Below are 55,427 nucleotides of genomic sequence, written 5' to 3'. Positions count from 1 at the left end.
TTATTACATAACATGATTGATTATTATGACAAGGGCGTTGGGTGGTGAATGCACAGCCAGCCCCTGCCCCTCGCAACCGTGTGACAAGGGCAAGGTCGGGTGACAGGCGTTAGCCCTTCTGCTGTTGCGGCTGGATCAGCGGCACATGCGGTGCGGCCGTCAGTGGCAGGTGGCCGGTCAGGCGCGGATCGGCCTGCGTTTCCACCTGAAAAGCATAGGGCCGGAAACCGGAGCGCAGGTAAAAGCCGAGTGCCGAGGGATGGTCCAGCGTGCAGGTGTGCAAATGCAGGCGTTGGATATCCCTCTGCCAGGCACGTTTCAGCGTCGCATTCATCAGCGCGCGGCCAAGACCCTTGCCGGTTACTTCCTCGGTCAGGCCCAGAAACACCAGTTCACATTCATTCGGCTGACGAAAATCAAGTTCCATCAGGCCGATATCCTGCTGACCATCACGCAGCACATAGACCTCGACGTCCTCATGGCCGATGATCGAGGCCAGTTTTTCATCGCTGATGATGAGGCGCGAGAACCACAGCCATTCTGCACCAATCTTTCGATAGAGCGTGCGATACGCCTCCAGATTTGGCTTTTCCACACGGTCCAGGCGGATGTCACCAGCAAAGGACGGTTCCGCCGCATCAGGGTTTTCGGTCATTTCCAGACAGGTGACGACACTGGCAATATGTCCCGGCTGGACATGCGAATAGCCTGATGGCGTGAAGGTCTTTGTGGTGCTCATGATCATGCTCGATATATGCTGGAAGGCAGGAATTTGGGTGGGTCGGGCTTGCGTTTAGCAGACCACCACGCGGGTAAAATGCAGCACCTCATCCCCGATATTTTCATAGGAGTAAGGCTGAGCGCTGTCGAAAATGGTGAAGTCCCCGGCTTTGACCACCACCGAACCATCCTGTTTGTTGATGCGCAGGCGACCGGCCGACACTGATATCATTTCATACCAGCCGACGGGATCAGGCTCTGCCTGATAGGTATCACCAACATCGATCGACCAGGACCACAATTCGGCAAGGCTGCGGGCTGGCGCCGTGCCCAACAGCACGGCAAAACTTTTGCGCGTTGCGCCGCGCCAGGCAATTTCCTCAACCTTGGTGGTGCTGGCGGCCGGATTTGCCACCATGGCCGCAAAACCGACACCCAGCGCACGCGATAGCGAGGCCAGTTTGCTGAGGCTGATATTGGTATCGCCGCTTTCGAGATTGCTGATCATGCGGCGGCTGAGGCCGGAGGCCTGGGCCAGTGCTTCCTGGCTCATGCCCGCATCAGCACGGTAACGGCGGAGATTGGCGGCCACATGGGCGAGAACATCGGATGGGTCATCTTGACTGTGCATTATATTGCTCATATTGCGTATTATTATGCACACACTTTCGAAATACAAGCTGGTTTTTTCGCGCCAGGAGCTGGCGCTGATCGCCATTACCGTGATCTGGGGCGCGACATTCCTGATCATTCACACTGCCATGAGCCATACCGGGCCGCTGTTTTTTGTCGGCCTGCGGTTTCTGGGCGCTGCTGCCATTTGCCTGGTCATTTTCCGCAAGCGCATGCGGCACCTGACCCTGACTGAGCTGCGTGGCGGCGCGGTTATCGGCACGTCGATTTTCATCGTGTTTTCCCTGCAGACCTTTGGTTTGCAGACGGTCAACAGCAGCACATCGGCCTTTTTGACGGCGCTTTACGTGCCGCTGGTGCCGCTGCTGCAATGGCTGGTGTTGAAACGACCGCCGAAAACCACCACGCTTGTTGGCGTGGCGCTGGCCTTTGCCGGGCTTGTGATGATTGCCGGGCCGGATGCGCTGCATGTCGGGCTTGGGGCTGGCGAAATTGCCACCTTGCTGAGTGCCTTTGCCATTGCCGTTGAGATATTGCTGATGAGCCGGTTTGCGACGGTGGTGGATAGCGGCCGTATTTCCGTGGTGCAGTGTTTTGTGGCAAGCGCCCTTTCCTTCCTTGCCATGCCGCTGTTTGGCGAAGGAATTCCCGACTTTTCATGGGTATGGCTGACGGCGGCCCTCGGACTGGCGGTGGCCAGCGCGCTGATCCAGTTCACCATGAACTGGGCGCAGAAAACCGTGTCGGCCTCTCGCGCCGCCATCATCTATGCCGGGGAACCGGTGTGGGGCGGCATTATTGGCCGCATGGCTGGCGACCGGCTGCCGCCGCTGGCACTGCTGGGCGCATTGTTTATCGTCGCTGGTGTTATCGTCAGCGAATTGAAGGCCGCTGAAAAACAACAGGACGACACGCCGCTGCCTGACGATGATGGCGTCAGGCCGACGCCATAAGCCGTTTGCATGACATCTGGAGCGGGAAAAACCTCAGTTTTCCAGTGTATTGAGAAAGTCCAATAACAGGCCCGATACCTCTTCGGGCCTTTCCTGTTGCAGCCAGTGACCCGCACCACCAAGCACATGGCTGCCGCGCAGACCCGGCACCAGAGACGGCATGGCGGCGATGATCTGATCCATGCCGGGAATGCTGAGGCCGGTATCCCGTTCGCCGATCATAAACAGGGCCGGCATGCTGACCATCTGGCCGATGTTTGCCTGTTGCAGTTCCCAATTGCGGTCTAGATTGCGGTAATAATTGAGGCCACCGGTAAAGCCGCTTTTTTCAAAGGCGTGAACCAGCTGGTCGAACTCTTCCTGCGGCAGCCAGGACGGCAGAGTTTTCGGGTCTGGCAGGCCGGGCAGCAGCCCTGACTTGCGGTCCACCATACCGAATGGATTGGGTGTCGCATCCCCTGCCTTGCGCGGCCCCGCCTCACCGCTGGCGGCAAACAGAAGTTTGCGCAGTGTCAGCGCCACGTCACGGTTAAACTCGACCTCCGCGCCTTGCGGCTCCTGAAAATACAGGGTGTAAAACAGCGCCTGTTCATTTTGCGGAAAAATCTGCGATGGCGGCACGGGCGGCTGGCCCATGAGGGGAACGCTGAGTGCCGCCACGGCGCGAAAACGGTCCGGCCGCATCAGCACGGCCTGCCAGGCGATGGTTGCACCCCAATCATGGCCGACAAGGACAGCCTGCTGTTCTCCCAGCGCATCCAGCAGTGCCACCAGATCACCCACCGCATGCACCACGCTATATTGGTCGTCACGCGCTGGCGCATCGGTTTTGCCATAACCGCGCAGATCCGGTGCCACGACGCGGTAACCGGCCTTCGCCAGTGCCGTAACCTGATGCCGCCAGGCACGTTTTGTCTCGGGAAAACCATGGCACAAAATAACCAGCGGGCCTTCGCCGGCTTCAAGCACGCTGATGCTGATGGTGCGGGTATTTACGGTTTTTTCGATCATCGGCTGCTCCTTGGCGGCTGGCCGCAAAAGCGGCTGGGCATGGGGTGCGGAAACGGTGGTAAGCAGCGCCATCGCCTTCAGCAGAAAGTGGCGACGGTACATGCACATATCCTTTCATCGCGTAACAATAAATGTTACACGTTAGGTCGGATGTCAATATACCGTAACTTTTATTGTTTCAGAAAAGGCCATTCATGAGAACCGACGGTCGGCTTGCCAGAATGTTGCACGTGCTGGTTCACATGGGGTTGCTGGGTGGCCGGGAAACCTCCGAGCGGATTGGCCAGATGCTGAACACAAACCCGGTGGTGGTGCGCCGCACGCTGGGTGCGCTGCGCGAACATGGCATTGTGGAGTCTGAAGGTGGCCGTGGTGGCGGCTGGAAACTGACCCGACCGCTCGACGAGATTACCGTGCTGGACGTGCAACGTGCGCTGACCGCCGGCAATATTCTGACCGCACCAACCTCTGAAGACCACCCGTCCTGCCCGGTGGAACGCGCATCCAACAGGGTGATCGAGGCGGCGCATGCGGCAGCCGAGGCACGGCTGGTGGAGGCCTATGCCGCAACGACCCTTGCGCAGATTGGCAGCGCGGCGCTGGATGTGACGTGATGGGTGTGGATCAGAACGGGTTTATCCAGACGGTTGTCACACCACCCTTTCAGGAGGCATTTCGCCCGCTGCTCGACCATATTTGCCAGCAACTTTCGCCCACAAACCTTCCTTGCGTTCACAGCGTCTATGTCTATGGCAGTGTTGCCACGGGCCAAGCCGTTGCCGGGCGCTCTGATCTTGATCTCTCCATCATCCTGCACGCCGCACCCACCTCCGAGGAGGCGGCAGACCTTGAACAGATACGCCGTGAGGCAGAGACCGCCTATCCGGTGGCGAGCAAGATCGACTTCGACATCGGCCTGCTAAGTGAGGTTTTGCCGTCAGAGGCCGGCATAGCCTGGAAATATTGGCTGCGACACCACTGCCGCTGTCTCCTAGGGGAAGATCTGACGCTTGGTATCGGGTTGTTTCGCCCGTCGCGGCACTTGGCGCTGGCGGTGAATGGAGACTTCGAGAGAGTTCTCGGCCACTACCGTACATCACTGAGCGGAGACATTTCACACAGTACGGCTGCCCGACTGATGCGTGAGGCATCACGCAAACTGATCCGCTCCACCAATGTCTTGCGGCATCATGAGGATATCGACTGGCCGGATACGCTGGATGCCCATGCCAACCGCTTGCGCGACCGTTTTCCGTTCAGGCGTGACGATATCGATTATTTTCTGACGCAGGCTTTGACACCGCAGGATGAACCTGCAGCCTTTACCGTGCGGCTGCAGTCATTTGTCGACTGGATGGCCGCGCAGAACAGGAACTTGGGCTAAAACGCTGAAGCGATGTTTCACAGGTCGTTTCCGCCCTCACCCAGAACATCGTCATTTCGGGCTTGTCCCGAGAGTCTAAAAACGTTGCATATTTGGCACCGGCTTGGATCCTCGCCACAAAGGCGAGGATGACGTCGTGTGGGCGGATCGAGATGCGGCAGAACATGACCCCTCACCTGAAAAATCTGTCACGTAGCAAGCTAAGATGATGATTTTTCTTCCTCTCCCACAAGGGTAGAGGTAGGGCACGATCCCAACCCATGAACGCTATCCTATGTCGTTCAGTGCAACATACTCCCCCTCATCTCTGTGCTTGTCACAGAGATCCAGGCCAGCCCAAGTCTTTGGGATGAAAAGAAGCCTTTCGCCGCGCAGACGCGCGGCACTGGATGCCCACAGCAAGCACAAGGCATGAGGTGCCTACATAAACATACAAGCCTCACGCCAGTTCGCTGGCTGGGATGATATGCACGCCCGGTTTTTGAGAAATGGCGGCGGTCAGAAGTGCGCGGGCGATGTTATCGGCCGGGCTGACGCGCCACTGGCGCGGCAGAAGCGGGCCAATGAGCCGCATGGCATGCAGGAACACCCGTTCGCCAAGCCGAAATTCAGCGCGTTTACCGCCGATAATGCCGGGGCGCACGATGGTGAGCGATGTAAAGCGCTGCGCTTCCAGTTCCTTTTCCAGCTGACCCTTGACGCGGTTGTAAAAGAACCGCGATTTGGCATCCGCACCAATGGCCGAGGTCAGCACATAGGTGGAGGTGCCGTAAGCCTTGGCGAGACGCGCCACATCCAGCGGGTAATCATGATCCACCCTGCGGAAGGCCAGCTGCGAACCGGCCGCCTTGATGGTGGTGCCGAGCGTGCAAATAACCGCATCCGCCCGCCACCAGTCGGCCTCGGTTGGCAGCTGGTTGAAGTCGACCTGCGGTGACAGGAGTTTTTCATGTGGCGGCAGAGGACGGCGGGTCGGTGCAATGACCTTGGTCACGGCGGGGTCCTCCAGCGCCAGTTGCAGCACATGGCTGCCGACCAGCCCGGTGGCACCAACAATGAGCACCGTTAGGCCATCGCCTGATGTTTCTGCCATGCCGTTTTCTCCTCGCCAATCTTAGGCCCGTTTGTCTTGGGTCCGCTTGTTTTACAGGCAGACCACCAAACGCGTGGAGTGGAAGGTAGGTTGCAGCGCGCAATCCGGCAAGTGCGGGCAACCTGCCGTAAGCGGATGTTACCTTGCGGCATGCCCCTTAACGAGCGAGCAGATCCCGGATTGCCTGTTCGATGAAGGCGGTGTCGGCATCGTTTAAACCTTCGCCGGCCACATGGCCCCAAGCTGAATTGAGAATGCGCAGTTCGGCCCTGGCAATCCTATCCGCCTCATAAGCGGCATCATCCGGCGGGAAATAAAGGTCGCTGGAGCACGGCATGATGATGGTGTCTGCCGTGATCGCAGCCAGCGCCTTATCGAGATCGCCGCCATATCGGACATTGGCGCTGATATCGGCGTGCTGGCCAGTCCAGATATGGGCAAGCAGGTTGTTGGCATCCCGCTTCAGAAACCAGCCTTCCCAGAAATCGACCAGAAAGTCTTCCAGCGACGCGTAACCCAGCGCCGTCTCATCCAGCCTTTGCCGGAAAAAGCCTTGCGAAAAACCCCATGCCGCATAGATGCGGGCGGCAACCCGCAGGCCGCGATGCGGCGGATTGACATAAAAGCCACCATGAAAATCTGCATCCAGCTCGATGGCCGCACGCACACTGTCAAAAAACAGATGGAAGTGGCGCGAGGTGCGCGCTGCGCTCTGGAAGGTGAACAGCCGTTCGACCATACAAGGAAAGGCCGCCGCCCACTCAAAAGCCTGCGCACCACCCAGCGACCAGCCAATGGCCATGTGCAGTTTGGTGATGCCGAAATGTTCCGACACCAGCCGGTGCTGCTGCTGCACATTGTCATGGATGGTAACGTGAGGAAACCTGGCATCACCTGTTGGTGACGGTGTGTTGCTGGGCGAACTGGAAACGCCATTGCCGAACATGTCAGGCACGATGATGAAATATTTCGCAGGGTCCAGCGCCCTGCCCGGCCCAACCAGCCAGGCGGTGTCATCATGGCTTGCGGCAAAGGATGTGGGGTAGATGATGGCGTTGTCCTTGGCCGCATTCAACGTGCCGAAGGTTTTATAGGCCAGTTTTGCCTGCCGGATGGTGCGGCGCGACTGCAGGGTGATGTCACCCAGTTCAAAGATGTCATGGGACATGTCAGTGCTCACAGATGGGTTTTGCGTCGAGGAACGAGGGTGGAAAAACAAGGGTGGCCAGCAGCGCCAGCGCGGGCAAGATGGCTGCCAGCGCCATATTGGTAACAAGGTCGGCCCTATCAACCACCTGCCCGCCCATAAAGGCGCCGGTGGCAATGCCAATGTTGAACACCGAGACAAACAGCGCCGAGGCAATTTCAATGGCTGATGGTGCCGCCTTCATCATCCATGTTTGCAGGGTGACGGACACGCCGCCATAGGCCACGCCCCAGAGCAGCAGCAAGGTGGCGCCGCTGGCCGGCGTTGCGCCGAGCCAGACGAAACCTGACATGGCGACAATCAGTCCGGCCGAGATGGCCAGAAGCGTGAGCCTGATGTGGCTGATAGCGGCCATGCCGGCCAGAAAGTTTCCGGCAATGCCAGCGGCCCCATATAAAAACAGCAGCGCGCCGATCCATTCCAGCTTCACACCCGAGACGATCCGCAAGACGGGGCTGACAAAGGTGTAGGCCATGAAATGCCCTGTCACCAGAAGCAGCGTGATGGTGAGGCCAAACACCACAACCGGGCGCGACAGCTGGGTTTTGAACTGGCCAAGGCTGACGGACTGGCGAATGGGCAGTGCGGGCAAGGCCCAGAGGTTAAGCGCCAGCACAATGGCGCTGAACACGGCCATGGCGGCAAAGGCAGCGCGCCAGCCGGCGAAATCACCAATCACGGCGCCCATGGGCACGCCCAGCACCGAGGCAGCGGCCACCCCGCCAAAGATGATGGCGGTTGCAGTGCCAACCGCATGGCCTGCCACCAGCCGCAGTGCCAGACCACCTGATATGGCCCAGATGCCGCCCATGCAGAAACCGACAATGACCCGTGCCGCCAACAGCCAGCCCATGGAGGGCGCAAGGGCCGAGGCAACATTGGCGGCGACCAGCAGTGCCAGCAACCCGGCCAGAATATGTCGCCGGTCCACACTGCCAGCCACCAGCAGAACAAAGGGCGCAAACAGCGCCGCCAGCAGCGCGGGCAACGAAATCATCAGGCCGGCTGTACCGACAGAAGTTTCCAGCGCCGTTGATATCGAGGTCATTAGCCCCACGGGCAACATTTCCGTGGTGACGACGGAGAATGTGGCCAGCCCCACCGTTAACACGGCGGGCCAGCCGCCGCCTTTTGCCTGATCTGAAATATGCGGTTGCATGAGCCTGCCTGTCCTTTGCGCTTTACGCGGCGAAGATGCCGCGCCGTTGAAGACACGCTGTTTACTGGTTCCGAAAAACCGATAAAGTGGCCACACAGGGCAAGACATGGGACGAAACGGATACAATGCTTGATCATTTTGGCGATGTGCTGGCGTTTGTGCGGGTGGCCGACAGCGGCAGCTTTACCCGCGCGGCCGAACGGCTGGGCGTGACACGTTCTGCGGTTGGCAAAAGCATAACGCGGCTGGAGGAAAACCTTGCCACACGGCTGATACAGCGCACGACGCGCAGCGCCAGCCTGACCGATGAGGGCAAGCTGTTTTACGAGCATGCGCTGCGGATTTTATGCGAGGTGGACGATGCTGAGGCAACGCTGGCCGAGCGTAACCAGACCCCGAAGGGACGTTTGCGCATCGATCTGCCGACCGCCTTTGGCCGGCTGCACGTGCTGCCAGTACTGCAGCGTTTTTTGCAGGATTGGCCTGAGCTGGAGGCCGATGTCTCATTTTCCGATGATTATTGCGACCTTGTGTCAGACGGTATCGATGTGGCCATTCGCATTGGCGGACCAAGCGATAGCGGCCTGATCCGCAAGGTTTTGGCCCCTCACCGGCTGGTAACGTGTGCCACGCCGGAGTATCTGGAACGACGTGGTTTGCCGCGCACGCTGGATGACTTGGCCCAGCACGACAAGATCGTGTTCACCTATGCCAACGGGCTGGTGCCATGGCGCTACCAGATGGGTGGCGTGGCCCGCGATATCAGCGTTCAAGGCGCGCTGCGCCTGAGCAATACCGAAGCGATACGCGATGCTGTTCTGGCCGGGCTTGGCGTGGCGCAGCTGGGTGAATTTCTTGTCGGTGACGACATCAGGCAAGGTCGGCTGATAGCGCTGCTGCCGGATTATGTGCGCGAGGAAACGCCAATCTGCGCCGTGTACCCGACGCGGCGCCACGTATCGCCCAAGGTGCGGCGCTTTGTGGAGATGTTGCGCGCCGATTGGGCCAATGGCGCGCCTTGGATCTGAACCGTTCCGAAGTTACCAGCGGATTGGGGTTTCCAGCGTTTCCCAGAAAATCCAGCGGAACACTTCGCGGCGCGGATGGTACCCGCGTTCGCGGCCGGGCTGCGCCTCGGAAAACGGGTCCAGCACATGCAGCACACCGGATGCGCTGGCAACGGCGACACGACCGCTGACCGGATCGAAATCAAATCCGCGCAAGGCAGAGCCGAGGAACTGGGTGAACACCGGCTTGCCACCGCTAAGTGGTGCGGCATGCGACCAGCCTGCGCCGCCAATCCACGCCACCGGCTCACCCAGACCATAGACTTCGCCGGGCAGCTGCGTCATGCCATAGGCGCGCAGATAATCGTCCGTTGTCTGCGGTTCGTCCTCTTCCTCGTCATTGTCACCCTTCAGTGACGCCAGATCGCGGCAGACGGTAACGCCGCTGGAGCCGTATCGGGAGTTTGACAGCAGGCTTTTGGAGTCATCGGTGAAACGCAGATTATAGGGGTAATCGCTCTCAGCCTCGATGCGGCCATGCGGTTCAATGGTGGTCTCGGTGATGCGCTCGACATAATGACCGCCATAAGCATCCTGCCAGCCATAGGCAACGTAATGCCCATCTGGCGAGATTGCGACGTGGCTGACATCAATGCCCAGCGGGCCGCCGAACTTGGCCTTGATGTCCTTGTAGCTGCCTATGTAAACCGGGCAATCATCGGAGCCGACATTGCGCACGCCATCTTCGGCCTCATCCGCCGTAGCTTCAGCGTCGTCTGCGCCGGCATCATCATCTTCGTCTTCGTCGTCTTCGTCGACATGGCCGGGGCGTGGCGCCAGCAGTGTCCAGTCGCTGCCGCGCAACAGCCAGATGCCGAACTCATCACTGGCCAGAACAACGCTTTTGCCATCATCTGAAATTTCAAGGCAACGCACCGTTGTGGCATCGACCTCGATATCTTCAGGCCATGGGGTGATTTCTTGTGTGGCGGGGTCAAAGCCCTCGGAAATGGCAAGGCCCTGCCCGGTGGCCAGAACAATCCAGCGGCGGTTGCGCGAAATTGCCGCCATGGTGGCGCCATCCACTTCGGTGATCTCGCCGCCATCAATATGCAGCACCTGATCATCCAGACGCACCAGAAAGGCGTCCGGCCCCAGGATGACGACAGCATGCAGGCCAACATCGCCCATATGCGAGGTGAAAGGTGTGTGGGCAGGGTCAAAACGTTCCCGCGCCCGCTGCCAGTGGCCGGCAGCATTCAGCGCGACAACCTCATCCAGCACCGCATCGGCAAATTCTTCATCGCGCTCGTCTTCTACCAGATCTTCGTCGGGACTTTCATCGAGATCGATGATGGCCTCCAGCGCGGCGCAGACATTCAGCGCCTTGGCGCGGCCAATGCGGTTCCAGCTGTCAAAGTCATGGGCGGACGGGCCTTCCGATGCCTCTGGCTCGGTTTTATTGAGCAGTCGGGAAAAGATATTGCGTAACATCTGCGGGCATCACTCTCTGACAACAGTCGACAATCAAAGGCCGGTTCCCGGAAATTAATGATTTCCCAGCCAGCTGCGCTTTACCGAACTTCACATCAAGATGTGACGCACGGACAGGCACAACCATACATCGCAAAAATTCGTTCCAGTGGCGATCTTTATTTTTTGGCTAAAACTTGCTTACCGCGCCCTGATCAGGCTCAACAGATCACGCGCTGCAGGACTGGTCCTGGTGCGCGCCTTCAGGGGCAACAAATGTCTTGGCAATGTCAGCCAGAGTGACGCCGGCAAAACGGTCCATCAGGCGTTTTTCCGCATCGGAAAATACATCTTCCAGCGTGGCGTTGACGGCCTTTTCAATAGGGCAGCCGGGCATGTCATAGGCCGGGCCGACGGCAAAAATCGAGGGTTCGCCCACAGCGCGGTAAATATCCAGCAGCGTCAGTTCTTCCAGCGGCCGCGCCAATGTCCAGCCGCCGCCATGGCCACGCTCCGAGTGCACATACCCCTGCTCACGCAGGCCTGCCATGGTGCGGCGAATGACAACCGGATTGGCATCCAGCATGGTGGCAATCATGTCCGATGTCATGACGCCCTTGTGCCTGCCCATGTGGATCAACACATGCAACATGCGCGACAACCGGCTGTCCTGTCTCATCTGGCTTGCCTCATCTTCTGCCCTGTGAATCTTGCCATACCACAGGATGGACCGTTTCGTTACGGCAAATGTGTCGTGAGGGGCTGGAACTGACCACCCTTTTTGAGCGACAGGTTTCGAGACTGTCACTCGCAGGTGAAACAAAGCCGGCTGTCACCAATCGGTGATGCCGGATCAAGCTCTAACCTTGGTAGATGAACGTCGCTCTTAAAGCTGCAACTTCTGCCCAGCAACGGTGCCCAGAAATCCTCCGATGGCTGCCAGAATGGCGGCAACCAGAAACGTCGCGCCCATGTTTTGAGCGATCCAAACGATTGCGCCAGCGAACAAACCGCCAACCAGACCAGGTAAAAACTGTCTCATCGTCACCTCCAATTTGCACCATGCCAGGGTAGACAATTCTGCATTGAACGCAAATCACCCCTTGATCGCCTGGAGAAATGACCCGGCCCAAGGCAGGGTTTGGAGGCTTGACGAAATGCCAAGCGCAAGGGCAATGCCCGCCTTGCGGCTGACTGCCATCGACATGCCAATGACCGAGAGATTGTTAGGATCGGGGGCTGAACATGCCCAGCGCAAAGGCACCAAAAGCCAAACCTATTTCCGGCAAATGCTGCATCCGCCCCCCCTCCTCTTGTGAACTCGCATGGCGAGGACGTGCTGTAGCAACAGGATAAAGGCCTTTTCGTCAGTCGCAATGGGTCATGTAATGGACAGCGAGCGCGCCGCGAATACAATCAAACATCTGCGGTGCGTTGCTTGCACACAAAGGGGCATGGGATTTGGCTTGGTAACTATCTTGAGTTTCGAAATAGGTTATAATACCCCGTTTCTATCTGCATTTCCTAAACACGAACGATCGCTTGGCAAGGGCGATCAAGTACGTGGAACTAGCAGTATTTTATTACGGCTCATGTTCGTCGCTGCATCCGGAACGTCAATCGCTGGCGAAAACATAGTTACAAAAGATATACTGACGTCTTTTGGCGATTAGTAAATTAAGTAAGATGACGAGTACATTTACACTCAGACCACCAATCGTGCTCGACCGAAACGGGTATTTTCAGTGAACAACATGGGGAAACTTGGGGAAAATGTGCGAAACAGTTGTGAACAAACAGAGAATGAAGTAATAAGAGCTATGTATGATGTTCGCGCGATTGCTAACTTCGTCTTAGATGTCGCAGAGAAAGACGGTAGAGACGTCTCAAATCTGCACATTAATAAAATTGTGTACTTTCTGCATGCTGATTTTCTAGTTGCGTTTTCACGTCCGTTAGTTTCGGCGAAAATTGAAGCATGGACTTATGGACCTGTATTTCGTGAACTGTACCGAGAGTTCAAGCAATGGGGCGATGCACCAATTGGCAGCAGAGCCAAATACCTTGACCCGGAAACCGGTCAAAAGAAGAATGCGCAGTGGCACTTCAGTAAAGAGGAAGAAGAATTCCTTTCAGAACTCGTAAGCAAGTACACTTCTATGACCCCGGGCGCCTTGGTCGCCCAATCCCACGTCGAGGGTGGTCCTTGGGATCAAACCTGGAATCATGAAACGAAAACGAACGCCTCGATGAAGATATCTGACGAGGCGATCAAGGGCTGGTATGAAAGGACGGTAAAGCACTAATGGCATCCAACTATGTGAAGCTACTTGCTAAGCTCGACAGACCTCCATCTGGCCCAAACTGGGTACGGTTCGTTCGAAGTGATGTGATAAGCACTACCAAGTCTATCATTTCATTTGTAAAAGGCTCTCCACCTTTCACCTACTCAGCTGGATATACTGCGATCAAGGACCGTATCCAGCTTGGCATAAACCTAGAGACGGCTATAGCTGTGGCGGCACGCTCAGGCGCGCCGGCCGGTCGAAAACAAAACGAGGATTTGGTCAGATCATTTTTTGAGCATGACTTAGAGCGTCGTTATGCTTCACATAATTTTATCGACTTCGAAAAAGAATGGTTTCGCGTGTCTAGAGATATTGCGGTTCCTGTATCTCCTCTATGTGTTATTCGAGAACAAGGACAGTTTGTGCCACTATTTGTATGTGGCTGGAGTCAGCTCGACCTCACTGATTTTCAAAGACGACTGCTTGTAACAATCTATGAAGATGCGTTCCTGTCTCTTACCGACTATCAGAACTCACCCGCAGAATTTCTATTTTTTCCCAAAGGGGATCGGAGCGGCGAAGTTAAGCGAACAGCGGAAGTTTGGAACCGAGGAGATTATAATCTCTTGGGAGAACATGAGTTAAATGAAGCCGTGGAGATTTTCTTGCAGTCGCGAGAGTTGGTTCGGCAAATCTTGCTGAAAGAAATGGCTGAGGAAGTTGAGCGCACGAGACGTGAGGGACCGTCTAATCATACGCCTCGCTCTAGAGACCTTTTTGACGAGTGAGTCAAATCAAGCACGATCGCTCGAATGTTTCTCAAGCGGCGCTTGCAATAGCGAGCGATATTTCGACACGTTCAGTGAAGAAATAAAACGCATTGGAACTTTGGACTCCGGCGGCAGTTCCTACCCTTTCACACCCCCACCTTGAACACCCCATGGCACAGCGCTAAGGATTGGTGATTACTCTGATCCAGGAAAAGCGCGATGTTCCCGTTCTCCGAGGCCGATGCGGTTCAGCATTCTGGCCCTATCCCCCAGAAATCCGAGGTGGTGATTGTCGGTGGCGGGGTGATTGGCGTGTCGACCGCGCTTTATCTGGCCGGCAACAACATTGAGGTGACCTTGCTGGAAAAGGGGCGCATTGCGGCGGAACAATCCTCCCGCAACTGGGGCTGGATCCGCAAGCAAGGCCGCGATGCAGACGAACTGCCAATTGTCATGGAAGCCTGCCGCCTGTGGCAAGAACTGGCGCAGGAGTGCGGCGAAGACATTGGCTTGCAGCAGACCGGCGTCACCTATCTGGCACGCACACCTAAGGACATGGCCGGTTTTGAAGACTTCATGAAGATTGCCGCCGCCCACGCACTCGACACGCGGCTGATTGACGGTGAAGCGGTGCGGCAGATTATACCTGGCATGGCGCGCAATTTTGCCGGTGCGATGGTGACACCATCCGACATGCGAGCCGAGCCATGGCTGGCCGTTCCGGCGCTGGCGCGGCTGGCGGTGCGCCGGGGTGTTCGCATCATCGAAAACTGTGCGGTTCGCGCAGTTGATACGGCTGCGGGCGGCGTCAAAGCCGTATGGACCGAGCACGGCAAGATAGAGACATCCAACGTTCTGGTGGCCGGTGGCGCATGGTCATCGCTGTTTTTGCGCAAACACGGCGTGTCCATTCCGCAGCTGAGCGTGCGGGCAACGGTGGCGGCCACCGAACCGATGCCGGAACTGCATGCCGGTGCAGTGGCAGAGGATGACATTGCCTTTCGTCGGCGGCAGGATGGTGGTTACACGCTGGCAGCCGGCGGCAGCAGCCTGCTGTATGTTGGGCCGGACGCGTTTCGCCATGCCAGCAAATATATGCCGGCACTCAAGGCACACCCGTTTGGCACACGATATGCGCCGATGGCCCCATCAGGATATCCCGATGCCTGGACCACGCCGCGCGACTGGGCGGCCGATGCGGTAAGCCCGTTTGAGCGGATGCGGGTGCTGAACCCTGCCCCCGGCAAGCGTGAACTACAGGCGATAGAGCGTGGTTTCAACACGCTGTTTCCGCAGGCCAAACCCGTCAGACTGAAAACCACATGGGCGGGCATGATTGATGCGATGCCGGATGTGGTGCCGGTGGTTGACCGGGTTGCGACAATCAACGGCTTGTTTGTGGCAACGGGCATGAGCGGCCATGGTTTTGGCATTGGCCCGGGCATTGGGCGGGTAATGGCAGACCTTATTCAGGGCAATGAAACCGGCCATAACCTGCACCGCTTCCGCCTGTCGCGGTTTGCACCGGGAAATACCATCCGCCCCGGCCCGGCACTGTAAGATTACAGACCTGAGCAGCAACTGTCAGCGCAGTGAACACGATGCGTGAGTTCCCTGCCCCGTCAGCTTGTCCGGCCGCGGGCATATGGGATTGTTTTTACGAAAATTTTATGCGGGACGAAGGAACTTTAATTGCCAGTGTCCGTTCATCAACCCGATGGGCAGCGTTCACTCTCAAAGGATAGCGATAATAACCGTCCTGGAACTGCACAGATAGGTTAACCACGTGACTGCGAGAGTGCCTTGCGACAGACCAACTATGATGACCAGACCGATCTGCATGAGAGAATTGAGGCGCTTGAAGCCTATGACATCATGGACACTCCACCAGAACCGGAGTTTGATGGCATTGTGCAGATTGCCCGCGTCATTTGCCGCACCCCCGTTGCGCTGATCAGTCTGGTGGAAGAAAACAGGCAGTGGTTCAAAGCCCGTGTCGGGTTTGAACCCTGCGAGACGCCAATGGCAGGATCTGTCTGCCAATATGCCCTGTTCAGCCGCGAATTGCTTGAAATACCCGACCTGACGGCCGATCCGCGCACCAAGGACAACCCGCTGGTTACGGACGAACCATTCATCCGGTTTTACGCGGGCGCCCCGCTGATTACCCCAGACGGAATTATCATTGGCAGCCTGTGTGTGATCGATACGGTCATACGGCCTGAAGGACTAGACGAGGAACAGGCCGACGGCCTGCAGGCGCTTGCCTCGCAGGTCATTGCGCTTTTTGAGGCGCGTCGATTATCCCAGCGCAAGGATGACCTGTTTCGCCGCCAAAAAGGCATTACGGCCAGTTTGCGCAGTGCGGCGAAAGAAACGCTTGCCGCGCAGGAGGCTGGTGGTGTTGGCACCTTCGAGATTGACCTGACGCGCAACGAACTGCGCGCATCCCCAGAGTTTTACCGTATCTTTCATCTGCCTCCGGCAAGGTCATATCCAACGTCCGTGTTTGAGAAGATGGTTTTTCCTGACGATCAGGGCACGCAATCGACACAGGCCAACCGCGCCGATGGCTCGGCAGCACTTGATGTGGAATATCGCATCAATACGCCGGTTGGTTTGCGGTGGATTTCCCGGACTGCAACATTCATTCGCGGCGAAAACGGCCTGCCGGTGAAAATGATCGGTGCGGTCAAGGATGTCACAGTGACGCGCCGTGCGGCAGCGCGCATACAGGCGCTGCTGGACCTGGGTGACAGGCTGACACAACTGAGCGACATCGAGTCCATGGCATCCGCCGCCGCAGACCTGATGGCCAAAGCCCTAGATGCGACGCGCGCCGGTTTTGGCATAGTAGACCCTGTCAATGAGACCGTGTTGATGCAGCCGCAATGGACCGCACCGGGCATTACGCCCGTGACCGGCCTGCACCATTTCCGGGCCTATGGCAGCTTTATCAACGATCTGAAAATCGGCAATCCTGTGGTCATTCCTGATGTGACGCAGGATCCACGCACCGCTGCAAACGCACAAGCGCTGCTTGATCTGGGCATTCGGGTGCTGGTCAATGTGCCGGTTATCGACCAGGGCAATTTCAGCCTTGTCGTCTTCGTGCACCATGATCGGCCCTACCAGTGGTCGAATGAAGAAATTGCCTTTGTGCGCAGCTTTGGCGACCGCATACAGGCGGCGATTGCGCGTGTGCGGGCAGAGTCTGAGCAACAGTTGTTGCACCGGGAAATGGGCCACCGGCTGAAAAACACACTGTCCATGGTTCTGGCCATTGCCACGCAGACCCTGCGACCGGTCAAGGAACGGCAATATGTGGAAGCCTTTGAGCGCCGCGTTCACGCGCTGAGTACCGCCCATGATGTTTTGTTTGAGCGCAACTGGAGCAGCGCCGCCATCGTACAGGTGATGGAACGGACGTTCGACCGGCTGTCCGTGCGTGACCGTGTGGTGCTGCAGGGCGAAGACCTGACCTTTGGTCCCAAGGGCACGCTATCGCTTTCCCTGCTGCTGCATGAGCTGACGACGAATGCCATCAAATATGGCGCGTTGTCGAACACGACAGGTAAGGTTGTGCTGCGCTGGTACCTGACGGGTGAAGGCGAGAACACGACGTTCCACCTTGACTGGCAGGAGATTGGCGGTCCGCCGGTGCACGACGTTGACAAGGCCGGATTTGGATCAAAGCTGATTAAAATGGGCCTTGGTGGAACAGGCAAGGTAGACGTTCGTTATGAGTCATCTGGACTCGTTCTCCGAATGGAAGCGACGCTACACCAACTCCAACAGGCCGAACACTAATGGGTACATTTAATCCGCCCAAGAAAAATGTCGTCCTTGTTGTTGAGGATGAACCGCTATTGCTGATGGCAGCTGTCGACCTTGTTGAAGAAGCAGGTTTTGAAGCGGTCGAGGCGCGCAATGCCGATGAGGCCATCGAGATACTCAACGCGCGCAAAGACATCCGCATTGTGTTCACGGACATTGATATGCCTGGCAGCATGGATGGCATGAAGCTGGCGGCCATGGTGCGCGATCGCTGGCCACCGGTGGAAATCATCATCGTTTCCGGCCATCGCAAGGTTTCCGATGACGATCTACCTGAACGCAGCGTGTTCTTTTCAAAACCCTACGACGTTGACCGCGTGACAGCGCAGTTGCAAGCAATGGCGGCGTAACAAACACCGCCACCCGCGCGCAAGGGATTTACCGTCCATAGCGGCCTTCTAATATTGTTGCAGGCGCAATTTTTGCCTGTTTTTCCGTTTAAAGATAGGAGTTATGACCACATGGCAGATGCCATGACCGCAAAAGCTATGCTTGATGAGAGAACCCAACATGAGCAATTCCTGTCCCGTGCTGACGCCTGAGGAGCGCAAACTTAACGACATTGTCGAACGTGCCAATGCACAGATGATGCGGACGGTGCTGGAGGCGCTGGATGCAGCAAGCAGCCAAGTTGCCGCAGAGTGGAAGAGCGTAGAGACGCAGGAACCCCCGCCACCTTACGACTATTTTGCAGCCGTTGTTCACCAGCGCATGTTCTTGAACCTATGCGGCGCCGACGCCGAGACAATGACCGGTGGTGATGCGGACCTGGCCGGGCACCTGATCCGCAACCAGCAGAACATTGTCGCGCATTACGGCTGGGCGAAAAAGGACAAAACCGACCCCGCCGTTTGAGGCTTTAAAACTGCATCGCATCCTTGCCGGATGCCTTGGCATCGTAAAGCAGCGCATCTGCCTCGTTGATCAGGCCGGTTATATCTCGTTTGGCCGCACTCCAAACGCCACCAATGCTGGCGCGCACATGGGTAGAACCACCCGAAATCAGCACCGGTGCCCGCATTCTTTCCAGGATACGTTCTGCAGCCGCCATGCCAGCGGCACGGCTTCCCGCCACCACGACCACGAATTCGTCACCGCCGGTTCTGGCGACGAGATCATGGCTGCGCACCGCGCCCGTGATGCGCCGCGCCGTTTCGCACAGCACCACATCTCCAACGCCGTGGCCATGAACGTCATTGACCTGCTTGAAACCATCCAGATCCAGCGCCAGCACCACAAAACCATCGGCAGATTGCAGGGCGGCAAACTCTCCAACCAAGCCGCGACGGTTCAACAGGCCAGTCAGGGCATCCGTGCTGGCGCTTTCTTCCAGCTGTTCGATGCGGCGGCGCTCATCGGTGAAATCAATGGCCATGCCAACGATCTTCAGCGGCCGGCCATCGCCATCGCGCAGCAGGCGCCGGTCACAGCGCATCCACCGTTCGCCCTGAATGGTATCCAGCCGGTATTCAGCAACATTCTGGTCCAGTTCGCCTGAGATCAACGGCGTGAGATCTGCCTGCGCGCCGTCATTGACATTCACCCGGCTGACGTAGCGCTCCAGATCAAGCCGGGCGGCGGTCTGGCCGCCGATGAACTGTGCGAGGCGATCCGAGGTTTCGAACTTGCCGCTTGGGATGTCCATATGCCAGAACCCGCCCCTCACCGCTTCCATGGCCAGTTCCAGCTGTGCGGCGCGTTCGGCCAATTGCCGCTCATGTTCCTTATGGCGGGTAATATCCTCGATCTGTGAAATGAAGCGCACCACACGGCCTTCCGCATCGCGCATGGCGGCAACATGGATCAGTACATCAACCACGTCGCCAAGCGGCCGCACATAGCGTTTTTCGATGGTGTAACCATCCCGACGACCCTGCAAGACCTGCTGGAACTGGTGCATGTCTGCGTCGATATCGTCCGGGTGGGTGAAGTCCTTGAAGTGGGTGCCAATGACTTTTTTAATCGGCAGACCGACCAGCCTTGCGAATGCGGCGTTGCCTCGCAGGATCCGTCCCTCCAGATCGACAAGCGCAATGCCTATAGGTGCGTGATCGAACGCAAAGTCGAACAGCCCCAGACGGGTGGCAGGATCATCCGTTGTGTAGGCTTGCTCCGCCATGTTTTCCTCCGCAAACAAGCGTGCATTCAGCACACTATCATCTGTACGCTTAATCCCCTCAGCAGCGAAAGGTTTCGTCAGACACCGAGGAGATTGTGCAAATGGTTTACGGGCCATTGGTTTGGGGCGTTTTAGAGAGGAGGCAGGGCAGCCCTCAAACCAATGTCACCACATCGAGACGTCACTTAAAAGCAGGAATGCTCGGTAATGCGGCCGCCGACGTAGTAGACCTTGCCGGTTGCTGGATAAGCATTAAAAATCACATATCTGCGCTGCGGGCAGATAAGCTCGAGAGATTTTTTGTGGCAGGACAGAATGTCGGTCTTTCTGGTGATGCCACCACTCACCACGGTACGGCCCCTGTCAACGCTTTGATCACACAGAAATCCCTTTTTGACAGCCATTTCGCGTGCAGTATCGAGGCTGACGCCAACCGCATTGATCTTGCTGACTTCACGGGCATGGCCACGCTCTGATGCACGGGTGAAACCGCAACTTGTGAGGGTCAGGCTGAGGCCGGTTATCAATAACACTGAAATACGATTCACGTTTTCTCTCTTGATTCCATTCACTTAACATTGGCAGCGCAACGATAACGCCCGCAAGCGGGAAGCACAAGACAACACCTGTTTGCAACCATAGTGCCGTCCTCTTTGCATGGGTATTTGGGCAGCGTGGTGTGCGATCAGTCGCTAGTGAAGCGTCACGGCCGGTCTAAATATCCGTGTCAGGAAATCCTTGAGGAACGGCATGACCAGCTGCCCGGCCAAGCGATGTCCCGCATCCAATCTATGCAGGCTAACCGGCACACCGGCCTTTGCCAGAGCCGCGGAAAATCGCTCCGCTTGATCGACAGGCGCACGGTCATCATTGACACCATGCAGCAGCAAGGTCTCGGCCGTGATCCGCTGCGCGTCATGCAGCGCCGAGCGGTCTGAAAAGGCGCGGTCAGTGGCACCACTCTCGGTCTTGATGGTCTGCTGCAAGCCTCTTGAGCTGCGCTCATAAGCGTCTCGCAGGTCGTAAACGCCACTCGACAATATAAGCGCCCTCAAGGTTTGAATTTTGGTGGCGACCATGGCCGATGCGACGGCGCCACGGCTGTTGCCGTAAAGCACGATGCGGTCAGGGTCGACCATTGGTTGCTGCTGCAGAAACGCCAGCGCCGCGATGATCGCGTGCTGGGTTGCTGGGCCGCAGAAATCCGCTGGCCCACCAGATGCACCAAACCCCGGCTGCGAGACCGCAGCGGCCGTAATGCCAAGACGCGAGGAGAAACGGACAAGCGAGCCGTTATCGGCGAATTCCTTGCCGCCCAGCAACAGCCCGCCCTGATTGCCATGCACAAAGAGGATGGCACCATTAGTTGTTGCAGGCGGCGAAGACAGGAACAGCTCGACACGCGCGCCATCGTCCCTTTCAATGAAATGTTGAGTTACCGCCGTCACGCCATGATCTCCTTGCTGCCATCGTCCTCATCATCGTCTTTGTCTCGGGCGCTGTAGATATCCAGTTCCAGTTCAAGCCCGCGTGCACCAATGGCGCTCAATGTTTCCGGCGACAGGCTCAGGCCTTCGTTGTGTTCAGCCAAAAACAGCCCGACAAACAGCCATGATTTGTAACGGGTGGTGAAATCCTTCCACGCGCCCAGATCATCGCTGAGGCTGGCGAACAAAGTTCGGATTTGTTGGTCGAGGTCGCCCGGCTGAGCATCTTCTACACTGAAACTCCACTGGCCGGTGCGGGCGACACGACGTATGTTTTCCGGTCGGAAATACACTTCACCCTTCCTAACGCCCTTAGTGGGCTGTCCGAGTGCACACGTGATTTCATCCGGATCAAGATCATCGCCATAAAAAGCTATAGAGGCGGCTGTTTTATCAACGATAGCCACGTTTCAGCTTTCCCCTTCACTGCCAGACAGGAGTAAAAATTTTCCTGAAATCTTCACTTTATCCCAACAGGACTACATTTAATATTTTACTGAAACCGGCGATTGCCATCACTTCTGTCCCTCATGCAGCAGAAGATGTTTGACGGGCTGGCGCTGCACAAATTCGGCCTCGACATGTCGCAGCACGTGGCGCTGGCCGGCAAAGGGCACCATATCGACGGCGCTTGAAAACGAGGTCCAGCAGAACGCGCTGTGTTCTTCGTTCAGCACGACTTCAGCCTCTGCATCCACGATGCCTACGAACACCGGTGCCAGCGTGATGGCGTCGCGGTCCGCCTCGTAAAACTGTTCGCAGATATCGGCGGAATAAAGCCGTGTGCAGGAAAGCCCGGTTTCTTCCTTCACCTCGCGCAGTGCCGTTTGCCAGGCTTTTTCACCGTCTTCGATGCCGCCGGCAATCTGGCACCACTCCCCAACCAGGGTGTGGTTGCGGCGCAGCAGCAGCACCTGCGTTTCCGCGCCGACTTCACGCAACACAACAACGGCCACGCCAAAACTGCGGATGGGTATTTCTGCCATGAACACATCGCTCCCGGTTCGTGTCCCCCTAAGTCTATTTGCACAATCTCGGTGATATTAGGAAGCCGATAAATACAGCCCTGACGGGAATTTCAAACACCATCTGCTGCACCGAAAACATCCCATCATCAATTCGTCACATCAAATGTATCATGACTATTGACTTCACAATATCACGATACTTATGTTGCGACGAAAGATTGATGAGGTATTCCATGACTGACACAATGTACGACGTTATCATCATTGGCGGCAGCTATGCCGGCCTTTCCGCCGCCATTCAGTTGGGCCGCGCGCGGCGCAAGGTGCTGATTATCGATGAAGGCCTCCGGCGCAACCGTTTTGCCGCCCACTCACATGGTTTCATCACGCAGGATGGCGTCGACCCGGCTGTGATTGCCGCTAAGGCACGCGAGCAGGTTTTGAACTACCCGACAATCACCTGGCTTTCGGCCCGTGCCGACAGCGCGCAAAAATTGGCGACAAGCGGTGCGGATGCGGGTTTTGAAGTGTTGGCCAAGGGTGTTCGCCACCTGTCTCGCCGCCTGTTGCTGGCCACTGGCGTCAAGGATTTGCTGCCTGCCATAGAGGGTCTTGCCGAGCGCTGGGGCAAAGCGGTGTTTCACTGCCCCTATTGCCACGGTTATGAGCTGGACCAGGGGCCGATTGGCGTCATTGCCGGGTCTGAGCTTTCCATGCACCATGCGCTAATGTTGCCGGATTGGGGGCCAACAACGCTGCTCTTGAACGATGCCTTTACACCGGATGCCGAGCAGCTGGCGGCGCTGACAGCGCGTGGAACGACGCTGGAACGCTGCCCGATATCAGCCATTACCGGCCATGCCGACATAAATCTTGCCGATGGCCGGATGCTTTCCTTCGCCGGCCTGTTTGCCATGGCGCCGTTTGAGCTGGCGAGCCCCATCGCCCATGATCTGGGGCTTGAGATGGAGCAAGGACCGTTAGGCGCCACCATCAAAACCGACGTGATGAAGGAAACCTCCCTGCCCGGCGTGTTTGCCTGCGGTGATGCCGCACGGCCAATGGCGTCGGTGGCGCTGGCCGTGGGTGATGGCAATCTGGCAGGTGCCGGCGTGCATCGCTCGCTGATGTTTGGCACGGTTTGAGTGCTGCACCGCCACCAGTTCAGGCGCGGTGCGCTGATACCAGCAACATCATTGGCCGTTCCAGCTCTTCCGCAAGGGCTGGAACTTCCGCGATCTGTTCTGCCGTCGGGTAAAATTCCTTAATCTCACGGATGGTGAACCCTGAGGTGATCAGGCTGTTGAGCGTGGTGGCGATGGTGCGGTGATATTTGACCACACCCTTGGCGAACCAGTCCGTGCGGCGCTCTCCCTCCACGGAATAACCATTGACCGGCCAGGTTTTGCGGCCGTCCTCATCTTCAATCCAGTGCGGATGGGCGGCCGCCATAAAGATGGGATGTTCTATCGTGAACACGAAGTCGCCACCGGGTTTGAGGGCCGCGTGCACCATGCGGACAAGACGGGCAAAATCCCTGACGTAATGAAAGGCCAGTGCGCTATAGGCAAGATCGAACTGCGACTGCGGCAATTCCAGCGTTTCAAGGTCGGTTATGTCGTAGGTGATTGCGCTGGCGGACGTGTCCTGTCTGGCGCGGTTGATCATGTTTTCCGAGAGATCAAGCCCCAGAACGCTGGCCGCACCCTGCCCGGCCATCCAGCGGGATGCCCAGCCAAAACCGCAGCCGAGATCCACCACATGTTTGCCGGCAAGTGGCGGCAGCATGGCACGAATGGCTGGCCATTCCGGCGCGCCATCCAGCCCATGCACCTGACGCGGAAGCTGGCTGTAACCGGCAAAAAAGGCCGGATTGTCATAAATATTCTGCGCCACGCGAAACCTCATCATGTCTGTGTTGCCACTTACCACTAGTCACGTGCGGAGTGGCGGTGTCTGCTGAACTTCTAAGCGCGCAAGGATAGTCATATCGATGACAATCGCAATGTTTGCGCCTATTACGGGGCATCAGTAGCCAACTCATCTGCGTTGCGCTAACTCATTCACGTTGCGCCAACCCAGGAGCAACCACGCAATGACGATGGACAAGATATGTCGATGCTTCTGATACCCGGTTTCATGCTGGATGCCGACCTGTGGCGCGATGTGACGCCGGGTCTTGGCGAATTCGGGCCATTTGTGCATGCCGATCTCTTTCAAGACGGCACGATCAAGGACATGGCCAGCCGCGTGCTGGCGCAGGCGCCGGAGACATTCATCCTCGTCGGGTTTTCGATGGGCGGTTATGTGGCGCGCGAAATTGTGCGCCAGGCACCTGAGCGGGTTAAAGCGCTGGTGCTGATTGCCACGTCTGCGCGTGGTGACACAGAGGTGCAGCGCCAGCGGAAGGAAGCTGTGGCACACAAGCCGGACAGTGTTTCCTTCAAGGGCCTGAGCACGGCGGCCGTCGCCTCTTCCCTGCACCCTGACAATGCCGGACGGCAGGACCTGATTGCCCGCATTCAGGCCATGGGCCAGCGCCTGGGTAGCGATGTGTTTCGCCGGCAATCGCTGCTGGAGCGGGTGGATGAGCGCCATTTGCTGGCCGATATCAGCTGCCCCTGTCTGATTCTAGCAGGTGAACAGGACAAGCTGCGCAGCCGCACGGAAGCGGAAGAACTGCATGAGGGCATCAGCGGCTCCAGCCTTCAGGTGATAGAAAAGACCGGCCACATGATACCGCTGGAAGCGCCGGATGAACTTATAACAGTGATGCGGCAATGGCTGGATGGTCTTGAAGCGTAAAGGCAGCGCAAGGCAATTGCGCTGCCCTAAAATTTGCGGTTCTAGAACCTGGCGGTAAACCCAAGCGTGCCGCTGAGGCTGGTATTGCCAGAGAGGTCGCCAAGGCTTGTGTTGATGCCCGCCTGACCGTGTACGGCATATTTTTCATTGTCCCAGGCATAGGTGCCGCCAAGGCCAAGGCCGCCCCACAGACGTTCCTGCGAATTGCGCAATGCAACGCCGGCCACGTCTGTTCTGGCGTCGGGCGACAGGTCATAATAGAGATTGGCAATGCCATAGACCTGCAGGCGGTTGCGGGTGCCGGCCTCACCCGTCCAGCTGTTTTCATAATCCGATGACAGGCCAAGGCGCAGTTTCAGGTCATTGTCCCTGCCCAGAGACACCTTTGCGCCAAAGGCATCGATAAAGTCGCGGTAGCTCAGGCCGGAAAAGCTGAGCTGGGCCTGCGGGGTCAGGCTCCAGCCGGGGCTGATGGCAATCTGCTGGCCTGCCTCAACGCCCAGCGCGTAGCCGAAACCATTATTGCCTGAGGCAAGCCGGGTGGCTGCGGTGGTGGAATTGAGGTCACTGTCAAACCAGGTGAGGTTGACCTGACCATCGACGTAAAAACCGCCATTGCCGTACCAGGTCAGCGTGCTGCCAAGGCCGTAGCCACTGCTGCTGATGGCGCCGTTGCCATAGGGCGACGTGATGTCGCCATCAATAGTGCCGTAACGCAGGGACAAGCCGCCAACCAGATTGCCGCCGCTTGAGGACATGAGTTCCATGTCGGTACCGGCCTGCAATTGCCAGGTATCAACCGTGTAGTCCGTTGACGTGGTTGAGGAATGTGGTGACAGACGGTCATGCTGGCCGACAATGCGGCCCCAGATGCCGTAATCACCAGCATCAGAACCCTGCCCGGCATTTGTATCGCTGCTGCCCCAGACGCGGCTGCCCACACGCTGTTGCAGCGTATCCAGCGTATTGAACCGTTGCAGCACCGATGAATAGGCTTCGTAAACCGGTGCGCCAGCCTGATAAAGCGGAGTGCCTGACGACAACAGGGCCGAGCGCAGATACCAGTCGCCATCCAGTGGCGTGCTGGCGCCGCCCTGATACAGCCGGTAAGCGTAAGCGCCTGCGACCACGGCCTGATCGCCCTCAAAAACATAACTGCCGAGCAGTGAGAAGGCACCGGCGGACACGCCGCCGACATCGATGATCTTGATGCCTTCCACCGTCTGGTCACCGCTGCCACCAAAATTGATGACCCGCACATTGGTGGTGCCAGACGTGTTGCCGGTGATAATCAACTGGTCGGTGGAAGAGGTGTCGTCGCCCAGCACCGTTTCAATTTCCAGCGTGCCGCCACTGCCGATATAGTCCCCCGCAACCGTGAGGGTGCCAATGGAGTTGCCCGGCGCAATGGTGCCGCCGGCAAAGTTGGTGGTGGTGCCGACCTGCCCTATGCCCTGCAAACGCCCGCCGCGAACTTCCATGCTGCCGCCCAGTGTGTTGTTGACCGACAATATGCCATTATAAACGCCTGATACGCCGAGCAGCGCGGCATTGTTGGCGGTGAGAATGGTCTGGCCGGAGCCGACCTGCCGCACGCCGCCGGAGCCGCTGACCGTGCCCGAAAAGGTCACCACGTCAGAACGGTCAAAGGCCAGAATGCCATCATTGGCAACGTCACCCACGATGCTGCCGGTGGTGCCACCATTGCCCAGTTTCAAGGTGCCACCGGTAATGGTGGTGTTGCCGCTATAGGTGTTTTCGCCTGTCAGTGTCAGGGTGCCTGCACCCTGTTTGGTCAACGCGCCAGCGCCGGTCAATTCCGGTTCAACGCCGATGTTAAAACCGTTGGTGTCGAAGAAACCTCCCTCAGATCCAAGCGAGACCTGCTCGTTGGAAAAGTTGACGAAGAAATTGCCGATGTTGGCAGTGGCACGCAGGATGCCACCATTGATTGTCACGTCAGCGGTGCCTAGCCCAAGACGCACAAAGCGGGTTTCCAGCACGCCGCGCGCGCCAGCCGTGCCGTTGATATCCATGGTGCCGACTGCGGTTGCCGAGGAAATGCCGAGCCAGACACCCGTTTGGGCGTAAACCTCAGCGCCATCTTCAATTGTGATGTCACCTGCGCCATAGTTTCCCAGATTGAGGTTGTAGTCGGTGATACGCCAGTTGGAACCGGCACCCGTGACCACGACACTTCCGAGACCACCGGGACCGGCGCCGACATATCCCTGCTGGCTGGACACCGTGGCACCGTCCTCAATGCGCAGTGTGCCATTGGCGAAATTGCCCACGGTCAACTGGCCGGAACTGGTCCAGCTGGAGGTGCCGCCGGAGACAGTAGCGGCACCCGCAACAGACTCTCCGATAATGGCAAGATCGCTTGAAACCTGGCCGCCGCTGTCGATATTCAGGCTTCCATTATTGATGGTGATGCGACCGGTATTTTCCCACGACGATCCGTTGCCGGACACAAGAACCTTACCCTCATCAGCGCCGCCGAGCGTGGCATCCGTATTAACGATGACTCTACCGCCGCCAAGAATTTGCAAGTCACCATCACCGCCGTCGCCAATCGCAAAATAGCTGTTGTTGGTCCAGGTGGATGCGTTGCCCAGGCCATCCGTGCCGGATACCACGGTTAAGCCACCAACCACGCCACTGGCATTGGTAACACTGGCCCCGGCGGTGATGTTCAGCGTTCCGTCGGACGTGCGCGTTTCTGTCGTGTTCAAGGATGAACCCGCGCCTGTAACCGTCAAAGTGCTTGTGGCCTCGACAGTGACATTGTTTGCGCTGCCAACACCCGACAGATTGACGTTACCGGGCGCAATGACTGCGTCCGACGTCAGATCCGGGAGGGTGTTGGAACTCCAGTTGCCGGCGTCAAACCAGTCATTATTACCGGCACCCCCTGTCCAATCAGCAGCCTGCGCAGTGACCGGAGTGGCCGCGAAGGCCAGAACGAGCGGCGCGGTGGACAAAAGCAGGAGTTGATAGGACGGCCGAAGAGTGCGGAAGGCGTGGCGCTTTTGCATGACGACCCGAAGGCATGAGGGAAATGACGTTTATCAAACAATGAATAAACATGCTTAACATCTCCCTAATATTCGCGCCAAAGCAGTAAAACATTGAAGGACACGCAAACAGTGTCAGGTGCCCTTTCCGCCTGATATCAATGATTTGTACGCGAGACAGGCAGTGCCTGCCCGGCACCATGCGGGACCTCATGCCAGCGGCAGGCCGCGCTCCACCAACGCTCGAAAATATGCAACGCCATAGGATATGGCGGCGTCGTTGAAGTCGTAACCCGCTTCATGCACGGAGGGGCCGTTGCCATTGCCAATCAGCATGATGTTGCCAGGGCGTGCCTCCAGCATGAAGGCGAAATCTTCCGAGCCCATCAATGGCTCCATGGTGCCATTGACCTTGTCATCACCGACCAGTGACCTGGCGACATCAACCGCAAAAGCGGTTTGTTTGCCATGGTTTACCACCGGCGGAAACATGTGTTTGTACGTCACGGTTGCCGTTGCGCCATAGGCCGTTGCCACATGGGTGGCGATGTCGGTTATGCGCTTTTCCATAAGGTCGCGGGTGGCGGGGTCAAAGGTTCTTGTCGTGCCGCCCATTTCAGCGGTTTGCGGAATGACATTGCCGGCCTTGCCGCCGGCCATCCAGCCCACTGTGACCACCGCGCACTGGCGCGGATGCACATTGCGCGACACGATGGTTTGCAGCGCCAGCAGAATGTTGGCGCCGACCACCAGCGGATCCACACTGACATGGGGTGATGCGCCATGCGCGCCCTTGCCATCAATGCGAATGCGAAACCCATCGGCGGAAGCGGCCAAGGGTCCGCTTGCCGTCATGAACTGGCCAATGGGCAGGCCGGGTTCGGTGTGCATGGCATAGACTTCATTAATGGCGAAACGGTCCATCAGCCCATCCTCCACCATGGCCTTGCCGCCACCACCGCCCTCTTCCGCCGGCTGGAAAATCACCACGGCCGTGCCATCAAAAGCGCGGCTGCGTGCCAGTTCACGCGCCGCGCCCAGCAGTATGGCGGTGTGGCCATCATGCCCGCAGGCATGCATGACACCTTTGGTTTTGGAGGCCCATGGCGCGCCGGTTTCTTCCTCTATCGGCAGGGCATCCATATCGGCCCGCAGGCCAATGACCCGGCCGCTTGCCTGTTTTTGCCCCCTGATGACACCAACCACGCCGGTTTTGCCAATGCCCGTGACGACCTCATCACAGCCAAATTCTGTGAGCTTTTGCGCCACAAAAGCTGCCGTGCGGTGAACCTCAAACTGCAATTCCGGATGGGCGTGAAGGTCTCGTCTCCACTCCACGACATCGGCGTAGTCAGCATCTGTTACCTGCATCGGATACCCTCGACATGGTCACGAACTTGGGGGCTTAGGCACGAGGATAAGAATTTTGACCGAGGACACAACCTGTCTTGCCACGGTTTTGCGGAAACGGTGGCGTCGCGGCGGTTTGGTATCTCCCGCCCGAGCACGCGTCGCCGATAGATGCGGGCAAGTGCTGCGAGGTTGCATTTGAAACCCGACGACGGCGTTTTGATACCGCCCCGCAACGGCGATGGTGCCAGATGCCTCATCACGCAGCGATGGGCTTTAAGATGACACATGCTTTAAAAACACATCAAAACCAATATGACGTGGCAGCGATGCTGGCTAATTGTCGGCAATACTGGCTGAATTATTCGCAGGCTCCACACTCTGATGGACCTATTGCCGTTTACCGCACCGGTGTGCCGCACCATCAGCTTAACGGCGTCATCCACATGAACGCGGCGAGCGCTGACGAGATCCGTGAGGTCGTCTCGCAGCTCAGCGACCTGCCGTCTGTGTGGTGGGTCGGTCCGGACAGCTACCCAACCGCCGCTGAGGACGTAATCAATGCCGGTGCAAAACTGAGCACAACATTGCCGGTGATGGCAATTCAGCTACAAAATCTCGCCCAAAGGCCAATACCCTCACCCCACTGGACGGTCGTGCGGTTGCAGGAAGGTGCTGCTCTTTTCCCCTGGGTTCAAAGTTACAGCGAGGCTGTGGGTGCTAGGAAAGAAGATATCGCCACCATGTTGCGGGTGGAGCAAAACCGCTCTGACGCGCCGGGCCAGTTGACGCGCTTTGCCGCATTCTCTGACGGAGAAATCGTTGGAACATCGGAGCTTTTCGTGCATGAAGGGATTGCGGGCATCTACCTTGTCTCGACGAAGAAGAGCCATCGTTGCCGTGGCATCGGCACGGCCTTGACCCATGCGGCCTGCATGGCAGGACGTGAACTTGGCCTTGATGTGGCAACACTGCAGGCCAGCAGCAGTGGATACCCGATCTACAAAAAACTGGGCTTCGAGGATGTAGCGTCTTACGACCTGCTGACGTTTGACCCAGCTAAAGTTTTAGAGGAAGGCGGCAGTGTCGACGCCGCCCCTTGCCCCGAGCCGACTACCAGCTTTTTTGGATGAGCTCACCTGATGGCCCGCAGGCAAAAAAGCCGCCGGTTGGGCCATAGGCATGGATTGTGGCCAGCGCGACAGCCGGGCGTGCGCCGACATCAACCGGGTGGCCGGGGCCGTTTCCGGTCATGTCTGTCGAGGTCAGGCCGGGGTCAACCGCATTGACCTTGATGCCATCACGCTCCAGCTCTTTCGCCAGTTTGACAGTCAGCATGTTGAGCGCGGTTTTGGAGCTGCAATAACCGCCAAAACCGACGGTCCAGGTTTCGCTGCGCATGTCCATGGCGTCATTGATCGAGGCCAGACCGCTGCTCATCATCACCACACGCGCGGCGCTGGATTTGCGCAACAGAGGCAAAAACGCCTGTGTGACCCGCAACACACCAAACACGTTGGTGTCGAACATCTGCCTGACCTCATCGAGACTTTCTTCGGCCAAAGATGGCGGCGGGGCAAACATGACACCGGCATTGTTGACCAGTACATCCAGCCTGTCCGTGTGGTGGGACAGCGTGACGACGGCACTGGCGACGCTCGCATCGTCCGTCACATCCAGCTGCACGGCTTGCGCCTTGATGCCTTCGGCACGCAGCTGATCGGCGGCCGCTTCTCCACGCGCAAGATCGCGGCAACCCAGCCAGACGGAATGCCCCTGCGCGCCCAGCTGGCGGGCAATGGCAAGGCCAATGCCCTTGTTGGCACCGGTTACCAGCGCGATGCGGTTTAAATCGCTCATCGTAAAATCCCTGATCGTTTCATCGATCAGACAAATACTACGAATTTCGTATTATTCAATATTCGGATTTTGATATTTTTTGCGTCAGCCGCACAAATTCGTCCCGTTCGGCCGGGTCCAGCGCTTCCAGCATGGCGTGGCAGGTGGCACCGTAACCGGCGATATAACCGGCAACAGCACCTTCGCCCTGCTCGGTAAGCGACAATGCGACGGCGCGGCGGTTTTCCTGCGGCCGCTCGCGCAAAACCATGTCCTTGCGCACCAGCCTGTCAACGGCTGATGACATGGTGGTCAGCGGCACCTGCAGGTAACGGGCAACATCGCCCAGGCCGCAGCCCTTGTGATCCGACACGAACAGCAGGGTCTGCACATCAAGCGCGCTTAACGCATTGTCCATGGCGGCCGTTGCCTCGGCCACCTTGAAACGACGCGTAAACCGCTCAAGAGCGTGGGTGAGTTGTTCTGTCTGTTCAGGCGTGGGTCTGGTCATAGGCGCTTTAAAGCATTTTCAGGGGATGGAGGTAAGGTGGTGGCCGTCATGGTGCTTCGTGAAATTGAAACCGTCTCAATGTATTATTCTGGCGGTTCACTTCCTGCAAAAGCTATTGAACGAACATTATTCTTCGCAAATAGGCGGCTCGATGAGCCGGCGGAATAAGCTTATAATCGTAGAGCCGTGCGCCTAGATTACACGCATCAGCATTGGAGATACTCTGAAGATCAGCCAATTTTTCCATATCCTCTTCGGAAAAATCGAGTTCAACGAAGAGGATTTGATAGAACTGATCATCGTTCAACAATGTCCCGGTCTCAACCCGCTGTTTCCCGCTGGAGTAAATTTCGATGTATGCGCTGGAGTAGGTTTTGTACGCCGCCGCTACAGCAGGATCACTTAGAATATCAACTTTAACAAAGCCCGTGAGTAAATCTTTGCAGCTAGATGGGGCATGTTTCGCCAATGCGTCGATAAGGTTCAGCATTGGGACGTAAAGCGCTAACGTGGTCTCATCGCTCGCTCTGCGATGTACTGGTGGACCATATTCCAAATAAAGATCAGCGACTTTCTTTTGCATCGTTTTCATATCTTTGGTTTTGAGCGCTTCCTGGAGAATAGGCTCTACTTCCTGCGGATGGTCGCTCAACACCGCGTGGGTCAGAGGGTCTCTTTTTTGCAACTCAGCCATAGCCACTTTAATGGGATCTTCCTTCGATTGGGAAAATCCTCCGCGCTCGATTTGCTCGATGAGACGAATGCCGACCGCAACCATAACTGCTACGATTATAATTCTCAGAAACGTCTTCATATTGCCCGTGTCCCTTGATCGGTACCCCACCGATGCGAAAACGCATAAAAGGACGCTCCACCAAGTCAACACAACAGGCCATCCAAACCACGACGCGAACACGTTTTTCACACTAAATCTTTAGCTGTGATAAAAGAGCCGACATTCCAAGCCCAATTGCCTCCCGACATATTCGAGATGTCGCCAATAATTTGAGCTCACGCCCCGTTTGTGGCAAAGGCCCCTCCTCTCTGTATTGCCGCGGCTGCTGAAACCCGCGCACTTACGGAGAACAGAGTGTACGCACCATATTTCAAATACCGCACCGGCCATGTTGCCGGGCATGTCGTCAGGTCTGTCGTTGCACACGACGAACCGGAACGATCTTTCATGCGCTCGCTTGATGACCTTGCAAGCGCCTTGCCGACGCCGGACGCGCTTTCTGAGAAGAACGCGCGTTTAAGGGCTGTCGCCACCACGCCGGATTTCCACCCCGGCAAACCCGTGCCGGTTGGCGTTGTCGCAGATTTCGAAAGTGCGGTTGTGCCGCATCTGATCGGGTCCGATATTGGCTGTGGCATGCGCATGATGGTGCTGGGCAACATCACCGCAGACCAGTTGGCGACACCGCTGCTGGAGCGGCATCTGCGCCATGTGTTTTTTCAGGGTGGGCGCGACATTGCGCTAACGGGCAAAGACCGCCACGCAATATTGCGGGATGGGTTGCCGGGGCTGCTCAGCAGCCTGCAGCACAAGGCAACCGGCCTGCTTGGCAGGCTGGATATCAACCACGCCTGGGATGATCTGGAGCGGCAATGCGACAATGGCGTATTTGCCTGTTCCGGCGTCGATCCGGATTTTCAGGACTATGCGCGGATTGATGACCAGCACCGCCACGACGCGATTTTGGGCACGATTGGCGGCGGCAACCACTTCGTGGAAATCGGTTATGTCGAAGACATTGTCGATGGTGCCTTTGCGACGGCGGCCGGCCTGAAAAGCGGTTCTGTCGTGCTGGTGGTGCATTCCGGCTCGCTGGACTTTGGCCAGCAGGTTGGCACCTCAATCAAGGACCGGTTGAAGGCACATGACAAACGCGGTCTCGACTGGCGGGTGCTTTCGAAGGAGAGCCAGCAGGCGCTTTACCGGCGTTACATGACCGGCCATGCCAATGCCGCCAATGCGGCCTTTGCCAATCGTTTCCTGATTGGGTTGGCGGCGGTTGAGGCCGTGTCACGCGCAACTAACCGAGAGGTTGAGCACCGGCTGGTTTATGACGCGCCCCACAACACCGTGTGGGAGCATGGAGAGATCGTGCGGCACAGGAAAGGCGCCTGCCCGGCCCGCGGGATCGGCGCGATGGCCGCCAGCCCTTACCAGTGGCTGGGTGAACCGGTCATTTTGCCAGGTTCGATGGGCGATGGTACCTGGCTGCTGGCTGGCCGGGGTGCTGCCGAGACGCTGGAAAGTTCCGCGCACGGGGCCGGACGCAGGCTTTCCCGCCAAGAGGCACGCGCACAAGGCGTTATTGGCAACAGGCTGCGCGTGGTTGGCCCGGTAGACCCGACAAGTCCTGCCTTGTTGGGCCGGCCGGATATTCTGGCTGAGATCCGCGCCCGGTTGAATGAGGAAGCACCCACGGCCTACAAGCCGATAGACAGCGTGGTTGAGCCGATGGTCGCGGCCGGAATGGCAACGCGGGTGGCGAAGGTGAAGCCGCTTGTCACCGTGAAGGGATAAGCGGCTTTACGGCAAAAACAAAACAGCGGGACGTTGATCCCGCTGTTTTGGTGGTCAACCTTTGAGAACCATCAATCCCTGCGGTTCGTGACCTATTGCAACTTTACTGCGCAAACACCAGCGTGCGTAGATAGGCTGCCCGGTGAACCTCCGGGATACGCTGATGATCATAAAACTTCGCCGCCAACCGACATGCATCAGCGGCGGATATTGCGGATAGATCTTCCAGTTTCTCCAACTCTTCTTCGGAAATGCCCAGGTTTTCGATCATTATGTCCGCCAACTGATCCTCGGTTAACAACGTTCCAGTCTGAGTGTTTTTCTTTCCACTGGAATAGGTTTCGAGAATGGTATCGGAGAAATATTTATTGGCAGCGGTCAGCACCGGATTGTCCAAAAAATTGATATTAAACTGACCATAGAGATATTGTTTGCAACCCTCAGGTTTATGGATCTTGAGCACTTCAATGACAGTCCTCACAGGTGCATAAAGTGCCACGGTCGTCTCGTCGCTTGCTCTCGCCAATGTCGGCATTGCATACTTCCCCGCGAGATCAAGTACCTTTTGCCTGGCTGCAGCCGCATCTCCCGTGTCAAACAGTTCGCGAAAAATCGCTTCCGTTTCCTCAATATGATCTAACAACACGGCATAAGTCGCCGGATCATTATTGCGCGCCGCAGACATTGTTTTATCGAAAATCTCGCGCTCTTTTTTGGAAAAGATGTCCGCCGCAAATGCGGAAAGTGAAAAACCGCCAAACGCAGACAGGATCAGCACTGCGACGATTCTAAAAAGCTTGTTCATGTTGCCCCTACCCTGCGCGAAAACCGATGCCCTGCAAACCCTTACCCCGTTTAAATAAAAGCTGCTTTGGCGAGTCAACACGGTGCGGTGCACAAACCGGAGCGCGAGTGGAATTTCAGACATAAATCCAGAGATGTCGACAACAACGACGATACTTGCCTGCGTTGCTTCGATCTTTAGCGGCCGGCAATCATGGTTCGCGCAGCGTATCTGCCACCAGCGCATTGGCGTGGCCGTGGCCCATGCCATGTTCCTGTTTCAGCCAGTTGACCAGTTCCATATGTTTCTTGGCCCCGTGGCTGCGGATCAGCTCTTTCCACTCGGCAATCGGCCGGCCGTATTTGGCCTCGATGGATGGAAAGTAGGATGCGGGACCTTTTACAGGACTGGTTGCCATGGATGCCTCCCAAGCGCCAAGCGGTTGTTATGACACATTGATAGCATGAAAGGCGGTATTGTCACCGCCCGTAGACGCCAGGCAGCAGCGCCAATCAGCGCGTGGTGTCTTCAGGAGCGAAAGACAAAAGGCCCTTCATCTGCAACAGGCCGAAGGCGGCAAGTGTTGCGTTATCTTTGATTTTGCCGACCTCGATCATCTGGCGGACCTCAGCCAATGAAAAGGCCTTGCAGATCAGCCCCTGTTCTTCCGGGTCGAGATCTTGTTTGCCTTGGTCAAGACCCGTCGCAAGGAAGATGTTGAAACCCTGACTGGAATAACCATAGGCCTGAAACAGATGGCCGACATGCTGCAGGCTTTGTGCCGTCAGGCCGGTTTCTTCCGCCAGTTCCGCTTTTGCCAGCTCTGTCGGGTCCTTATCCGGTTCCGCCTCGCTGCTGCCCTGTGGCAGTTCCCAATAACGGCCCGACACCGGATAGCGATATTGTTCGACCAGATAGATGTGGTCATTGTCCAGCGGCACAATCAGCGCGTAATCCGGCTTGCTGACCACGCCGTAAAGGCCGGGTGATCCGTCCTCACGGGTGAACTCATCCTCGCGGACTTCCATCCAGCGGTTCTTGTAGGTGACGCGTGACGACCTGATATTCCAAACCACTGTAAATGCCCCTCTCCCTTGGCTAAAAATCCGCGACGCTATTTGGTCGCGCCGCCAGCCTTCAACACCTTTATGAAATCCTCATCCCCGGTTTCAAGCGCAAAGGACAAGGCGGTTTCGCCGCCGTTACCCTCAGCGTTGGGGTTTGCGCCGTTTTCCAGCAGGGCTGTAACCACATCCGGCCCGTTTTGCTGATTGTTGGCCTGCATGATCAGCGGTGTCCAGCCATTGGCATCGCGCGCCTCAACATCTGCGCCCTTTTCCACCAGCGCACTGACGGCATCGGGATCGGTTATGATATGCAAAATGGTGACGCCCTCATCATTTCCGGCGTTGATATCGGCACCGGCGGTTAGCAGCAGATCGAGAATGTCCGGCTCGAAATACATATCCATGAGGTGGATGGGCTGAAACTTGTATTCGTCCTCAGAGGTGGCCAATGCCGGATTGGTTTTCAGCATGGCGCGCACTTCGGCAACATTGCCTTGGTGAACCGCATCGTGGAAAGCCCGGACCGCTTCCACTTGGGGTGTCGCGGGAATGGCGGTGGCGACGCCGAAGGGAATGCCTGCTATGGCCAGCAGGCTGATGAGTAAACGTTTCATATCTGCTCCATGCGGCAGGCATTGCGTGCGGGTTTAACACCGAGCTTCAATTACCTGCCACGGGCATGAGGCTGTTGCAACCTTTGACAAATTACGGAAATTCCGTATTTTAAAGAGAACATAAGGAGTTTGGCCATGGCTTACGCAATTCGGGTTGCCGCGACAACCTTCGCAAAAGAGTTTGGCAAATATAGCGACGAAGCGATGGTTTCCGGCGGCGTTGAGGTTACGTCTCACGGTCGTCCAATTGGCGCCTATATCAGCATGAAGGAGCTCGAAAATTATGAGCGCCTGAAAAGCAAGGAGCGCCGTGTCATTCATGCAAGAGACATGGATGACGATATGCTGGGCGCAATCATGAACGCAGAATACGGTAAAGCATCAGAGTGAATTATCCCGATCCTGTACCGGGTTTGGTGATCCGCTTCGATTATCTGTGGGACATTGACCATCAAAAAGGCCTCTCTACCAGCAATAAAGAGAGGCCTTGCGCTATTGTGCTTTACACAAAGGCCACCAACAAAACATTGGTTGTGCCTATCTCGCACTCATACCCCGAGCCTGGACAAGAAGACTATTCACTCGAAATCCCACCCGAAATTTGTGCTGAGATCTGCTTGGACAACGACAGGAACTGGGTGCGAGTTTCAGAGGTCAATGAATTCGAATGGCCCAGTCCGGAATTACGCCCGCGTCCTGAAGATCCGTCACGAGTGGATTACGGAATGGTACCCGAGGCGTTTTTTCTCGAAATCCGTAAACGCCTCGCGGATGCGGTAGCGCAGCACCGTCTTGGTCGGACAAAGCGATAATCTGTTGCAACACGCTGCAACGAACCGACTAAAGCGTGATCTCCAATTGCTCGATGAGATCGCCACTCAGCACAAAGGCGTAACGCAGGTCCACAGGGCTGCCGGGAAAATTGCCGCTGAGGTGGCTGGTGACCACGGTGCGGGCGCCATCCGTTGTGACGTTGAATGGCGTGGCGGTGTATTGGTATTTTGTTGACGCCTCCTCCTTCCATCGACGGATTTCATCGCGGCCGAGATAGGTGTGGCCCTCATCCCGGACAAAGGCGGTATCGAGGAAACAATTGGCGATATCCGCAGCATTACCCTCTCTATCCGCTGCGAAATAGGTGGCGATTGCCTTTGGTAGCTGAATTGACATGGTGTTCTCCTTTCAAGCATTCGTGACGTATTGCGGTTAGGCAAAGTGTGTTCCTGGTCGCGACCACTAGACGGTGGGCACGGTGCCACCATCGATAATGTGTTCGGTGCCGGTAATGGACGAAGCGCGGTCCGAGGCGAGAAAGGCTATGAGATCTGCGACTTCTGCCGGTTTTGCAGGACGCCCAAGCGGTATGCCGCCCAGCCCATCCATGATCATCTGTTTGCCAGCCTCGTAATCTCCGCCGATCTGCTCGGCGATACGATGGGCAAAACGCACCGATGCTTCGGTTTCAATCCAGCCCGGCGACACGCGCACCACCCGCACGCCCTTGGGCGACACTTCTTTCGACAGTGCCTTGCTATAGGTGGAAAGTGCGGCCTTGGCGGAAGCGTAAGCGGTGGTGGATTCCGGCAGCGGGAGTACCCTTTGAATGGATGAGACATGCACGACCACACCGTGGCCCTGGGCGACCATGGCTGGAACCAGCGCCCGGTCAAGGCGCACGGCAGGAAACAGGTTGAGGTCAAGCTCGCGGCTCCAATCATCATCACCCAGAGCAGCAAAGCCGCCGCCAGGTGCGGATGAACCGCCGAGCATATGCACGATGATATCAAGGCCACCCAGGCGCTGCTGCGCGGCCTGCGCCAGTGCCGTTGCACCTTCCGCCGTCGTCAGGTCGGCGGCCAGAAACAGCTCTTCCGGCAGATCGTCCGACTTGGTGCGTGCGGCGGTGAGAACCTGTGCGCCCAATTGGCGAAACAGATCAACCGTGGCTTTTCCGGCACCTTTGGTGCCAGCGGTGATCAGCGCGCGTTTGCCGCGCAAGGTTAGAAATTCGGTCATGCTGTCATCTCCTATAAACGGCACCGACGCGGTCAAATTGCCCGGCGTGTTTCCGATGGAATTAACGTAACACTCGACATTTATGCCGATAAGTGGGACAAACCGGGATGAGGAATTGCGAATATCGGGACAATTGACTTTGGGCATGATGGAAAAAACCAGCCTTGCGGATCTCAATGCGGTGATGGCGATAACGCGACGCGGCACATTCCGTGCGGCGGCCATTGACCTGAACATGTCGACGACGGCGCTTAGCCTTGCGATCAACAAGCTGGAGGCGAACCTTGGCGTGCGGCTGTTTAACCGCACCACCCGCAGTCTGTCTTTGACCAGTGCAGGCAAATTGTTCGTTGAGCAGATTGGCCCCGCCCTGCAAGGCATCGAAAGCGGGCTGGAGGCGGTGCGATCGGAGCGCGATACGCCCTCCGGCACCATACGCATCAATGCGGCACCCTTTGCAGCACGCGAGATCATCACGCCACTGGTGCTGGAGTTTTTGCGCCGTTACCCCGACATGGTGGTCGACATTGTCACCGAAGGGAGACTGGTTGATATCGTGGCCGACGGGTTTGATCTTGGCGTGCGTGTTGCCGGGCTTATTCCCACCGACATGATTGCCGTGCCGCTTGGCCGCCCGCAACGCTATGCCGTTGTGGCGACACCGCAATACCTGGACAAACACGGCGTGCCGCTGGTGCCGCCCGACCTGCTGAACCACCCCTGCATTCGGGTGCGGTTGCCGGATGGATCGCTGTTTCGGTGGCGACTGGAAAAAGATGGCGAGATCGTGCAACTCGATGTGCGCGGGCCGATCATTCTCGATGAGACCAGCCTGTCACGCACCGCCGTGCTGGAACATACTGCCATTGGCTTTTTCTTGGAGCAAAGCGTGCTGGCAGATATCGAGGCTGGCCGGTTGACGCGGTTGCTTGACGACTGGACACCGCCCTTTCCGGGCCTTTGCCTCTATTACCCTGGCCGGCGAAACCTGTCAGCGGGCCTCAAGGCATTTCTGGCGCTGGCCCGTGTTCATGCCGCTGCGGCGCAGAAAGCGACGCGAAGCACCGCGCCGTCAGAATAGCGGCTGTTTTCTGCCAGGCGCCGGGCGGGACCGTGGTCAGTTCAGGTCCAGACCTTCTTCCAAGAGGGACTTTACAACCGCGTCGCGCGCCTTGACGCGTAGGTACCAGCCTTGAAGATGCTGAAGACCATCAAAATGGATTGGCGCATTGTAATAGGACTTCAACCAGGGCGCCTGCCCCCAGCCGGTCAGGGCAAACAGATAAGCATCCGCGACCGAGAAGTTTTGCCCCATGAGGAATGGTCGCTCTGCGAGATGGTCGTTGAGCCATGAAAACCGTTTTTCCAGCTTTGGCCGCGCGGTGTTGATGTAATCACCCGCCTGCTGCGCATAAAGCAGCGGGATGAAACCCTTGTGGACTTCCGTTGACAGGAAGCTGAGCATTTCCTGCAACCTGTAGCGTTCAAAACTGCCATTTAGCGGCACCAAACCTGCCTGCGGCTTCAAGTCTGCCAGGTACTGAACGATAACAGGGCCTTCCCGCAAAATAGTGCCATCTGCCAGTTCAAGGGCCGGAATGTAACCGTGCGGGTTGACCTTGTGAAAGTTTTTACCCTGCTGCGTGGTGTGATCATTGTGATCCACCTTTATGAAGTCGACCTCAAGACCCAGTTCGTTTGCGACGATGTGCGGCGAGAGCGAGCAGGCTGCGGGCATATAATAAAGTTTCATTGCTGGTATTCTCCATAGAATTCAACACCATCCTTGCGCTTGCAGAAGGTGCGGACTCTATGTAATTCAGGTGGTATATAAACGTAAGAACGCAAAAGTTTGTCATCTAGGTACATAAATTATACCTGGTATGGCAAAGAGGTCATGCCCCATGAAAGACACGGTATCCGGCTGTTCCGTTGAAGAAGCGATGCATCTGCTTGGCGGGCGTTGGCGCCTGTTGATCGTCTCCTACCTCGTGGATGGCCCGAAGCGCTTCAATGAATTGCGCAGACTGATACCGGGCATTTCGCAGCGCATGCTGACCCTTGATTTGCGCACGCTTGAAGAGGCCGCGATGGTTCAGCGAACGGTGTATCCCACCGTGCCGGTAAAGGTGGAATATGCCCTGACCGAAGATGGCAAACGTCTGGAAAACGTGGTCAGCGTTGTCAAGGAGTTCGGCCTGTGGCTGAAAGCGCGCAACGGCGACGAGGTCTGAAATCCGTCGTGAAGCAGATCGCACTCACGATGGCTAAAAAGCGCTGATCAGGCTGGCTCAGTGGTTGGCTGGTGGTTCAGCGCGTGGGCAACAAAACGACGGAGCAGCGCCAGTGGCTCGCCCGCATGCTCAACGCCAGCCAGCAGATCATCGGGATCACGCCCCTCGGCACGCAGCACATCTGCCCGCATGCGAATGATGGCCGCGGAAATTTCCGGCGTAAATTCCGGGTGGAACTGCGTGGAGATGGCATTGCGGCCATAACGCACGATCTGATGCGGATCATGGCTGGAAGCGGCCAGCGCTTGCGCGCCCTCCGGCAGGCGGATGACCGTCTGCATATGGGTGAGATGGGCCGGAAACTGCGCGGGCATGGTGCTGACCAGCGGATCCTGTTCGGCTCCCGGCAACAGGCGAACGGCCTGCGTGCCGATTTCGCGGCCCTCAGGGTGATAATCCACCTCGCCGCCCAGCGCATGGGCAATGAGCTGATGGCCGTAACAGACGCCAAACAGCGGCAGGTCGATGGCCATGGCCTGCCGTATCCACTCGGCCGTTGCCTCGCTCCATGGCAGACGGTCTGTCACCATGTCCCAGGAGCCGGTGATGATGGCGCCTTTTACGCTATCGGGCGCTGGCAGGCTTTCACCCTCAAACACCCTGATGACCGCGAGGGTTTCCGTGTCGGGGCCAACGGCACGCTGAAACCAAAGGGGCAGATCGCCCAGCGGGTTTCTGATAGCATCAGGTGGTGTGCCGACCTGAATGAGAAGCAAGGGATAAGAGGCCAAGGCTTGAACTTCCGTGATGGCAAGAGTGGCGGTCTGATTGGCCGGAAGGGCCAGATATCAGGTGTTATGGCCGGACTTTAGCGTGACATTCTCACTCTGAAAAATGAAAAATTCTGGACGTCGCGTCGCATGAGACTGTGCAGCGCAGCTGAAGTGAAAGACCGCCTCAAGCACCGGATCGTCAGTTTGCCGCTTGCACGGCCTGGCTAACACGCTGCGCGATATCGTTGATGGTGTTTTCATCCCCCGATATGGACAGGCCCATATAGGTCTCTGCCTCAACGGCAATCTCGTGACCGGCCAGCTGCCAGAGAAAGGTTTCAACCTCCTGCGACCCGGCGACAACCCAGTTGCGGTTTTCCAGCACGGCACCCAATTGCAACATCACCTGCATGATCGCGGTGCGCAACTGCTGGTCATATTCATCACCAAGAACAACCGTTGTTGTCATGACCGCGCCTCAGCCGTTTTGATCCAGCAGCTGCAGATATTCTGTGCCACTGATTGTCGTCCAGCCCGTGGACGGCATTCGATCCATTTTCGGGTCGCCGGTTAGAAAATACGCGCCCATGAAGCAACTGATTGGATCGAACAGAGCAACTTGTTGAGCAAGATCGAAATCAGGTCGTTCCAATGCCTCTTCGAGGATCACTTCATTCTCGACAGTCATGTGAAAATTAATCCTGAGATTGCCGACGCAGATATCGAGTGCTGGAGACATCATATTCGTGCATATTCCAATCTGCACCTTATTGAGGTCCCACAAGCCACCCCGTAGAAAACCGGAAACCGGAGTTTCATACATGGGAAAGTCGATGCGCATCCGGCGCCAGTAACTGAAGCGCGCCACTTTGCCCGTTGCAGCACCAACTGATGACAGTTTGACTGTGGTCAATGGATACGGGTTTTCAGGCTCAAAATGCAGTTCCATGCCAGCCGGGTAAGCCCAGAATAATGGTACAGGCTCGGCATAAACATCCGTAATCCAGCCTCTTGGCGGTCCCATTTCACCGGCGACTTGCAGCAGCGGCGTTCCCAACGGCAGGAACGGAATCTCCTGGTTTCGAAGTATGTCTCGCAAAGATATGGTGACAGGCTTTCGTGGCATGGGATTTATCTTACGTACGGCTGCGCAGCCAGTCGATGACGTCTTGCGCGTTTTTCTCCGGTGGAAAGACCGGGTAAAACACATGGGCGATGCGGCCATTTTCGATGATCATGGTCAGACGTTTAAAAAGTGTCAGGCCAGCCGCGTCAAAGGTTGGCAGGCGCAAGGCATCCGCCAGAGACAGACCGCTATCCGACAACAAGGGAAATGGCAGATGCAGCCTTTCGACGGCCTCTTTCTGGTAGTCCGTTGTCTGGGTTGAAAGGCCAAACACCCTTGATGCGCCGAGTTGTTTCAGCTCTGCAAAATGATCACGGAAGGCGCAGGACTGCGGTGTGCAGCCTCGGGCGCCGGGTATGGTGTCCCAGCCATCAAGTGCTGCGCCATCCGGCGGGCTGGTGCGCGGATAGGCATAGATGACCGTCAGGCCGGGCTGGTTGAGGGAAACGCTTGTACCATCGGTGGCTGGCAGTGTGAGTTCAGGCACGGCCATACCCTTAAGGTGGGACGCTGCGCCATCATCCAGTGGGGCTGGTGTTGTCATTACCGTAATCCTTCCTCTTCGAGGTCTGCCTGAAGACAGTGCTTATTTCTGGATGGGCGCGACACCATAGGTATCGTAGGCGCCTTGCATGCGCTGCTGTTCGCTGCGTTCCGGAAACAGTTTGTAGCTGGGTGCCCAGATGCGGGAAATACGGCTGATCTTGATGGCGATGACATGGCGGATGGGGAAATCACCGCCCGCCATGCGCAGCAAGTCTGCGCCTAGATCAGCAAAATCCGGGTCATCAGGCGCAATTATTCTGGCTGTGCCGACAATCTTGAACCCGCGCTGGCGAAACACATCAACAAAGCTGACGCAGGCGGTTGCATGGGCGTGAAGATTGCGCACCGTGTGGGTGGAGGCAATATCTGCCACCACAATATGGTCGTCCCCATAAGAGCCAAAGATTTCCTTGGGGCTGACATTGGGCGTGCCATCGGCATCGACAGTGGCCAGCCAGCAGAGAACGGAGTTTTCAATATCCGTTTTCACCGCATCGTTTAACCGGTGGCCGCTCTGCGGTTCGTTCATGACAGTTTCTCCGACATCGGCAGTCAGCCAAGATCATTCGTGAAGGATTTTGCCGACCAGATTAAATCGTACACCTGACGGCAGGTAGGACAAGGTGCAGGCACCTTCAAAATACGGAGCAACGCTGCGCTCTATCAGTCGCGAGCCAAAGCCCTTTTTCTTCGGTGCGACGACGGCGGGACCGCCCACTTCCACCCAGTCAAAGACGAAATCGCCATCCTCGCTGACCGACCACTGAATTTCTATGGTTCCTTCAATGACCGACAGTGAGCCATATTTGGTGGCATTGGTGGCAAGCTCATGAATTGCCAGCGATAATCCCAGCCCCTGCTGCGCCGAAAGACGGATGGACGGACCAACAAAGGAAAAGCGGTCACCGCCACCGAGATAGGGTTTCAGCGCCATATCCAGCACTTCGCGGATATCTGCCGATGCCCAGTTGGTATTCGTCAGGATATCCTGCGCGCGGGACATGGCAGAAAGCCGTGCGGAGATGACCTCCTGTGCCAGGCTGGTGTCATCGGCATTGCGCAAAGATTGGCTGACAATGGCCTGCACCATGGCCAGCGAGTTCTTGATGCGATGGGAAAGCTCGTTGGTAAGTTCGCGCTGGCGGGCTTCCACCGCCTTGATTTCCGAGATGTCCTGCACCAGCGTATAAAAGCCTTCAACCTTGCCACTGCCGCTGACACGCGGAATATACTCCACGCTGATGTCGCGGTGCGAGGTCGTTGAATATGGCATGCGCTGTTCGAAATGCAGGCGCTCACCGGCCAGCGCCGCATCAATCCAGTGTTTGACCTTGGCGTAGGCATCCGGCCCAACCACCTCAAGCAAGGTCTTGCCGATGAGCGATTCCCGCTTTCTTGGAAACCAGGTCTCATAGAACTTGTTGACGAACTGGTAGCGCTCTTCCTTGTCGACATAGGAGATCAGAACCGGCAGCGCATCGGTGAGTGTTTGCAACTCCTGCTCACGAACGGACAAGGCGCGCTGGGCTTCGATATGGGCGGTCACTTCATGGCCACCCACGAATATGCCAGTGACATTGCCGGTTTCGTCATGCAGTGCCTGAAACACGAAATCGATAAATCGATCCTTCGCCTCGCCTCCAAGCCTGACCTTCATGCCGGAGGCGGAAAATGCATTGCCCTCGGCATAGACCCGGTCCAGTACTTCGAAGACGCCCTGTCCTTCCAGTTCAGGCAGTGCCAGCTTCGCCGGAAGGCCGATAAGGTCCCGTCCACCGGTAATATCGCGGTACGCATCATTGGCATATTCATAGACATGGTTTTCACCGCTGAGAACGGCGACAAAACCCGGCATCGTCTGGAACATCGTCTGCTGTTGCTGGGCAAGCCGGGTCAGGCGACGTTCATTCAGCACAACATCCGTGACTTCAGAAACGTTGATGAAGATGCCACCAATGCTGCCGGTTTCGGTTCTGATCGGGGCGTAGGCGTAGTCCCAAAAGGTCTCAACGCTTATGCCTGCACGGCTGAATGTCATCGGATGGCGACGCTCATTTTGGCCTTCGCCTGCCATGACGCGCTTCAGCTTTTCGCCCACGGCAGGAAACAATTCCGGCCAGACATCGGTTACAGGTTTTCCCATGGCGGCGGGATGGCGCTCTGCCAGTACCGTGACATATGGGTCGTTGTAAAACAGTATGTTTTCCGCGCCCCACAACACCGCACAGGGTGCGCTGGAACCGAGGCATATGGACAACGCGGCCTTCAAGGCTGCGGGCCAAGTCGACGCATCTCCGACAGATGTTGCTGCCCAGTCAATGGAACGGATGAGTTGACCTGCCAGCCCGCCTGAACCAATGAAGGCGAAGACACCGTCTTGCCCGTTATATTCCGCGTCTGATGTCATCATCTGGCAGTGGCGCTCCGTGGCCCATTACACTTCATATTCAGTTTGTTAGCAGGAGGAACGCGTGCTGTCACCGCAGACCTTGGTCTCTTAAGATTTGTAGTCTTGCGTACAAACGGCAAGGCTTGTGCAACGACTCATTTTGCAATTTTAAGACGTTACAAAGTAAGCAATTTTGCCCCGCCCGCAATGGCGGGCGTTGGCAGTTGACATTTGGTCGCAGCGATTTGCCCGGGTTCCGGCGGCAGCGAACCGCCGCCGGAGGTCAAATCCACCTGCCCCGCTAGCTGACGGCCCCGAGCCGTGCGGCCCGATTGTATGTTTTTACAAGCAGCCAGATGGCGATTGCCGTGACGATGGCCTCTGCTGCCGGATAGGCAAACCAGATGGAATTTGCCGCGGTCAGCAAGGCCAATGCAATGATGAGACCGGGCAACAGGATGAAGGATTTGGTCAGGGTAAGCAGACCCGCCCTGGCGGGTTGGCCAATGGCCTGACAATAAAGCCCGAACATAAAGACCGGCCCTGACAGCAGGTAAAGCGCCATCATTGGCCGCACTATGCGGCTGACTTCCGCGATAACCTGCATGTCCGTCATGAAGATTGACGCCACCGCGTGGGATTGGCGCAGCAACAAAAGTTCCACCACCGCGCCGTAAACAAGGGCCGTGGTGGCGGCAATGGCCGCCACGCGTCTGGCACGATGATAAAGCCCGGCACCGACATTGTTACCGGCGATGCTTTGCATGGACAGGCCAAGCGCCATCATGGGCAGGAAGGCAAAACCGAGAATGCGGGTGATGACACCATAGGCGGCAATGGTGTGCAATTGCGCCTGCCCCTGTTGTATCTCGCTTTGTTGCGACAAAACGGCCAGCACGCAGGTTGCGGTAAAAGCCATGCCAATGAAGCTGAGACTGACCGGTGCGCCAAGCGCCACAAATTGCCGCCAGTTGCCAAACCAGCCGTGCTGCCACAGGCTGGAGAGCGGCAGCAAGGTGGGGCTGCGTCTGCGCCCTTCCAGCAACAGCGCAAGGCCAATGATTTGCGCCAGCACCGTGCTGCCTGCCGACCCGGCCACGCCCAAACCGCACAACACGATAAGCACGTAGTTGAGCAGAATGTTGAGCGCGGTGACGCCCAGCGACAGTAATGCCATGCTGCCAGCCCGCCCTTCATTGCGCCAGGCATCGGCATGCAAGGCCAGCACGAACTGAACCGGGCTGCCGGCCAGCGATATCATGAGGAATTGCCAGACCATGCCTGCCACGACAGGATCGGCACCGGCCATATGGCGGGCAAATGCCGGACCGCCCAGCAGAAACAACAGCGCAAGTACCAGGCCCAGAACCAGTGCAAGACCGTGGGCGCTGGCAAAGGTGGCCGCGGCGTCTGCCCGGGCGCCACGTCCAAGCTGGCGGGCAAACATGCTGGACATGCCGCTGCTGACCAGTGTCGAAAGGGCAATGGCCAGCATGAGCACGGGAAAGGATATGCCAACGGCGGTAATGGCATCTGCCCCGACAAAATGGCCGAGAAAAGCGGCATCGGTGATGCCGAGCAGGCCGTTCATGGTCATGACCACAGCCATGGGAATGGCTGTTATGGCGAAGACCTTGCCCAAGGGCGCGGTCAGAAAATGATTATCCGGTGATGGTCTTTGCGACATCACTCACTCCTCAGATGAGGCATTTCGAGATGTGATGGGAGCCTGCTTTGCCACCAACGAAATGCATCGAGGGTGAGAAGGGTTTTTAAATCGGGCTTCACCGGGACATTACGTCTGCAGGCGGCAGGTGCACGAAACCTTGACCACCGGAAAACCATTTTCCCCTGACTTTGTCAATTCCGCCGGGGCGGCAGAACGCCCCTGCCCTTGTTTCAGATACGCTTATTGCGCATGAAACATCATCAGCCCGGCAACACCGAGTGCACCCAAAGCGGCAAGCGACAGGATGCCGGCCACCAGCACCCGGCCGCCGGAAGCAAAGACCGTGCGCATGTTGACCGACAGACCAAGGGCCGCCATGGACACTGTGGTGAGAATGGCCGAGCTGCCCTTGGCGACATCCACGGCAGTATCAGGAATGATGGCAAGGCTGCGCAGGCCCATGGTGAGGAAAAAGCCAATGATGAACCACGGCACCAGACGGGCAAGTGACAGCCGTTCCCCTTGCATGGCGGCACCGCCCTTGAACAGGCGCAACAGTAGCACGACCGGCCCCAGCATCAACACGCGCATCAGCTTGACCAGCGTGCCGATCTGCACACTGGCGGCACCGACCGGTGCGGTGGCGGCCAGCACCTGTGGCACGGCATAAACCGTCATGCCGGCAAAAACGCCATATTGCCATTCACTGACCGGGAAAACCGGAAACAGCGATGGCAGCAGCAGCACGACCACCACGCCAAGGGCGGCGGTAAAGGCAATGGAGGCTGCGACATCATCCGACTTTGCACCGATGACCGGGGCTGCGGCGACAATGGCCGAATTGCCGCAGATGGAGGTGCCGCAGGCAACCAGCGTTGCCAGCTGGTCCGGCAGGCCCAGCAAACGACAGAGGCTGTAACTGGCAATCAGCGACAGGATAACCGTGCAGGCCACCACGCCAATCATCAGGCTGCCGGCATCGGCAATGGTGGAAAGGCTGACGGACGCACCCAGCAGCACAATGGCAATTTCCAACACGAACTTGGCGGAGAAATCGACGCCAGCCTTGAGGAACGGCGCAAGGCCGAAACAGGTGTGCAGCAGCGTGCCAAGAATGATGGCAATGACCAGGGCATCCACCAGTTCATGACCCAGCACGGCCTTTTCAACCGCAACCAGCCCCTGCGCGGCAAATGTGATGCCAACCGCGAGAACAAGACCGGGACCGATTTCCAACGCAGACCGAACAGACAAAATAAACTCCCAAATCACTTACTTATGAGAGAATATTCATCCACTTCGTTTGCGTATATCGAATAATATTTGACATTTCATTCGATAAAAACGAACGATTGCCTATGACCTTTGAACAGCTGGTAATTTTTGTCGCCACCGCAGAACGGCAACACCTGACGCAGGCCGCCAATGCGCTGCGGCTGACGCCTTCTGCCGTCAGCGCCTCCATCAAGGCGCTGGAGACGTTTTATGCCGTCAAACTGTTTGACCGGGTTGGGCGCGGCATTCAGTTGACCCGAGAAGGCAGAGTGTTGCTGAAAGAAGCCAAGGAAACGCTGGCGCGGGTGAAAGAAACCGAGGCAGTGCTGGCAGAGCTTGGCAAGCTGAACACCGGCAGCCTGGATGTTCAGGCCAGCCAGACCATTGCCAATTACTGGCTGCCTTCGCGGCTCTTGGGGTTTTCCGCCAGCTATCCCGGCATTCAGCTGAACATGACGATTGGCAATACCGCAACTGTTGCGGCAGCTGTGATCAATGGCGATGCGGAACTGGGCTTTATTGAAGGTGCGCTGGATGAGCCGCTGCTTTCCACCGCCACGATCACCAGCGACAAGTTGGTGGTGGTGTCCAAGGCCGGCGCCACACAGCCAGATGATGCGCTGACGTCGCTGAAATGGATCATGCGCGAACAGGGTTCCGGCACACGGTCCGTGTTGGAACAGGCGCTGAAAGAGCAAGCCATCGACCCGCGTGCACTCGACATACGTTTTGTGCTGCCCTCCAACGAGGCGCTATTAACGGCCGTTTTGCAGGGCGGCTGCGTGACCGCACTTTCACAGATGATCGTGTCGCCTTTCCTGGAAAACGGCCAGTTGCAGGTGCTGGATTTTGACTTGCCGCCGCGCCGCTTTACCCTGCTGCGCCACAAGGAAAGGCACAGAACGGCCGTGGCACGGGAGTTTGAGGCCTATTGCCACGTGCATGCCTGAACCAAGGATTGAGCCAACGGTCTGTCCGATACCGCACAAACCCAACGCACACACATCCCCACGTTTGTGTTTCACGCGCGATTGCAATAGATGGTTGCGGCGATAATTCGGGGGGAATCATGGGCTCTTTTTCTATCTGGCATTGGATCATTCTGCTTATCTTTATCGGCGGCATCACCTGGATCATTGCGGCGTCTCGCAAACTTGGACCGGATGGCAAGCTTGAACTACGCGGCATCAGAGGCTGGTTGGTGGTTCTGGCCATTTGGCAGATTTTCGTCACCATCAAAACACTTGGACGCGCGGCACAGATGTCGAAAGAGTATGAGGGTATCGCTCATATACCCGGCGCACGCGTGGCAATTAACGTCGAAACTGCCATTACTCTGGCCCTGGTGGCGCTGACTATTGTGACGACCGTTGCACTTCTTAGAAAAAAACACGCGTTCAAGCGCCTGTTCTTTCTGCAGTGGCTGGCTCCACCGCTGGCATTTGCTTTAGACGCCGCCATTGTCTCTGCAGCTCTTCAAGTGCCAATTGAAGGAATGCTGACTGGTCCCGTCATTCTGCAGCTCGTCATCAATCTTGTGATTGGCGGTCTATGGCTCTGGTACATACGCGTTTCGGTGCGCGTGAAAAACACAATGGTGAACTGACGGACAGCCGTCAGTTGGGGGAATTATGGGCGCTTTTTCTATCTGGCACTGGATCATTCTGCTGGCCATCATTGGCGGCATAGCGGTGATTGTCAGAAAATCGCGTAGCGCGCGGACCACGGACAATACGGACCCCACCAAGGGCAACTCGGAGCTTGAGGGCATTGGCGGCTGGTTGGCCTTATTGCTGGTGCTGCAGACCTTGGGCATTTTGAACATCGTACTTTCGGCGCATCTAAATTTCAAAGGTTATGACGGACTGTGGGACGTTCCCAACATAAGCTTTGTCATTTTTACCGACGTTGCCATGAACATTGTGCAGTTGGCGCTTGGGTTGACCGTTCTTTGGGCGGGCCTCAACAAAAAGCGGATCTTCGTTGATCTGTTTTTCTATCAATGGCTGTTAACGCCAGTGCTGTTCATCCTCGGCCTCGCCATTGCCGGTAGCCTGCTGGGCGGTGGTTTTTCCGATTTGTTGACCGTAGGCGACCTCGGCGAGCTGTTTCCGCAAGTCTTCTTTGTCGGTCTTTGGGTCTGGTACACACGCGCCTCAGTGCGTGTGAAAAACACCATGGTGAACTGACGGACGGTCTGCACACGCTCAGTTGCATCCGCCCGTGATCCACGCTAATGAGGCACATCCACAAGGACCCGGTGAAATTCCGGGTGGCTCTTCTGGCCGCCGATCCGCCAGACAACACAGCAACGCAACTTCATCATTGTTTATGGACCCGACTTCGGTTTGGCCCGTTGCCCCTTACTGTGAAAACCAAAATCATGATCAATTTTTCAGCCTACCGTCGGGAATGGTTCTCGAACATTCGTGGCGATATTCTCTCCGGCATTGTCGTGGCGCTTGCGCTTATTCCAGAGGCTATCGGCTTTTCCGTTATTGCCGGCGTTGACCCACGCGTTGGCCTTTATGCCTCATTTGCCATTGCCTGTGTGAGCGCCATTACCGGCGGCCGCCCGGGCATGATTTCTGCCGCCACCGCCGCAACCGCCGTGGTTATGGTGACGCTGGTGAAAGAACACGGCCTGCAATATCTGTTTGCCGCCACCATTCTGATGGGCATCATCCAGATCATTGCCGGGCTTGCCAAAATTGGCCGGGTGATGCGCTTTGTTTCCCGCTCGGTCATCACGGGTTTTGTCAATTCACTGGCCGTGCTGATCTTCATGGCGCAGTTGCCGGAGCTGATTGGCGTGCCTGTTGCCACCTATGTGATGATTGCCGGTGGTCTGGCCATCATCTACCTGTTTCCTTACATCACCAAGGCGGTGCCCTCGCCGCTGGTTTCCATCGTCATCATTACCCTCATCGTGTGGTTTACCGGCATGGATGTGCGCACGGTGGGTGACCTTGGCGCCCTGCCCGACAGCCTGCCTCACTTCATGATACCTGACGTGCCGTTTACGCTGGAAACGCTGCAGATCATTTTCCCCTACTCCATAACGCTTGCGGCGGTTGGCCTGCTGGAAAGCCTGCTGACGGCGCAGATTGTTGATGACATGACCGACACGCCCAGCAACAAAAGCCAGGAATGCCTTGGCCAGGGTGCCAGCAACATAGCGTCGGCCTTTATTGGCGGCATGGGCGGCTGCGCGATGATTGGCCAGTCGGTCATCAACGTGTCCTCCGGCGGGCGTGGACGCCTTTCCACCTTTGTGGCCGGTGCGTTTCTGCTGTTTCTGATCGTGGCGCTAAATGACCTGGTGCGCATTATTCCGATGGCCGCGCTGGTGGCGGTGATGATCATGGTATCGATCGGCACCTTCAAATGGCGCTCGGTGCTGGACCTGCGGAAAAACCCGCTTTCCTCCTCCATCGTGATGCTGGCGACCGTTGCCACGGTTCTCATTACCCATGATCTCGCCAAGGGCGTGATTGTGGGCGTGATGTTGTCAGGCATTTTCTTTGCCGGAAAGGTGGCCAAACTGTTCAGCGTCAAGACGTCACCGAAAGACACAAATGGCACCGTGACCTATACGGTTGAGGGGCAGATTTTCTTTGCCTCGGCGGAAAGTTTCATAGAAGCATTCGACTTTGCGACACCGGCCGACAAGGTGAAGATCGATGTGAGCCAGGCGCATCTGTGGGACATTACCGCAGTTGGCGCACTGGACAAGGTGGTGATCAAATTCCGCCGCAACGGCACGGATGTCGAAGTTATCGGCTTTAACCGCGCCAGCGCCGACATGATTGACCGCTACGCCCTGCACGACAAGGCGGAGCGAGAAGCGGCCAGCGCCTCACTGCACTAAACCAAGTGACTGTTTGAGCGATGAAACCGGGGCGAAATTCGCCCCGGTTTTTTGTTTATATCGACTTGAGAGACACGCGTTTTTCCAGCTCCAGCGCCTGTTCCTTGCGCTCGCTGTAACGGTCGGTCAGGTAGGCCGATGCATCCCGCGTGAGAAGCGTGAACTTGACCAGTTCTTCGCAGACATCCACCACCCGGTCGTAATAGGATGATGGTTTCATGCGGCCATCGGCATCAAATTCCTGATAGGCCCTGGCGACCGATGACTGGTTGGGAATGGTGATCATCCGCATCCAGCGGCCGAGAATGCGCATCTGGTTGACCGCATTAAACGATTGGCTGCCGCCGGACACTTCCATGACGGCAAGGGTTTTTCCCTGTGTGGGGCGAATGGAGCCAAGCGATAGCGGAATCCAGTCTATCTGCGCCTTCATGATGCCGGTCATGGCGCCGTGACGCTCCGGGCTGACCCAGACCTGGCCTTCCGACCACTGCGTCAAATGCCGCAATTCCTGCACCTTGGGGTGGCTGACCGGCGCTTCATCCGGCAATGGCAGGCCGGCAGGATCAAAGATTTTGACCTCGCAGCCCAGTTCCTCCAGCAGACGGCCAGCCTCTTTTGCCAACAAGCGGCTGTAAGACACGTCGCGCAGCGAGCCGTAAAGGATGAGAATGCGCGGCTTGTGCGTGGAAAAGGCCGGACGCAGGGCATCGAGGTCTGGCTGGTGGAGATGTTGCGCCTGCAGAGCGGGGAAAAGATCAGACATTAAATCAGCCAAGGCGCTTTCCTTCCTGATCAAGAACCTGTTCGCCATCTTCCTTGAAGAAGGCGCCGCTGAAACTGTTCGGCAGGATGTCCAGCACCAGCTCGGACGGCCGGGCGAGCCGTGTGCCCAAGGACGTGACGACAAAGGGACGGTTGATGAGGATGGGGTGCTGCAGCATGGCATCCAGCAACTGGCTGTCGGTGATTTCAGGATTATCCAGCCCCAAATCTGCGTAAGGCGTGCCCTTCTCTCTCACCGACTGACGGACGGTCAAGCCAGCATCCGAGATGAGCTTTTCCAGCTGCTGGCGCGATGGCGGGTTGCTGAGATAGTCAATCACGTCAGGCTCAAAGCCAGCGGCGCGGATCAAGGCCAGCACGTTGCGGGACGTGCCGCAGGCCGGGTTGTGATAAATCTTGGCGTCCATGATCATGTCCTTCTTTCAAGCTTTGTTTCTGCCGACGGCGGGCGAAGCGTCGTACCAGTGTTTGCTGCGGTTTACGGCCCAGACGACGGTCAGCATGACCGGAACCTCGATGAGCACGCCGACCACGGTTGCCAGTGCTGCGCCGGAGTGAAACCCGAACAGGCTGATGGCCGCAGCAACCGCAAGCTCAAAGAAGTTGCTGGCACCAATGAGTGCCGATGGGCCGGCAACGCAATGGCGCTCACCCACTAGACGGTTCAAAAGATATGCCAGCGCCGAATTGAAATAGACCTGAATGAGAATGGGAACGGCCAGCAGCGCAATGATCATGGGCTGCGCGATGATCTGCTGCCCCTGAAAACCAAACAGCAGGACAAGTGTAACCAGCAAAGCAATGAGCGACAGCGGCTGCAGCTTTGCAAGCGTCGCATCCAGTGCCATGGTCGTTCCATCCCGCGTCAAGCGGGCACGCAAAACCTGCGCGATGATAACAGGCATAATGATGTAAAGACCGACAGACAGAATGAGCGTGTCCCACGGCACGGTGATGGCCGACAGGCCCAGCAGCAAGCCGACAATGGGCGCAAAAGCCACAATCATGATCGCGTCATTGACGGCGACCTGAGACAGCGTGAACAGCGGTTCACCGCGTGTAAGGTTGCTCCACACAAAGACCATGGCGGTACAGGGGGCCGCTGCCAGAATGATAAGCCCGGCAATGTAGGAATCGATCTGATGACCCGGCAGATACGGCCGGAACAGCCAGCCGATAAACAACCATGCCAACAGCGCCATGGAAAATGGTTTAACCGCCCAGTTGATAAACAGTGTGACGCCGATGCCGCGCCAATAGATGCCGACCTGCGCCAATGAGCGGAAGTCGATCTTGATCAACATCGGGATAATCATCAGCCATATCAGAATGGCAACGGGCAAATTGACCTTGGCAACTTCCAGCGCACCAACGAAGTGGAACACGCCGGGCAACAGATGGCCGAGGGAAACACCCACGATGATGCAGAGAAAAACCCAGATGGTGAGATAACGTTCAAAAGTCGACATCAGGCGGAGTTTCCGGAGTTGTTATGCGGGCCACAGCAAAGAGCGTGACCCGGTGAAAATGAACACACGGCCATGAGCGCCATGGTGTCGGCGCACGGTGATCTTGGGTGGGTCCTCGTTGTCAAAACGCCTGAGGTGGTTTTCGGTGAGATTGTGCGAATGCAGCAACCTGAACCGGATAAACCCTGTTCAGCACGGTTTTGCCTCTGGCACACAGCAAGGCGTCAATTCGGCAATTAGCGGTGCGCAAAGCTCGGCCGAGCCGCCACAACAATCCTTCAGGAGAAACAGGGTCAGCTCTTTCAAACCTTGCAGATCTGCCCGGTAAATGATCGAGCGGCTGTGCCGCTCTCCCCGCGCCAGCCCGGCCCGCGACAGGGTGGCCAGATGGGCGGACATGGTGTTTTGCGGCACGTCGAGAAGGCGCGCCAGCTCACCGGCCGGAACGCCTTCCGGCTCATGCCGGACAAGAAGACGAAATGTGTCCAGCCTGGTGGGCTGGGCCAAGGCGCCAAGCGCCGTTATTGCTGATGTGTTATCCATATATCCAGATTATTGGATATGTTGTGATGGAGTCAAGTGTGGTGATCGAGACGATGTTATGGAGTGTGGCTTTCTACATGACATCGCAGGGCCGCCGTATC

61 protein-coding genes and 1 other annotated feature are annotated in these 55,427 nt (G+C 57.1%); of the genes, 22 read left to right on the top strand and 39 right to left on the bottom strand.

Going from position 1 to position 55,427, the window contains the following annotated elements; translation table 11 throughout:
• Positions 1-109 precede the first annotated feature (109 nt).
• Together IB237_RS24585 and IB237_RS24580 are read right to left on the bottom strand one after the other, a co-directional pair.
• Positions 110-739, bottom strand: coding sequence for a GNAT family N-acetyltransferase (locus tag IB237_RS24585; RefSeq protein WP_371815399.1), 630 nt, complete (start codon positions 737-739; stop codon positions 110-112).
• Between the two features lie 54 nt (positions 740-793).
• A complete protein-coding gene (locus IB237_RS24580) occupies positions 794-1,351 on the bottom strand; it encodes a helix-turn-helix domain-containing protein (RefSeq protein ID WP_246788275.1) in 558 nt (185 codons plus the stop codon).
• A gap of 25 nt (positions 1,352-1,376) precedes the next feature.
• Here IB237_RS24580 and IB237_RS24575 point away from each other — a divergent pair, with 25 nt between their 5' ends.
• Entirely contained in the window at positions 1,377-2,306 is a 930-nt protein-coding gene (locus IB237_RS24575; RefSeq protein WP_192491370.1) for a DMT family transporter, read from the top strand.
• A 33-nt stretch (positions 2,307-2,339) separates the two neighbouring features.
• On the opposite strand, the gene IB237_RS24570 is transcribed toward IB237_RS24575, so the two are convergent.
• Positions 2,340-3,317, bottom strand: coding sequence for an alpha/beta fold hydrolase (locus tag IB237_RS24570; protein WP_192491420.1), 978 nt, complete (start codon positions 3,315-3,317; stop codon positions 2,340-2,342).
• Positions 3,318-3,511: 194 nt separating this feature from the next.
• Here IB237_RS24570 and IB237_RS24565 point away from each other — a divergent pair, with 194 nt between their 5' ends.
• Positions 3,512-3,931 carry an Rrf2 family transcriptional regulator gene (locus tag IB237_RS24565; protein ID WP_192491369.1) on the top strand — a complete coding sequence of 140 codons (420 nt, stop codon included), beginning with the start codon at positions 3,512-3,514 and terminating at the stop codon, positions 3,929-3,931.
• Positions 3,931-4,701, top strand: coding sequence for a nucleotidyltransferase domain-containing protein (locus IB237_RS24560; protein WP_192491368.1), 771 nt, complete (start codon positions 3,931-3,933; stop codon positions 4,699-4,701). The genes IB237_RS24565 and IB237_RS24560 overlap by 1 nt, the downstream gene beginning before the upstream one ends.
• Positions 4,702-5,140: 439 nt before the next feature.
• On the opposite strand, the gene IB237_RS24555 is transcribed toward IB237_RS24560, so the two are convergent.
• The 3 genes from IB237_RS24555 to IB237_RS24545 form a co-directional block, all read right to left on the bottom strand.
• The gene (locus IB237_RS24555) at positions 5,141-5,794 is read right to left on the bottom strand and encodes an oxidoreductase (protein WP_192491367.1); all 654 of its coding nucleotides are present in this window, start codon (positions 5,792-5,794) and stop codon (positions 5,141-5,143) included.
• Between the two features lie 157 nt (positions 5,795-5,951).
• Positions 5,952-6,962, bottom strand: a complete 1,011-nt coding sequence (locus IB237_RS24550; protein ID WP_192491366.1) for an alpha/beta fold hydrolase — start codon at positions 6,960-6,962, stop codon at positions 5,952-5,954.
• 1 nt (position 6,963) lies between these two features.
• Positions 6,964-8,160 carry an MFS transporter gene (locus tag IB237_RS24545; RefSeq protein WP_192491365.1) on the bottom strand — a complete coding sequence of 399 codons (1,197 nt, stop codon included), beginning with the start codon at positions 8,158-8,160 and terminating at the stop codon, positions 6,964-6,966.
• A 125-nt stretch (positions 8,161-8,285) separates the two neighbouring features.
• Between IB237_RS24545 and IB237_RS24540 the strand changes: the two genes are divergently transcribed.
• The gene (locus tag IB237_RS24540; RefSeq protein WP_192491364.1) at positions 8,286-9,188 is read left to right on the top strand and encodes a LysR family transcriptional regulator; all 903 of its coding nucleotides are present in this window, start codon (positions 8,286-8,288) and stop codon (positions 9,186-9,188) included.
• Between the two features lie 12 nt (positions 9,189-9,200).
• Here the strand turns inward: IB237_RS24540 and IB237_RS24535 are convergent, their stop codons facing one another.
• The 3 genes from IB237_RS24535 to IB237_RS24525 form a co-directional block, all read right to left on the bottom strand.
• Positions 9,201-10,661, bottom strand: coding sequence for a hypothetical protein (locus IB237_RS24535; protein ID WP_192491363.1), 1,461 nt, complete (start codon positions 10,659-10,661; stop codon positions 9,201-9,203).
• Between the two features lie 208 nt (positions 10,662-10,869).
• Positions 10,870-11,319, bottom strand: a complete 450-nt coding sequence (locus IB237_RS24530) for an Rrf2 family transcriptional regulator (RefSeq protein ID WP_192491362.1) — start codon at positions 11,317-11,319, stop codon at positions 10,870-10,872.
• Between the two features lie 207 nt (positions 11,320-11,526).
• Positions 11,527-11,682, bottom strand: coding sequence for a hypothetical protein (locus IB237_RS24525; RefSeq protein ID WP_192491361.1), 156 nt, complete (start codon positions 11,680-11,682; stop codon positions 11,527-11,529).
• Positions 11,683-12,394: 712 nt separating this feature from the next.
• Here IB237_RS24525 and IB237_RS24520 point away from each other — a divergent pair.
• The 6 genes from IB237_RS24520 to IB237_RS24495 all read left to right on the top strand — a co-directional run bounded on the left by IB237_RS24520 (position 12,395) and on the right by IB237_RS24495 (position 18,390).
• Entirely contained in the window at positions 12,395-12,946 is a 552-nt protein-coding gene (locus IB237_RS24520) for a Panacea domain-containing protein (RefSeq protein WP_246788288.1), read from the top strand.
• The gene (locus IB237_RS24515) at positions 12,946-13,716 is read left to right on the top strand and encodes a hypothetical protein (RefSeq protein WP_192491360.1); all 771 of its coding nucleotides are present in this window, start codon (positions 12,946-12,948) and stop codon (positions 13,714-13,716) included. Before IB237_RS24520 ends, IB237_RS24515 begins: the two co-directional genes overlap by 1 nt.
• 201 nt (positions 13,717-13,917) lie before the next feature.
• The gene (locus IB237_RS24510) at positions 13,918-15,258 is read left to right on the top strand and encodes an FAD-binding oxidoreductase (RefSeq protein ID WP_192491359.1); all 1,341 of its coding nucleotides are present in this window, start codon (positions 13,918-13,920) and stop codon (positions 15,256-15,258) included.
• 243 nt (positions 15,259-15,501) lie between these two features.
• Positions 15,502-17,508: a GAF domain-containing protein gene (locus IB237_RS24505; protein WP_192491358.1), complete on the top strand. Its 2,007-nt coding sequence runs from the start codon at positions 15,502-15,504 to the stop codon at positions 17,506-17,508.
• On the top strand, positions 17,508-17,885 hold the full coding sequence (locus IB237_RS24500) for a response regulator (protein ID WP_192491357.1): 378 nt from the start codon (positions 17,508-17,510) through the stop codon (positions 17,883-17,885). Before IB237_RS24505 ends, IB237_RS24500 begins: the two co-directional genes overlap by 1 nt.
• Before the next feature lie 160 nt (positions 17,886-18,045).
• Positions 18,046-18,390, top strand: a complete 345-nt coding sequence (locus tag IB237_RS24495) for a hypothetical protein (protein WP_192491356.1) — start codon at positions 18,046-18,048, stop codon at positions 18,388-18,390.
• 4 nt (positions 18,391-18,394) lie between these two features.
• Here the strand turns inward: IB237_RS24495 and IB237_RS26495 are convergent, their stop codons facing one another.
• The 5 genes from IB237_RS26495 to IB237_RS24470 form a co-directional block, all read right to left on the bottom strand.
• Positions 18,395-19,654 (bottom strand): diguanylate cyclase domain-containing protein, encoded by a 1,260-nt coding sequence (locus IB237_RS26495; protein ID WP_192491355.1) that lies wholly within the window; start codon positions 19,652-19,654, stop codon positions 18,395-18,397.
• Positions 19,655-19,839: 185 nt separating this feature from the next.
• Positions 19,840-20,202, bottom strand: coding sequence for a hypothetical protein (locus tag IB237_RS24485; protein WP_192491354.1), 363 nt, complete (start codon positions 20,200-20,202; stop codon positions 19,840-19,842).
• A gap of 144 nt (positions 20,203-20,346) precedes the next feature.
• Positions 20,347-21,102 carry an alpha/beta fold hydrolase gene (locus tag IB237_RS24480; RefSeq protein WP_192491353.1) on the bottom strand — a complete coding sequence of 252 codons (756 nt, stop codon included), beginning with the start codon at positions 21,100-21,102 and terminating at the stop codon, positions 20,347-20,349.
• Complete coding sequence (locus IB237_RS24475) at positions 21,099-21,548, bottom strand: DUF4279 domain-containing protein (RefSeq protein ID WP_192491352.1); 450 nt, start codon at positions 21,546-21,548, stop codon at positions 21,099-21,101. The genes IB237_RS24480 and IB237_RS24475 overlap by 4 nt, the downstream gene beginning before the upstream one ends.
• A 108-nt stretch (positions 21,549-21,656) precedes the next feature.
• Entirely contained in the window at positions 21,657-22,127 is a 471-nt protein-coding gene (locus tag IB237_RS24470; protein WP_192491351.1) for an NUDIX pyrophosphatase, read from the bottom strand.
• A 215-nt stretch (positions 22,128-22,342) separates the two neighbouring features.
• Between IB237_RS24470 and IB237_RS24465 the strand changes: the two genes are divergently transcribed.
• On the top strand, positions 22,343-23,254 hold the full coding sequence (locus tag IB237_RS24465; RefSeq protein WP_192491350.1) for an NAD(P)/FAD-dependent oxidoreductase: 912 nt from the start codon (positions 22,343-22,345) through the stop codon (positions 23,252-23,254).
• 19 nt (positions 23,255-23,273) lie between these two features.
• Here IB237_RS24465 and IB237_RS24460 read toward each other — a convergent pair whose 3' ends face one another.
• The gene (locus tag IB237_RS24460) at positions 23,274-24,005 is read right to left on the bottom strand and encodes a class I SAM-dependent methyltransferase (protein WP_192491349.1); all 732 of its coding nucleotides are present in this window, start codon (positions 24,003-24,005) and stop codon (positions 23,274-23,276) included.
• A 216-nt stretch (positions 24,006-24,221) separates the two neighbouring features.
• Between IB237_RS24460 and IB237_RS24455 the strand changes: the two genes are divergently transcribed.
• Complete coding sequence (locus IB237_RS24455) at positions 24,222-24,914, top strand: alpha/beta fold hydrolase (RefSeq protein WP_192491348.1); 693 nt, start codon at positions 24,222-24,224, stop codon at positions 24,912-24,914.
• A gap of 41 nt (positions 24,915-24,955) precedes the next feature.
• Here the strand turns inward: IB237_RS24455 and IB237_RS24450 are convergent, their stop codons facing one another.
• Both IB237_RS24450 and IB237_RS24445 read right to left on the bottom strand, forming a co-directional pair.
• On the bottom strand, positions 24,956-27,952 hold the full coding sequence (locus tag IB237_RS24450; protein ID WP_192491347.1) for an autotransporter outer membrane beta-barrel domain-containing protein: 2,997 nt from the start codon (positions 27,950-27,952) through the stop codon (positions 24,956-24,958).
• Between the two features lie 189 nt (positions 27,953-28,141).
• Positions 28,142-29,302, bottom strand: coding sequence for a M20 aminoacylase family protein (locus tag IB237_RS24445; RefSeq protein ID WP_192491346.1), 1,161 nt, complete (start codon positions 29,300-29,302; stop codon positions 28,142-28,144).
• Between the two features lie 308 nt (positions 29,303-29,610).
• Here IB237_RS24445 and IB237_RS24440 point away from each other — a divergent pair, with 308 nt between their 5' ends.
• The gene (locus tag IB237_RS24440; protein WP_192491345.1) at positions 29,611-30,414 is read left to right on the top strand and encodes a GNAT family N-acetyltransferase; all 804 of its coding nucleotides are present in this window, start codon (positions 29,611-29,613) and stop codon (positions 30,412-30,414) included.
• Here IB237_RS24440 and IB237_RS24435 read toward each other — a convergent pair.
• From IB237_RS24435 to IB237_RS24425, 3 genes are all read right to left on the bottom strand, one after another.
• The gene (locus tag IB237_RS24435) at positions 30,395-31,141 is read right to left on the bottom strand and encodes an SDR family oxidoreductase (RefSeq protein ID WP_192491344.1); all 747 of its coding nucleotides are present in this window, start codon (positions 31,139-31,141) and stop codon (positions 30,395-30,397) included. The genes IB237_RS24440 and IB237_RS24435 overlap by 20 nt on opposite strands.
• Positions 31,142-31,196: 55 nt before the next feature.
• Positions 31,197-31,631: a MarR family winged helix-turn-helix transcriptional regulator gene (locus IB237_RS24430; RefSeq protein WP_192491343.1), complete on the bottom strand. Its 435-nt coding sequence runs from the start codon at positions 31,629-31,631 to the stop codon at positions 31,197-31,199.
• A 112-nt stretch (positions 31,632-31,743) separates the two neighbouring features.
• On the bottom strand, positions 31,744-32,445 hold the full coding sequence (locus IB237_RS24425) for a hypothetical protein (protein ID WP_192491342.1): 702 nt from the start codon (positions 32,443-32,445) through the stop codon (positions 31,744-31,746).
• Between the two features lie 276 nt (positions 32,446-32,721).
• On the opposite strand from IB237_RS24425, the gene IB237_RS24420 reads away from it, so the two are divergent.
• On the top strand, positions 32,722-34,164 hold the full coding sequence (locus IB237_RS24420; protein ID WP_192491341.1) for an RtcB family protein: 1,443 nt from the start codon (positions 32,722-32,724) through the stop codon (positions 34,162-34,164).
• A 103-nt stretch (positions 34,165-34,267) separates the two neighbouring features.
• On the opposite strand, the gene IB237_RS24415 is transcribed toward IB237_RS24420, so the two are convergent.
• The 4 genes from IB237_RS24415 to IB237_RS24400 form a co-directional block, all read right to left on the bottom strand.
• A complete protein-coding gene (locus tag IB237_RS24415) occupies positions 34,268-34,969 on the bottom strand; it encodes a hypothetical protein (protein ID WP_192491340.1) in 702 nt (233 codons plus the stop codon).
• Positions 34,970-35,159: 190 nt separating this feature from the next.
• Positions 35,160-35,366 carry a DUF4287 domain-containing protein gene (locus IB237_RS24410; RefSeq protein WP_192491339.1) on the bottom strand — a complete coding sequence of 69 codons (207 nt, stop codon included), beginning with the start codon at positions 35,364-35,366 and terminating at the stop codon, positions 35,160-35,162.
• A 94-nt stretch (positions 35,367-35,460) separates the two neighbouring features.
• Complete coding sequence (locus IB237_RS24405; protein ID WP_371815398.1) at positions 35,461-36,024, bottom strand: NUDIX domain-containing protein; 564 nt, start codon at positions 36,022-36,024, stop codon at positions 35,461-35,463.
• 38 nt (positions 36,025-36,062) lie between these two features.
• Positions 36,063-36,629 carry an ankyrin repeat domain-containing protein gene (locus IB237_RS24400; RefSeq protein ID WP_192491338.1) on the bottom strand — a complete coding sequence of 189 codons (567 nt, stop codon included), beginning with the start codon at positions 36,627-36,629 and terminating at the stop codon, positions 36,063-36,065.
• A gap of 135 nt (positions 36,630-36,764) precedes the next feature.
• Here IB237_RS24400 and IB237_RS24395 point away from each other — a divergent pair, with 135 nt between their 5' ends.
• Positions 36,765-37,019: a hypothetical protein gene (locus IB237_RS24395; RefSeq protein WP_192491337.1), complete on the top strand. Its 255-nt coding sequence runs from the start codon at positions 36,765-36,767 to the stop codon at positions 37,017-37,019.
• A complete protein-coding gene (locus tag IB237_RS24390; RefSeq protein ID WP_192491336.1) occupies positions 37,016-37,441 on the top strand; it encodes a hypothetical protein in 426 nt (141 codons plus the stop codon). Before IB237_RS24395 ends, IB237_RS24390 begins: the two co-directional genes overlap by 4 nt.
• A gap of 28 nt (positions 37,442-37,469) precedes the next feature.
• Here the strand turns inward: IB237_RS24390 and IB237_RS24385 are convergent, their stop codons facing one another.
• Both IB237_RS24385 and IB237_RS24380 read right to left on the bottom strand, forming a co-directional pair.
• Entirely contained in the window at positions 37,470-37,799 is a 330-nt protein-coding gene (locus IB237_RS24385) for a nuclear transport factor 2 family protein (protein ID WP_192491335.1), read from the bottom strand.
• A 66-nt stretch (positions 37,800-37,865) separates the two neighbouring features.
• Positions 37,866-38,645: an SDR family oxidoreductase gene (locus tag IB237_RS24380; protein WP_192491334.1), complete on the bottom strand. Its 780-nt coding sequence runs from the start codon at positions 38,643-38,645 to the stop codon at positions 37,866-37,868.
• Between the two features lie 148 nt (positions 38,646-38,793).
• Here IB237_RS24380 and IB237_RS24375 point away from each other — a divergent pair, with 148 nt between their 5' ends.
• The gene (locus IB237_RS24375) at positions 38,794-39,726 is read left to right on the top strand and encodes a LysR family transcriptional regulator (protein WP_192491417.1); all 933 of its coding nucleotides are present in this window, start codon (positions 38,794-38,796) and stop codon (positions 39,724-39,726) included.
• 36 nt (positions 39,727-39,762) lie between these two features.
• Here IB237_RS24375 and IB237_RS24370 read toward each other — a convergent pair whose 3' ends face one another.
• Positions 39,763-40,398 carry a glutathione S-transferase N-terminal domain-containing protein gene (locus tag IB237_RS24370; protein ID WP_192491333.1) on the bottom strand — a complete coding sequence of 212 codons (636 nt, stop codon included), beginning with the start codon at positions 40,396-40,398 and terminating at the stop codon, positions 39,763-39,765.
• A gap of 151 nt (positions 40,399-40,549) precedes the next feature.
• Here IB237_RS24370 and IB237_RS24365 point away from each other — a divergent pair, with 151 nt between their 5' ends.
• On the top strand, positions 40,550-40,879 hold the full coding sequence (locus IB237_RS24365; RefSeq protein ID WP_192491332.1) for a helix-turn-helix domain-containing protein: 330 nt from the start codon (positions 40,550-40,552) through the stop codon (positions 40,877-40,879).
• A gap of 47 nt (positions 40,880-40,926) precedes the next feature.
• On the opposite strand, the gene IB237_RS24360 is transcribed toward IB237_RS24365, so the two are convergent.
• The 8 genes from IB237_RS24360 to IB237_RS24325 all read right to left on the bottom strand — a co-directional run bounded on the left by IB237_RS24360 (position 40,927) and on the right by IB237_RS24325 (position 48,636).
• Positions 40,927-41,670: a glutamine amidotransferase gene (locus tag IB237_RS24360; protein ID WP_192491331.1), complete on the bottom strand. Its 744-nt coding sequence runs from the start codon at positions 41,668-41,670 to the stop codon at positions 40,927-40,929.
• A 181-nt stretch (positions 41,671-41,851) separates the two neighbouring features.
• Positions 41,852-42,121 (bottom strand): hypothetical protein, encoded by a 270-nt coding sequence (locus tag IB237_RS24355; RefSeq protein WP_192491330.1) that lies wholly within the window; start codon positions 42,119-42,121, stop codon positions 41,852-41,854.
• A 9-nt stretch (positions 42,122-42,130) separates the two neighbouring features.
• Positions 42,131-42,778 carry a hypothetical protein gene (locus IB237_RS24350; RefSeq protein WP_192491329.1) on the bottom strand — a complete coding sequence of 216 codons (648 nt, stop codon included), beginning with the start codon at positions 42,776-42,778 and terminating at the stop codon, positions 42,131-42,133.
• Between the two features lie 10 nt (positions 42,779-42,788).
• Entirely contained in the window at positions 42,789-43,322 is a 534-nt protein-coding gene (locus IB237_RS24345; protein ID WP_192491328.1) for a peroxiredoxin, read from the bottom strand.
• Positions 43,323-43,364: 42 nt separating this feature from the next.
• Positions 43,365-43,853, bottom strand: a complete 489-nt coding sequence (locus IB237_RS24340) for a pyridoxamine 5'-phosphate oxidase family protein (protein ID WP_192491327.1) — start codon at positions 43,851-43,853, stop codon at positions 43,365-43,367.
• A 33-nt stretch (positions 43,854-43,886) separates the two neighbouring features.
• A complete protein-coding gene (locus IB237_RS24335; protein ID WP_192491326.1) occupies positions 43,887-45,734 on the bottom strand; it encodes a PAS domain-containing sensor histidine kinase in 1,848 nt (615 codons plus the stop codon).
• A 280-nt stretch (positions 45,735-46,014) separates the two neighbouring features.
• Entirely contained in the window at positions 46,015-47,400 is a 1,386-nt protein-coding gene (locus IB237_RS24330; protein ID WP_192491325.1) for an MATE family efflux transporter, read from the bottom strand.
• A gap of 222 nt (positions 47,401-47,622) precedes the next feature.
• Entirely contained in the window at positions 47,623-48,636 is a 1,014-nt protein-coding gene (locus IB237_RS24325) for a YeiH family protein (RefSeq protein WP_210324085.1), read from the bottom strand.
• Between the two features lie 104 nt (positions 48,637-48,740).
• Here IB237_RS24325 and IB237_RS24320 point away from each other — a divergent pair, with 104 nt between their 5' ends.
• The 4 genes from IB237_RS24320 to IB237_RS24305 all read left to right on the top strand — a co-directional run bounded on the left by IB237_RS24320 (position 48,741) and on the right by IB237_RS24305 (position 52,528).
• Positions 48,741-49,607 carry a LysR substrate-binding domain-containing protein gene (locus tag IB237_RS24320; RefSeq protein ID WP_192491324.1) on the top strand — a complete coding sequence of 289 codons (867 nt, stop codon included), beginning with the start codon at positions 48,741-48,743 and terminating at the stop codon, positions 49,605-49,607.
• 119 nt (positions 49,608-49,726) lie between these two features.
• Positions 49,727-50,263: a DUF2569 family protein gene (locus tag IB237_RS24315; protein WP_192491323.1), complete on the top strand. Its 537-nt coding sequence runs from the start codon at positions 49,727-49,729 to the stop codon at positions 50,261-50,263.
• Between the two features lie 25 nt (positions 50,264-50,288).
• Positions 50,289-50,846: a DUF2569 family protein gene (locus tag IB237_RS24310; RefSeq protein ID WP_192491322.1), complete on the top strand. Its 558-nt coding sequence runs from the start codon at positions 50,289-50,291 to the stop codon at positions 50,844-50,846.
• Positions 50,847-50,907: 61 nt separating this feature from the next.
• Positions 50,908-50,963, top strand: a sequence feature (sul1 is cis-regulatory element that is thought to sense ions involved in sulfur or methionine metabolism; They are found in Alphaproteobacteria).
• A gap of 77 nt (positions 50,964-51,040) precedes the next feature.
• Entirely contained in the window at positions 51,041-52,528 is a 1,488-nt protein-coding gene (locus tag IB237_RS24305) for a SulP family inorganic anion transporter (protein ID WP_210324084.1), read from the top strand.
• A 55-nt stretch (positions 52,529-52,583) separates the two neighbouring features.
• Here IB237_RS24305 and arsH read toward each other — a convergent pair whose 3' ends face one another.
• From arsH to IB237_RS24285, 4 genes are all read right to left on the bottom strand, one after another.
• Positions 52,584-53,324 (bottom strand): arsenical resistance protein ArsH, encoded by a 741-nt coding sequence (gene arsH / locus IB237_RS24300; protein ID WP_371815402.1) that lies wholly within the window; start codon positions 53,322-53,324, stop codon positions 52,584-52,586.
• Entirely contained in the window at positions 53,299-53,727 is a 429-nt protein-coding gene (arsC, locus tag IB237_RS24295; RefSeq protein ID WP_192491320.1) for an arsenate reductase (glutaredoxin), read from the bottom strand. Before arsC ends, arsH begins: the two co-directional genes overlap by 26 nt.
• Positions 53,728-53,736: 9 nt before the next feature.
• Complete coding sequence (arsB, locus tag IB237_RS24290) at positions 53,737-54,783, bottom strand: ACR3 family arsenite efflux transporter (protein ID WP_192491319.1); 1,047 nt, start codon at positions 54,781-54,783, stop codon at positions 53,737-53,739.
• Positions 54,784-54,972: 189 nt separating this feature from the next.
• Positions 54,973-55,326, bottom strand: coding sequence for a helix-turn-helix transcriptional regulator (locus IB237_RS24285; protein WP_192491318.1), 354 nt, complete (start codon positions 55,324-55,326; stop codon positions 54,973-54,975).
• Between the last annotated feature and the right edge of the window lie 101 nt (positions 55,327-55,427).

Origin of the sequence: Agrobacterium sp. AGB01 (assembly GCF_014851585.1) — a bacterium.
Classification (GTDB): domain Bacteria; phylum Pseudomonadota; class Alphaproteobacteria; order Rhizobiales; family Rhizobiaceae; genus Agrobacterium.
Note: the sequence above shows the minus strand (reverse complement) of the source record. Positions and strands in the feature narration are given on the sequence as shown.

Bases quoted from the DNA above. Each gene is read 5' to 3' on its own strand.
- IB237_RS24575 (WP_192491370.1), top strand. From the start codon at position 1,377: ATGCACACACTTTCGAAATACAAGCTGGTTTTTTCGCGCCAGGAGCTG.
- IB237_RS24340 (WP_192491327.1), bottom strand. From the start codon at position 43,853: ATGAACGAACCGCAGAGCGGCCACCGGTTAAACGATGCGGTGAAAACG.
- IB237_RS24385 (WP_192491335.1), bottom strand. From the start codon at position 37,799: ATGTCAATTCAGCTACCAAAGGCAATCGCCACCTATTTCGCAGCGGAT.
- IB237_RS24435 (WP_192491344.1), bottom strand. From the start codon at position 31,141: ATGAGCGATTTAAACCGCATCGCGCTGGTAACCGGTGCCAACAAGGGC.
- IB237_RS24540 (WP_192491364.1), top strand. From the start codon at position 8,286: ATGCTTGATCATTTTGGCGATGTGCTGGCGTTTGTGCGGGTGGCCGAC.
- IB237_RS24415 (WP_192491340.1), bottom strand. From the start codon at position 34,969: ATGAACAAGCTTTTTAGAATCGTCGCAGTGCTGATCCTGTCTGCGTTT.
- IB237_RS24585 (WP_371815399.1), bottom strand. From the start codon at position 739: ATGAGCACCACAAAGACCTTCACGCCATCAGGCTATTCGCATGTCCAG.
- IB237_RS24285 (WP_192491318.1), bottom strand. From the start codon at position 55,326: ATGGATAACACATCAGCAATAACGGCGCTTGGCGCCTTGGCCCAGCCC.
- IB237_RS24305 (WP_210324084.1), top strand. From the start codon at position 51,041: ATGATCAATTTTTCAGCCTACCGTCGGGAATGGTTCTCGAACATTCGT.
- IB237_RS24330 (WP_192491325.1), bottom strand. From the start codon at position 47,400: ATGTCGCAAAGACCATCACCGGATAATCATTTTCTGACCGCGCCCTTG.
- arsC (WP_192491320.1), bottom strand. From the start codon at position 53,727: ATGATCATGGACGCCAAGATTTATCACAACCCGGCCTGCGGCACGTCC.
- IB237_RS24500 (WP_192491357.1), top strand. From the start codon at position 17,508: ATGGGTACATTTAATCCGCCCAAGAAAAATGTCGTCCTTGTTGTTGAG.
- IB237_RS24450 (WP_192491347.1), bottom strand. From the start codon at position 27,952: ATGCAAAAGCGCCACGCCTTCCGCACTCTTCGGCCGTCCTATCAACTC.
- IB237_RS24345 (WP_192491328.1), bottom strand. From the start codon at position 43,322: ATGACAACACCAGCCCCACTGGATGATGGCGCAGCGTCCCACCTTAAG.
- IB237_RS24465 (WP_192491350.1), top strand. From the start codon at position 22,343: ATGACTGACACAATGTACGACGTTATCATCATTGGCGGCAGCTATGCC.
- IB237_RS24440 (WP_192491345.1), top strand. From the start codon at position 29,611: ATGCTGGCTAATTGTCGGCAATACTGGCTGAATTATTCGCAGGCTCCA.
- IB237_RS24430 (WP_192491343.1), bottom strand. From the start codon at position 31,631: ATGACCAGACCCACGCCTGAACAGACAGAACAACTCACCCACGCTCTT.
- IB237_RS24395 (WP_192491337.1), top strand. From the start codon at position 36,765: ATGGCTTACGCAATTCGGGTTGCCGCGACAACCTTCGCAAAAGAGTTT.
- IB237_RS26495 (WP_192491355.1), bottom strand. From the start codon at position 19,654: ATGGCGGAGCAAGCCTACACAACGGATGATCCTGCCACCCGTCTGGGG.
- IB237_RS24535 (WP_192491363.1), bottom strand. From the start codon at position 10,661: ATGTTACGCAATATCTTTTCCCGACTGCTCAATAAAACCGAGCCAGAG.
- IB237_RS24580 (WP_246788275.1), bottom strand. From the start codon at position 1,351: ATGCACAGTCAAGATGACCCATCCGATGTTCTCGCCCATGTGGCCGCC.
- IB237_RS24550 (WP_192491366.1), bottom strand. From the start codon at position 6,962: ATGTCCCATGACATCTTTGAACTGGGTGACATCACCCTGCAGTCGCGC.
- IB237_RS24520 (WP_246788288.1), top strand. From the start codon at position 12,395: ATGGGGAAACTTGGGGAAAATGTGCGAAACAGTTGTGAACAAACAGAG.
- IB237_RS24310 (WP_192491322.1), top strand. From the start codon at position 50,289: ATGGGCGCTTTTTCTATCTGGCACTGGATCATTCTGCTGGCCATCATT.
- IB237_RS24315 (WP_192491323.1), top strand. From the start codon at position 49,727: ATGGGCTCTTTTTCTATCTGGCATTGGATCATTCTGCTTATCTTTATC.
- IB237_RS24470 (WP_192491351.1), bottom strand. From the start codon at position 22,127: ATGGCAGAAATACCCATCCGCAGTTTTGGCGTGGCCGTTGTTGTGTTG.
- IB237_RS24570 (WP_192491420.1), bottom strand. From the start codon at position 3,317: ATGATCGAAAAAACCGTAAATACCCGCACCATCAGCATCAGCGTGCTT.
- IB237_RS24555 (WP_192491367.1), bottom strand. From the start codon at position 5,794: ATGGCAGAAACATCAGGCGATGGCCTAACGGTGCTCATTGTTGGTGCC.
- IB237_RS24495 (WP_192491356.1), top strand. From the start codon at position 18,046: ATGAGCAATTCCTGTCCCGTGCTGACGCCTGAGGAGCGCAAACTTAAC.
- arsB (WP_192491319.1), bottom strand. From the start codon at position 54,783: ATGTCGACTTTTGAACGTTATCTCACCATCTGGGTTTTTCTCTGCATC.
- IB237_RS24370 (WP_192491333.1), bottom strand. From the start codon at position 40,398: ATGAAACTTTATTATATGCCCGCAGCCTGCTCGCTCTCGCCGCACATC.
- IB237_RS24455 (WP_192491348.1), top strand. From the start codon at position 24,222: ATGTCGATGCTTCTGATACCCGGTTTCATGCTGGATGCCGACCTGTGG.
- IB237_RS24335 (WP_192491326.1), bottom strand. From the start codon at position 45,734: ATGATGACATCAGACGCGGAATATAACGGGCAAGACGGTGTCTTCGCC.
- IB237_RS24425 (WP_192491342.1), bottom strand. From the start codon at position 32,445: ATGAAGACGTTTCTGAGAATTATAATCGTAGCAGTTATGGTTGCGGTC.
- IB237_RS24560 (WP_192491368.1), top strand. From the start codon at position 3,931: ATGGGTGTGGATCAGAACGGGTTTATCCAGACGGTTGTCACACCACCC.
- IB237_RS24445 (WP_192491346.1), bottom strand. From the start codon at position 29,302: ATGCAGGTAACAGATGCTGACTACGCCGATGTCGTGGAGTGGAGACGA.
- IB237_RS24510 (WP_192491359.1), top strand. From the start codon at position 13,918: ATGTTCCCGTTCTCCGAGGCCGATGCGGTTCAGCATTCTGGCCCTATC.
- IB237_RS24355 (WP_192491330.1), bottom strand. From the start codon at position 42,121: ATGACAACAACGGTTGTTCTTGGTGATGAATATGACCAGCAGTTGCGC.
- IB237_RS24565 (WP_192491369.1), top strand. From the start codon at position 3,512: ATGAGAACCGACGGTCGGCTTGCCAGAATGTTGCACGTGCTGGTTCAC.
- IB237_RS24365 (WP_192491332.1), top strand. From the start codon at position 40,550: ATGAAAGACACGGTATCCGGCTGTTCCGTTGAAGAAGCGATGCATCTG.
- IB237_RS24350 (WP_192491329.1), bottom strand. From the start codon at position 42,778: ATGCCACGAAAGCCTGTCACCATATCTTTGCGAGACATACTTCGAAAC.
- IB237_RS24515 (WP_192491360.1), top strand. From the start codon at position 12,946: ATGGCATCCAACTATGTGAAGCTACTTGCTAAGCTCGACAGACCTCCA.
- IB237_RS24375 (WP_192491417.1), top strand. From the start codon at position 38,794: ATGGAAAAAACCAGCCTTGCGGATCTCAATGCGGTGATGGCGATAACG.
- IB237_RS24545 (WP_192491365.1), bottom strand. From the start codon at position 8,160: ATGCAACCGCATATTTCAGATCAGGCAAAAGGCGGCGGCTGGCCCGCC.
- IB237_RS24400 (WP_192491338.1), bottom strand. From the start codon at position 36,629: ATGAAACGTTTACTCATCAGCCTGCTGGCCATAGCAGGCATTCCCTTC.
- IB237_RS24410 (WP_192491339.1), bottom strand. From the start codon at position 35,366: ATGGCAACCAGTCCTGTAAAAGGTCCCGCATCCTACTTTCCATCCATC.
- IB237_RS24525 (WP_192491361.1), bottom strand. From the start codon at position 11,682: ATGAGACAGTTTTTACCTGGTCTGGTTGGCGGTTTGTTCGCTGGCGCA.
- IB237_RS24380 (WP_192491334.1), bottom strand. From the start codon at position 38,645: ATGACCGAATTTCTAACCTTGCGCGGCAAACGCGCGCTGATCACCGCT.
- IB237_RS24530 (WP_192491362.1), bottom strand. From the start codon at position 11,319: ATGAGACAGGACAGCCGGTTGTCGCGCATGTTGCATGTGTTGATCCAC.
- IB237_RS24320 (WP_192491324.1), top strand. From the start codon at position 48,741: ATGACCTTTGAACAGCTGGTAATTTTTGTCGCCACCGCAGAACGGCAA.